This window comes from Methylocystis sp. S23 (genome assembly GCF_054106005.1).
Genome location: NZ_CM134185.1, coordinates 2500896 through 2557760, shown reverse-complemented (window position 1 = coordinate 2557760; position 56865 = coordinate 2500896). Strand labels below are relative to the sequence as shown.

Annotated in this window: 49 protein-coding genes and 1 tRNA gene (2 of these 50 running past the window's edge); 15 read left to right on the top strand and 35 right to left on the bottom strand. The window is 65.6% G+C overall.

Annotated elements, in window-relative coordinates:
- The 3 genes from ccoN to ACV7JP_RS12525 form a co-directional block, all read right to left on the bottom strand.
- On the bottom strand, positions 1-660 hold the beginning of the coding sequence (gene ccoN / locus ACV7JP_RS12535; protein WP_457796009.1) for a cytochrome-c oxidase, cbb3-type subunit I. 996 nt of this gene lie to the left of the window's left edge; 660 of the gene's 1656 nt are visible here — the first part of the coding sequence; its start codon is at positions 658-660; the stop codon falls past the left edge of the window.
- 332 nt (positions 661-992) lie between these two features.
- Positions 993-1394 carry an SH3 domain-containing protein gene (locus tag ACV7JP_RS12530; RefSeq protein WP_457796008.1) on the bottom strand — a complete coding sequence of 134 codons (402 nt, stop codon included), beginning with the start codon at positions 1392-1394 and terminating at the stop codon, positions 993-995.
- Between the two features lie 103 nt (positions 1395-1497).
- Complete coding sequence (locus ACV7JP_RS12525) at positions 1498-2034, bottom strand: hypothetical protein (protein WP_457796007.1); 537 nt, start codon at positions 2032-2034, stop codon at positions 1498-1500.
- A 161-nt stretch (positions 2035-2195) separates the two neighbouring features.
- Here ACV7JP_RS12525 and ACV7JP_RS12520 point away from each other — a divergent pair, with 161 nt between their 5' ends.
- From ACV7JP_RS12520 to ACV7JP_RS12510, 3 genes are read left to right on the top strand one after another with little or no spacing between them, the layout of a single operon-like run.
- Entirely contained in the window at positions 2196-7376 is a 5181-nt protein-coding gene (locus ACV7JP_RS12520) for a hypothetical protein (RefSeq protein ID WP_457796006.1), read from the top strand.
- A 21-nt stretch (positions 7377-7397) separates the two neighbouring features.
- Positions 7398-13217, top strand: coding sequence for an alpha-2-macroglobulin (locus ACV7JP_RS12515; protein ID WP_457796005.1), 5820 nt, complete (start codon positions 7398-7400; stop codon positions 13215-13217).
- Positions 13214-15430 (top strand): transglycosylase domain-containing protein, encoded by a 2217-nt coding sequence (locus ACV7JP_RS12510; RefSeq protein WP_457796004.1) that lies wholly within the window; start codon positions 13214-13216, stop codon positions 15428-15430. The genes ACV7JP_RS12515 and ACV7JP_RS12510 overlap by 4 nt, the downstream gene beginning before the upstream one ends.
- A gap of 220 nt (positions 15431-15650) precedes the next feature.
- Here ACV7JP_RS12510 and dapE read toward each other — a convergent pair whose 3' ends face one another.
- The 13 genes from dapE to ACV7JP_RS12445 form a co-directional block, all read right to left on the bottom strand.
- On the bottom strand, positions 15651-16808 hold the full coding sequence (dapE, locus tag ACV7JP_RS12505; protein ID WP_457796003.1) for a succinyl-diaminopimelate desuccinylase: 1158 nt from the start codon (positions 16806-16808) through the stop codon (positions 15651-15653).
- A gap of 2 nt (positions 16809-16810) precedes the next feature.
- On the bottom strand, positions 16811-17005 hold the full coding sequence (locus tag ACV7JP_RS12500) for a type II toxin-antitoxin system HicA family toxin (RefSeq protein ID WP_457796002.1): 195 nt from the start codon (positions 17003-17005) through the stop codon (positions 16811-16813).
- Positions 17005-17232, bottom strand: coding sequence for a DUF1902 domain-containing protein (locus tag ACV7JP_RS12495; protein WP_457796001.1), 228 nt, complete (start codon positions 17230-17232; stop codon positions 17005-17007). Before ACV7JP_RS12495 ends, ACV7JP_RS12500 begins: the two co-directional genes overlap by 1 nt.
- 40 nt (positions 17233-17272) lie before the next feature.
- Positions 17273-17752: a DUF805 domain-containing protein gene (locus ACV7JP_RS12490; RefSeq protein WP_457796000.1), complete on the bottom strand. Its 480-nt coding sequence runs from the start codon at positions 17750-17752 to the stop codon at positions 17273-17275.
- Positions 17752-18609 (bottom strand): 2,3,4,5-tetrahydropyridine-2,6-dicarboxylate N-succinyltransferase, encoded by an 858-nt coding sequence (gene dapD / locus ACV7JP_RS12485; RefSeq protein ID WP_457795999.1) that lies wholly within the window; start codon positions 18607-18609, stop codon positions 17752-17754. Before dapD ends, ACV7JP_RS12490 begins: the two co-directional genes overlap by 1 nt.
- A gap of 285 nt (positions 18610-18894) precedes the next feature.
- On the bottom strand, positions 18895-19572 hold the full coding sequence (locus tag ACV7JP_RS12480; protein ID WP_457799079.1) for a pyrimidine 5'-nucleotidase: 678 nt from the start codon (positions 19570-19572) through the stop codon (positions 18895-18897).
- A 192-nt stretch (positions 19573-19764) separates the two neighbouring features.
- Complete coding sequence (gene argB / locus ACV7JP_RS12475) at positions 19765-20631, bottom strand: acetylglutamate kinase (protein ID WP_457795998.1); 867 nt, start codon at positions 20629-20631, stop codon at positions 19765-19767.
- Positions 20632-20810: 179 nt separating this feature from the next.
- Positions 20811-21464: a ribosome biogenesis GTP-binding protein YihA/YsxC gene (gene yihA, locus ACV7JP_RS12470; RefSeq protein WP_457795997.1), complete on the bottom strand. Its 654-nt coding sequence runs from the start codon at positions 21462-21464 to the stop codon at positions 20811-20813.
- Positions 21465-21609: 145 nt separating this feature from the next.
- Positions 21610-23388 carry a membrane protein insertase YidC gene (gene yidC / locus ACV7JP_RS12465; protein ID WP_457795996.1) on the bottom strand — a complete coding sequence of 593 codons (1779 nt, stop codon included), beginning with the start codon at positions 23386-23388 and terminating at the stop codon, positions 21610-21612.
- Complete coding sequence (gene rnpA / locus ACV7JP_RS12460) at positions 23385-23822, bottom strand: ribonuclease P protein component (RefSeq protein ID WP_457795995.1); 438 nt, start codon at positions 23820-23822, stop codon at positions 23385-23387. The genes yidC and rnpA overlap by 4 nt, the downstream gene beginning before the upstream one ends.
- A 42-nt stretch (positions 23823-23864) precedes the next feature.
- Complete coding sequence (gene rpmH, locus ACV7JP_RS12455; protein ID WP_116638084.1) at positions 23865-23999, bottom strand: 50S ribosomal protein L34; 135 nt, start codon at positions 23997-23999, stop codon at positions 23865-23867.
- A gap of 405 nt (positions 24000-24404) precedes the next feature.
- Complete coding sequence (locus tag ACV7JP_RS12450) at positions 24405-24980, bottom strand: hypothetical protein (RefSeq protein WP_457795994.1); 576 nt, start codon at positions 24978-24980, stop codon at positions 24405-24407.
- Between the two features lie 82 nt (positions 24981-25062).
- A complete protein-coding gene (locus ACV7JP_RS12445) occupies positions 25063-25914 on the bottom strand; it encodes a L,D-transpeptidase (protein ID WP_457795993.1) in 852 nt (283 codons plus the stop codon).
- A 465-nt stretch (positions 25915-26379) separates the two neighbouring features.
- Here ACV7JP_RS12445 and ACV7JP_RS12440 point away from each other — a divergent pair, with 465 nt between their 5' ends.
- From ACV7JP_RS12440 to ctrA, 3 genes are all read left to right on the top strand, one after another.
- Complete coding sequence (locus tag ACV7JP_RS12440) at positions 26380-26976, top strand: TetR family transcriptional regulator C-terminal domain-containing protein (RefSeq protein WP_457795992.1); 597 nt, start codon at positions 26380-26382, stop codon at positions 26974-26976.
- A 121-nt stretch (positions 26977-27097) separates the two neighbouring features.
- Positions 27098-28267: a YncE family protein gene (locus ACV7JP_RS12435; protein ID WP_457795991.1), complete on the top strand. Its 1170-nt coding sequence runs from the start codon at positions 27098-27100 to the stop codon at positions 28265-28267.
- 372 nt (positions 28268-28639) lie between these two features.
- Positions 28640-29341: a response regulator transcription factor CtrA gene (gene ctrA, locus ACV7JP_RS12430; RefSeq protein ID WP_016920268.1), complete on the top strand. Its 702-nt coding sequence runs from the start codon at positions 28640-28642 to the stop codon at positions 29339-29341.
- A 461-nt stretch (positions 29342-29802) separates the two neighbouring features.
- Here ctrA and ACV7JP_RS12425 read toward each other — a convergent pair whose 3' ends face one another.
- The 4 genes from ACV7JP_RS12425 to chpT all read right to left on the bottom strand — a co-directional run bounded on the left by ACV7JP_RS12425 (position 29803) and on the right by chpT (position 32196).
- Positions 29803-30456: a CheR family methyltransferase gene (locus ACV7JP_RS12425; protein WP_457795990.1), complete on the bottom strand. Its 654-nt coding sequence runs from the start codon at positions 30454-30456 to the stop codon at positions 29803-29805.
- Positions 30457-30596: 140 nt separating this feature from the next.
- On the bottom strand, positions 30597-30962 hold the full coding sequence (locus ACV7JP_RS12420; RefSeq protein WP_424361577.1) for a response regulator: 366 nt from the start codon (positions 30960-30962) through the stop codon (positions 30597-30599).
- Complete coding sequence (locus ACV7JP_RS12415; RefSeq protein WP_457795989.1) at positions 30959-31396, bottom strand: Hpt domain-containing protein; 438 nt, start codon at positions 31394-31396, stop codon at positions 30959-30961. Before ACV7JP_RS12415 ends, ACV7JP_RS12420 begins: the two co-directional genes overlap by 4 nt.
- Positions 31397-31506: 110 nt before the next feature.
- On the bottom strand, positions 31507-32196 hold the full coding sequence (gene chpT / locus ACV7JP_RS12410; protein WP_457795988.1) for a histidine phosphotransferase ChpT: 690 nt from the start codon (positions 32194-32196) through the stop codon (positions 31507-31509).
- Positions 32197-32387: 191 nt separating this feature from the next.
- On the opposite strand from chpT, the gene cysQ reads away from it, so the two are divergent.
- The 5 genes from cysQ to ACV7JP_RS12385 all read left to right on the top strand — a co-directional run bounded on the left by cysQ (position 32388) and on the right by ACV7JP_RS12385 (position 35833).
- The gene (cysQ, locus tag ACV7JP_RS12405; RefSeq protein ID WP_457795987.1) at positions 32388-33230 is read left to right on the top strand and encodes a 3'(2'),5'-bisphosphate nucleotidase CysQ; all 843 of its coding nucleotides are present in this window, start codon (positions 32388-32390) and stop codon (positions 33228-33230) included.
- 127 nt (positions 33231-33357) lie between these two features.
- Positions 33358-33942: a DUF1134 domain-containing protein gene (locus tag ACV7JP_RS12400; RefSeq protein WP_457795986.1), complete on the top strand. Its 585-nt coding sequence runs from the start codon at positions 33358-33360 to the stop codon at positions 33940-33942.
- A gap of 103 nt (positions 33943-34045) precedes the next feature.
- Complete coding sequence (locus ACV7JP_RS12395) at positions 34046-35068, top strand: hypothetical protein (RefSeq protein ID WP_457795985.1); 1023 nt, start codon at positions 34046-34048, stop codon at positions 35066-35068.
- A gap of 43 nt (positions 35069-35111) precedes the next feature.
- Positions 35112-35417 (top strand): YciI family protein, encoded by a 306-nt coding sequence (locus ACV7JP_RS12390; RefSeq protein ID WP_457795984.1) that lies wholly within the window; start codon positions 35112-35114, stop codon positions 35415-35417.
- Positions 35417-35833, top strand: a complete 417-nt coding sequence (locus ACV7JP_RS12385) for an EVE domain-containing protein (RefSeq protein ID WP_457795983.1) — start codon at positions 35417-35419, stop codon at positions 35831-35833. The genes ACV7JP_RS12390 and ACV7JP_RS12385 overlap by 1 nt, the downstream gene beginning before the upstream one ends.
- Before the next feature lie 330 nt (positions 35834-36163).
- Here the strand turns inward: ACV7JP_RS12385 and ACV7JP_RS12380 are convergent, their stop codons facing one another.
- The 4 genes from ACV7JP_RS12380 to mdh form a co-directional block, all read right to left on the bottom strand.
- Positions 36164-37936 (bottom strand): tetratricopeptide repeat protein, encoded by a 1773-nt coding sequence (locus ACV7JP_RS12380; RefSeq protein WP_457795982.1) that lies wholly within the window; start codon positions 37934-37936, stop codon positions 36164-36166.
- Between the two features lie 427 nt (positions 37937-38363).
- Positions 38364-38615, bottom strand: a complete 252-nt coding sequence (locus tag ACV7JP_RS12375) for a hypothetical protein (RefSeq protein WP_457795981.1) — start codon at positions 38613-38615, stop codon at positions 38364-38366.
- 347 nt (positions 38616-38962) lie between these two features.
- Positions 38963-40153: an ADP-forming succinate--CoA ligase subunit beta gene (gene sucC / locus ACV7JP_RS12370; RefSeq protein WP_457795980.1), complete on the bottom strand. Its 1191-nt coding sequence runs from the start codon at positions 40151-40153 to the stop codon at positions 38963-38965.
- Between the two features lie 1199 nt (positions 40154-41352).
- Positions 41353-42315, bottom strand: coding sequence for a malate dehydrogenase (mdh, locus tag ACV7JP_RS12365; RefSeq protein ID WP_457795979.1), 963 nt, complete (start codon positions 42313-42315; stop codon positions 41353-41355).
- A 285-nt stretch (positions 42316-42600) separates the two neighbouring features.
- On the opposite strand from mdh, the gene ACV7JP_RS12360 reads away from it, so the two are divergent.
- Together ACV7JP_RS12360 and ACV7JP_RS12355 are read left to right on the top strand one after the other, a co-directional pair.
- Positions 42601-43152 (top strand): hypothetical protein, encoded by a 552-nt coding sequence (locus tag ACV7JP_RS12360; RefSeq protein ID WP_457795978.1) that lies wholly within the window; start codon positions 42601-42603, stop codon positions 43150-43152.
- A gap of 116 nt (positions 43153-43268) precedes the next feature.
- Positions 43269-43344: transfer RNA gene (locus ACV7JP_RS12355), tRNA-Lys, on the top strand.
- Between the two features lie 117 nt (positions 43345-43461).
- Here the strand turns inward: ACV7JP_RS12355 and ACV7JP_RS12350 are convergent.
- Positions 43462-43791 carry a hypothetical protein gene (locus ACV7JP_RS12350; RefSeq protein ID WP_457795977.1) on the bottom strand — a complete coding sequence of 110 codons (330 nt, stop codon included), beginning with the start codon at positions 43789-43791 and terminating at the stop codon, positions 43462-43464.
- Between the two features lie 89 nt (positions 43792-43880).
- Between ACV7JP_RS12350 and ACV7JP_RS12345 the strand changes: the two genes are divergently transcribed.
- A complete protein-coding gene (locus tag ACV7JP_RS12345) occupies positions 43881-44114 on the top strand; it encodes a helix-turn-helix domain-containing protein (RefSeq protein ID WP_457795976.1) in 234 nt (77 codons plus the stop codon).
- 11 nt (positions 44115-44125) lie between these two features.
- On the opposite strand, the gene ACV7JP_RS12340 is transcribed toward ACV7JP_RS12345, so the two are convergent.
- The 8 genes from ACV7JP_RS12340 to ACV7JP_RS12305 are packed head-to-tail and all read right to left on the bottom strand — an operon-like array spanning position 44126 to position 52820.
- Positions 44126-45394, bottom strand: a complete 1269-nt coding sequence (locus ACV7JP_RS12340; protein WP_457795975.1) for a cytochrome c oxidase assembly protein — start codon at positions 45392-45394, stop codon at positions 44126-44128.
- Entirely contained in the window at positions 45382-45837 is a 456-nt protein-coding gene (locus ACV7JP_RS12335; protein ID WP_457795974.1) for a hypothetical protein, read from the bottom strand. The genes ACV7JP_RS12340 and ACV7JP_RS12335 overlap by 13 nt, the downstream gene beginning before the upstream one ends.
- A complete protein-coding gene (locus ACV7JP_RS12330) occupies positions 45837-46436 on the bottom strand; it encodes a cytochrome c oxidase subunit 3 (RefSeq protein WP_457795973.1) in 600 nt (199 codons plus the stop codon). The genes ACV7JP_RS12335 and ACV7JP_RS12330 overlap by 1 nt, the downstream gene beginning before the upstream one ends.
- Entirely contained in the window at positions 46429-48381 is a 1953-nt protein-coding gene (locus ACV7JP_RS12325) for a cytochrome c oxidase subunit I (RefSeq protein WP_457795971.1), read from the bottom strand. Before ACV7JP_RS12325 ends, ACV7JP_RS12330 begins: the two co-directional genes overlap by 8 nt.
- 9 nt (positions 48382-48390) lie before the next feature.
- Positions 48391-49428 (bottom strand): cytochrome c oxidase subunit II, encoded by a 1038-nt coding sequence (gene coxB, locus ACV7JP_RS12320; RefSeq protein WP_457795970.1) that lies wholly within the window; start codon positions 49426-49428, stop codon positions 48391-48393.
- Positions 49428-50135, bottom strand: a complete 708-nt coding sequence (locus ACV7JP_RS12315) for a c-type cytochrome (RefSeq protein ID WP_457795969.1) — start codon at positions 50133-50135, stop codon at positions 49428-49430. The genes coxB and ACV7JP_RS12315 overlap by 1 nt, the downstream gene beginning before the upstream one ends.
- Before the next feature lie 15 nt (positions 50136-50150).
- Positions 50151-50960, bottom strand: coding sequence for a substrate-binding domain-containing protein (locus ACV7JP_RS12310; RefSeq protein WP_457795968.1), 810 nt, complete (start codon positions 50958-50960; stop codon positions 50151-50153).
- Positions 50961-50969: 9 nt separating this feature from the next.
- Positions 50970-52820, bottom strand: coding sequence for a PQQ-dependent dehydrogenase, methanol/ethanol family (locus ACV7JP_RS12305; protein WP_457795967.1), 1851 nt, complete (start codon positions 52818-52820; stop codon positions 50970-50972).
- Positions 52821-53077: 257 nt separating this feature from the next.
- Here ACV7JP_RS12305 and ACV7JP_RS12300 point away from each other — a divergent pair, with 257 nt between their 5' ends.
- A complete protein-coding gene (locus ACV7JP_RS12300; RefSeq protein WP_457795966.1) occupies positions 53078-54874 on the top strand; it encodes a thiamine pyrophosphate-requiring protein in 1797 nt (598 codons plus the stop codon).
- A 34-nt stretch (positions 54875-54908) separates the two neighbouring features.
- Here the strand turns inward: ACV7JP_RS12300 and ACV7JP_RS12295 are convergent, their stop codons facing one another.
- Positions 54909-55937: a 2Fe-2S iron-sulfur cluster-binding protein gene (locus tag ACV7JP_RS12295; RefSeq protein ID WP_457795965.1), complete on the bottom strand. Its 1029-nt coding sequence runs from the start codon at positions 55935-55937 to the stop codon at positions 54909-54911.
- A 60-nt stretch (positions 55938-55997) separates the two neighbouring features.
- Positions 55998-56865, bottom strand: partial view of a hydroxylamine reductase gene (hcp, locus tag ACV7JP_RS12290; RefSeq protein WP_457795964.1) — the 3' portion only. Its footprint extends 797 nt past the window's final position; 868 of the gene's 1665 nt are visible here — the last part of the coding sequence; its start codon lies off the right edge, out of view; it ends in the stop codon at positions 55998-56000.

The window sequence follows — 56865 nt, the reverse complement described above, 5'->3', positions numbered from 1 at the left end:
CGTGAAGAGATAGACGAGCAGATAGGTCACCCACACGACGACGAGCCAGAGGATCGCGTACCATTCCGGCTCGGCATATTCATGCCCGCGCGTGACGCCGAGCAGATAGCCGGTGCCGGCGATCAGGATGAAAAAGTTGTAGCCCAGCACGACGAACCACGGCGCAAGGTCGCCGGCGATGCGCGCGCGGCTCGTGCGTTGCATCACATAGAAGGACGTCGCGAGCAGCACATTGCCGCCGAAGGCGAAGATCACCGCCGACGTGTGCAGCGGCCGCAGGCGTCCGAAATTGGTCCAGGGGAGATCGAGATTGAGCGCCGGATAAGCGAGCTCGAGCGCGATGTAGAGGCCGACGACGAAGCCCGCGACGCCCCAGAACAGCGCGGCGATCGAGGCGAACTTGATCGGCCCGTAATTATAATTGGGCCGCCCGTCGATCGTGAGGGGCGGAAGCTGCGGGTCGCGCGCACGATAGCGCAGGAAGATCGCGACGACGGCGCCGATGGAGCCCAGCGCGAAAAGCGCCGCATGAAAAGCGTAAGCCGGCGTATAGGCCTTGGTCGCGATGAAGGCCGTCGCGATCGCCAGGGCGACGAAAACGGCGCTCAGCGACTTCTCGCCGAAGCTCATTTGTTTCGCAATGAGAGGGGGACGCTCCATGATGTTTTCCTCTGGAGGTTTCCGCCGATTTCTTGCGCATGCGAGACCGCCGTCCGGGCTGGAAAGCGTGACAAAGTCTCATTGCGCTCGATCTCGAGACACAGGCGCATTGTACAGCGCAACAACATAGCGAATTTGACAGGAATCAAAAAGCCCAGGCCCTGCCGGCTTCTGCGCGCAATTGTCACAGATCAAATAATTGCAACATGGACGGCGCTAGGCGCCGCCTGCGTTTCGGCGCGGACCACTCGAATTTTCGATCGCGGGGCGGTGCGCGAAAATGCGTCTTCGCGCGTTTATGTCGCAGCTTTTCAGAATGTAAGCGGCTGCGTTCAGCAAGGATAGAATCGGTGATAGCCGAAAAGGAATCCGAGCGGCTCGCCATGACGCAGTTGCGCGAGCGGACGCGCGAAGAACTGTCCGCTGCCCGAATAGGGATAGCCGTAATCGCAGGTCGGATCGGGGTCCGGCCGGTCGCTCGGCGTCGCATTGGCGAGCTGCGCGGCGGAAGCGTAAAGGCGCCGGCCGTCGAAGGAGACGGAAGCCCATTCGCGCCCGTCGCGCAGCACTTCGAGCGCGGCGCCGGCGGGAGCCGTGACGACGATCGCGCGTTTCGCGCCCGGCTTCGCCCGCAGATCGACCGGCTCGTGGAGCGTGACGATTTGTGAAATTGCGGCGTCGATCGAGGCAAGAAGCGCGAACGCCGTCGTCAAAGCGCAAAAGAACCGCCGCATGTCGTCTCCTGGTCATGGCGTCCGGACTGTGCGCCGGCGCAATTCGAAACCCGTCGGCGCAGTCTAGAAGAAAAACGCCATGTCTCAACTTCGTGACAGCCTCTTACCGCCTTCGGCGGCCCGGCGCGGCGCCCGCGCCGCAGGCGGCCCAGGCCGGATCGTCCGGCGCGAGATAGCTTTCACGCCGCCAGTTGACCCGGTCCGTCCAATAGGACCGGCGGAAACCCGCAAAATAGTTCGATCCGCTCCAATAGCCGCCGAACGGGCGGCCGCGCGCCGCGAACCGCCCGCCATTCAGCCAATGGGAATCGAACAGCGGATCAATCTCCCGGCGCATCGTGCGGCTGGCGTCATAGTAACGGCCCGGCGGCGGATCGGAACGCGCCCCGGAAGCGGGAGAAAGATGCCGCGTCGCGACATATCCCGATTCCCCGTCATAGGAAATAATGCTCCATTTGGGCCCCGTGCGCACCACCTCCACCGGAGCCGGGGCGGGGATCGTGCCGATGAGATTGCCGGTATAAGTGGGGTCGGTGAACAGGAATGCGTCCTGATGGACGCATCCGGGTCGCGCCAGCGCGGGAGAAGCGGCCAGCGCCGCTCCCAGCGCGCAGGAGGCGAGCGTCGCGCGGCGGCTCATATAGGGTCTCCTTCGATGATTGACGGACGGATTGTTCAATCTATGACTCGGCCGGTTCTTTTCCATAGTTGTTCCGTCGAATTCAAACCCGGCCTGTTCGCGGGCGCTCGCCTTCCTTATCTCAGGCAAGCGTCGTCACAGCCGCACGCTCCGGAGGTCGCATGATAACCCGGCTCCCTTCCCGTTACGCGGCTGCTCGCGCCGCCCTCGCGCCCCATCGGCGCCTCCTACGGCGCGTCGCCTTTTCCTTCTTCACCGCGGCGGCCGCCTACCTTCTGTCGCCGGCGGGCTCCTTCGCCAGGGATCAGACCGTCGAGACGAAATCCAGGGCCGCGCCCGTCGCCGTCGCGCCGAAAGAGGTTCCGCTCGACAAGGACGGCGCGAGCCTGCTGACGATCCCGGCGCCCGGCCGCTATTCCATCCGCGCCAAGAGCCCCACGGGGGCGCGCATCGAGCTTGTCGACATGATCGCCGGGCCGCTCGACTCGTCGGGCGCCGCGGGACTGCGCGACGGCCGCATCGACGCCCTGCTCGACAAGGGCGTCTACAAGCTGCGCATCGGCGCCGTGAAAGACGCGAAGGGCAAGGCCGGCGTGAGCGTCGAGCCCTTCGCCGAGGTCGAGGCCGCGCGGACCCTTCTCGCGCCGGGCGCCATACAGAGCGGCGAGCTCGGCGACCTGCAGCAACGTTCCTTTGCGCTCGAGGTCAGGAACGACAATCCCGTCTATCTCGAAGCGGTCGGCCGCGCGCTGCAGGACCTGCGCGTCTGGCAGGCGGACGGCGCGCTGGTCGAACTCCCCTTCGAGCGTACGACGATCGAGACCAAGCCGGGCCACTCGATGAACCGGCTGCGCCTGGAGGGCAAGCTCCCCGCCGGCCGCTACGTCGTCACGGCCTATGGCGGCGAGAAGCTCGCCTGGTCGGACGGCGCGAGCGCGCAACCCTTCCTGCTGCGCCTCGCCGAACCCGCGCTTCTCGCGGCGGGCGTGGCGGAAGGCGCGATCGGCCCCTTCGGCTCGGCGCGCTACGAGGCGCCGGCGAGCTACGACTCGTTCCGGCTCGAACTGCCGGAACAGACGCCGGCGCGGCTGGAGGCGCGGCGCGGGGCGGCGCGTGACGTGGCGATTATCGGCAAGGCGAGCCGCGCGCCCGTCGCGTCCCTGCGGCTCGCCGGCGACGGCCTCGCGCCCGCTCGGGTGGAAATCACGGGCTATGAGGGACAGCGCTACAGCCTGCGCGCCGTGCGCCAGTCGAACCGCGAAACCTTCGAGGCCTCTGGCCCGCATCTCGTCTCCGTCGACGTCGCCGGCGAAGGCGGCGACGAGGCGCCGCTCACCGCGCTCTTCGCGCGCATCGAGAAAGACGGCCGCACGAATGTGCTCGCCTCCAACCTCCCGCGTATCGGCGCCGGCAAGGCGTGGCGCGGCAGGTTCAATCTGTTCGGCCCCGTGTCGCTACTCTTCGAAGCCACGCGCGACGGCCCCGTCGCGATCGACGCCAAGGGCGTAAAGCTGCGCGCAACCGTCGAGCCCGCGCTCGGCAATGCGGCCCCGCGCGCCGGCGGCAAGGATGCGACCCGCTACGACCTCGCCGCGGGCTTCTATCTCCTGACGCTGGATCCCCTGAACGGCGCCGGCGGCGTCGTGGACGTCACGCTCGGCCCGCCCGGCCTTTCAGCGCCCGCGCCGACGCCGGCGCCCTCCCGCGCCTCGCTTTCCTTCGGCGAACGCGCGCTGGAGTCGAACGGCTCCTATCTCATCCTCGCCAACGCCGCGCCCGAGCTTCTCATCGGCCCGCGCGTTGTCGCGCTGCCAGCGGACCTCGCCAAGGCGCCGCTCGCCTTGCGTCAGTCGGCCGGCCAGGAGTTGACCCTCCCCTTGCGCGTTCCGAAAGACGGCAGGATCGTCGCGCGCGACGCCTCGGGCGCCGATGTCCCGCTCGTCTTCGCGGAGGAAAAGACCGAGAACGAGCAGCGGCTCGTCACGGCGAAAATCGCGGCGCCCGAAAAGGAGCGTGCGCTTGGCCTGCTCCACCTGCCCGAGACGCTCGTCTCCACGCCCGAGCCGGAGAGCAAGGATACGGGCCGAACGCGCGCCGCCGCCGGCCGTCCGGCGTTCTTCGACCTGAAACGCGACGAAACGAAGAATCTGCAATTCGACGTCGTGCAGGGCGGGCTCTATCGCATCGAGACGCTCGGCCGCATGAAGACCGCGCTGCGCATCGGCGCCGCCGTTTCGCCGAAGCTCGGCGAAGGCGAGGCGAACGGACCAGGCCATAACGCGCTGGTGACGGCCTATCTGCGCGCCGGCGCCTATCGCGCCGCCGTCTCGGCGAAGGAGTCCGACGGCCATCTCGGCCTCGCCGTCTCGCCCGCGACGCTGACGCCGACGGCGAAGATCGCCGACAAAGGCGAGGCGCGCGCCACGCTCGCGCCGGGCAAGGGCGCCGTCGTCCCGATCGAGATCACGCATGCCGGCGATTATCGCATCGAGCTTGCGAGCCTCACGCAGGATTGGCGGGCGCGACTTGAGGACGCCGACGGCTGGCCGCTGACCACGCCCGGCGCCTTCAAGCGCGAGACGCGCCATTTCGAGCCCGGCGCCTATCGCCTTGTCGTGAGCCCGGAAGATGTCGAGGCGCGCATGGTCGCGCGCGTCAAGCCGATCGTCGCGGAAGCCGCGCTTAACGGTCACGGCCCGCACCCCCTGCCCTTCGAGAAGACGCAGAAGCTGCAATGGCGCGAGCCGCAGGCGAAGGACGCCCCGCGCGCGCCCGACGTCTGGCGCTTCACGCTCGCGGGCGACTCCGACGTCGAGCTTTCGATCGGCGAAGGCATGATCGGCGACATTGTGAAGGGCGAGAATGAAAGCGTCGGCAAGGTCGCCGGCGATCGTCCCTTCAAAGGCAAGCTCGCCGCGGGCGATTATCGCGTCGAGGCGAGGAGTCTCTCGCATGACGACCGACTCGATTACGAGATCGCGCTGGCGTCGAAGCAATTGCAGCCCGGCGCGCCGCAGCGCGTCGAATTGCCGGCGCGGCTCGAATTCAATCTCGCCAAAGAGAGCGTCGTCGACCTCTCGACCTTCGGCGACAAGGAGACGATCGGCGCGCTGAAAACCGCCTCGGGCGACGTGGTCGAGCGGCTGGAGCCGCGCGCCAATGACTGGAACGTCGCACTGTCGCGGCGCCTGCCGGCGGGCGCCTATCGGCTGGAGCTGGAAGAGCTCGGCGCGACGCGCAATGCGCCAAGCGACGACTCGGCGTCGGATGCGACGGGCGAGGAGACGGAGAACGCCAGCGACGAAGGCGCGTCATCCGAAGAGAGCGCGGGCGCCGACGAAGGTCAGGAAGAAGATGAAAGCGGCGTCGAGGTGCGTCTCGCGCTTTTGGACGAGAAAGACGGCGTTCCTCTCGCTCTCACAGGCGAAACGACGCTCACGGGCGGCGGCGCGCAGCGTTTCGCCTTGCCGCCGGCGCCCGCTGGCGCGCTCGCTATCGTCGCAGCGCGCTCGGCGACGGAAGCCGCCATCTCCATCGAGCGGCGCGACGGGAAGGACTGGCGCGTCGTCGGCGCCGATCGCGGCCTCGCGCCCGTCCTCGCCTGGCCGGCGGACGATAAAAGTGAATGGCGCGCGACGATCTGGAGCGTCGACGGCGCCGCCGAGCCCGTCACTGTCGTCGCCCGCGCGCTGGCGCCGCGCGCTCGCCGCGCCGGCGATGTCTCCTTCGACAGCGTCGACGTGGCGCCGCAGCTTTGCGTCGCCAAGATCGAGGCGCCCGACGCCGCGCTCATCGAGTTGACGACGTCGGAGGCGATCGCCGCCGGCTCCGCCCCCGGTCATCCGCTGCGCCCGGCGCGCGCCGGCGTCCTCGCGCCGCAATCGCAGGCGCTGTGGCTCCTCACGCGCGACTGCAAGGCCAAGGCGAACGTCGCCGCCTTCGAATGGCTTGGGCAGGAGGTCGCGCTCGACATTGGCGAAGCCGAACGCGCCTATCTTCCGCCGCTCGGCGCGCCGCGCGGCAAGACGCGCCTATGGCTCGCGCGCTCGACCTTCGCGCAGCCGGCGATCGACGCCGGCAAGGGCATGGGCGTGGCGCAGGGCGCGGCGTTGGCGCTCGCGGACGAGGCCGCCCCGCAATTGTGGAACGCCGATAGCACCGCCGCCATGCGCGCGACGCTTTCCGCGTTCGACGTCGCGACGCTCCCGGCCGTCAGCGGCGGCGCGCTCTTTGCGGGCCTTATTCCGCCGATGAGCGCGCTTCCCGTCGACATGGAGAAATCCGACGCGCCGCTCGCCCTCGATCTCGCGGGCGGAGTCGCGGCCTTCATCGACAAGCGAGCCGTCTTCGGCGACGGCGCCGCCGTCTCGCGCGTCCTTCACGGCGCCGGCGGGCGGGCGCTGCTCGTCAACATGACGAATGCGCCGCTTCCCGCGCGCATCGCGCGAACGACGGACACGCCCCTGACGCTGACGACGAAGACCGCGCTCAAGCGCTTCTTCGGCGCCGCCGGGCAGATTTCGCTTCCCGTCGACGCGCAGAAGGACGACCGACTGATCGTCGTCGGCGCCGATGCGACTTTCATCTCGCAGAGCGGACGCATCCTGCACGGCCGCGACCTTGCGCTCGACGGCGCCGGCGAAATCGCGCTCGACTACAAGCCCGGCCTCGTCGCCGCCTGGATCGAACGCGGCGGCGCCGCGCCCTGGCCGCAGCCGGCGGCGCGCACGGCGGACTTGCCGAGCCGCGTGACGCTCGAAGGTCCCGCCATGCGCTTCGCCGTCAAGCGCGACGCGCCCGTGATGCTCACCGCATCGAGCGGCGCGCCGGCGCTGCTCTCCTTCACGCAGAACGGCCGCCGCGAGACTTTTGCATTCCCTGCCGGCGTCGAGTTCCGCCACTACATGGCGGCGGGCGATGCGACGCTCGACATCTATGCGCCGCATGACGGCGCGCTTTCGGGCGCGCTCGACATCGCCGCGCAGAATGTGATCGAGGCGCATGAAGGCGTGAACGACGCCATCGCCGTCGCGCCCGGCGCGAGCGCGCTCTTCTCTTTCGAGACGAAGCGCGAAAGCGACATCGGCGTTGGCGTGCGCGCCGAACCCGATCGCGTGAGCGCGCGCCTCATCGACGCCGCCGGCAAGACGCTGGCCGAAGGCGTGGGTCAGGTCGCGAAGCTCGCGCCCGGCCGCTACTTCCTCGAAGCGCGCGTTCCGGCGGATTCCAGCGCGACGACCATTCGCGCCGCGATCGTCGGCCTGTCGCCCCCGCCCGCAACGCCGCCCGAGGAGATCGTCGCCGACCTCCTCGACAAGGCCGGCATGAAAAAGAGCAAATGATTAGCCATGAAAGCCGCTGCGATGAAAAAGACTCTTTTCCTCTGCCTTTGCGCCGCGCTCTCTTTTGTCGAGCCCGCGCGCGCCGAAGCGCCGCCCATCTTCGACCGCGCGCAACGCGCAGACGGCGCGCGCATCGCGCCGGATCGTTTTCTCCGCGCCTATGATCCGCTCACCATCTTCTTCCCCGGCGATACGGGGCCGAAGGCCGGCGGGCCGGAGGACATGGCCTCGAAATACGCCGCCATCACGCCGCAGCCCGCGGGCGAATGGCGATGGATCGGCGCGCGCGCCTTGCAGTTCCGTCCCGCCGAGCCCTGGAAGCCCCTGTCGCGCGTTACGGTGAAAAGCGGCAGCGCGGAACAGAAGCTCGTCGCGCTTCTGCCGACGCCGACCTCCACAAATCCCGCCGAGGGCGCCGATCCCACGCCCGAGCTCACGCAGATCGCGCTCACCTTCGCGCAGCCTGTCGACGTCGCGGCGCTGTCGCGGCTGGTCACAATGGAGCTGCGTCCCGCGCCCGGCGTATCGCCGCAGGGCGGCCAGATCCTCAGCCCCTCCGCCTACGACATTCGCGCGCTCGAACGCGCGGACGCCGGCGGCGAGCAGACCTATGTGCTGCGCCTGCGCGACAGCGTCGCCGACGGCCGCGTCGCCGTTCTGCGCCTGAAGCTTTCGGACGAGCCCGGCCTCGACGACGAAACTTACGAATTGCGCGTGCGGACCGCCCTTCCCTTCGCCGTGACGGAAACGACCTGCGGGCGCGGCTGGAGCGACGACACTCTCGGCGGCGTGCTGCGCTGCGCGGCGAATGGCGACGCCCCGGCGCCGGAGAGCGACGACGAGGAAGGCGGCGACGCGGCGTCGAGCTATGTTCCGACCGCAAAGCGCCGGCTCACGCTCACCCTCAACGCCGAACCCGAGTCTCTCGACATTTTACGTGCGCGCGAAGCGCTGCGCGTCACGCCGCCCGTCGACGATCTCACGGCGGAGACGGATTCGAGCCATCTCAAGATCAGCGGCAAATTTCTTTCCGACACGGTCTATGAGCTCTCCATCGCGCCCGGCGCGATGAAGGACAAGCGCGGGCGTCCGCTCGCTTCCGCCTTCACGCAGCGCTTCGCCTTCACGCGCGACAATCCCGCCTTGCAATGGGACGCGGGCTATGGCGTCGTCGAGCGCTTCGGCGCGCAGCTTCTGCCGCTGCGCGGGCGCGGCTATGATCGCGCCGACATCCGCATCCACGCCATCGACCCGCTCGCGCGCGACTTCTGGCCGTTCCCGGAAAAAGGCGTCGAAACGAGCGACGACGACGCGCCGCCTTTGCCGGGCAACGAACCCAAGCGCTGGAGCGAGAGCGGCAATATCGAAGCCGATGCGATCAAGGAGCGCATAAAGACTCTCGGCTCGCCCGCCATCTCGCGCCTCGTCGATCTCCCGATCAGGCGCAACGGCTCCGACGCGAAATTCGGCGTCGATCTGAAGGACGATTTCGCCCGCATCTCCGGCCGCGAGCAGCCGGGAACCTATCTCGTCGGTCTGCGCGCCGTCGATGAAGACAAGCGCAAATGGCTGCGCGTGCAGGTGACGGACCTCTCGCTCTCCGCCATCGAGGAGCCGACGCGCCTGCGCTTCGCCGTCACCTCGCTCGCGACGGCGCAACCCGTGAGCGGCGCGCAGATCCGTGTTGAAGGCGTGAAGGACGACAAATTCGTCGCGCTCGGGACCGGAACGACGGACGCGAACGGCTTCTTCTCCTGGACGCCCAGCAAGCGCGGCGACGGCGAATTGCGCCGCGTCGTGGTGAGCAAGGGCCTCGACACGCTCGTCATCGATCCCGACAGCGCGCCGTCGGAATATTCGAAAGAGCTGTGGTCGAAGCCAGAGGCGCAATGGCTCTCCTGGGTCAGCGAGGCGGATACGCCCCGCGCGGAAAAGCCGCGCACGCTGTGCCACGTCTTCTCCGAGCGGCCGATCTATCGGCCGGAGGAGCCGGCGCATATCAAGGGCTATGTGCGCAGCTATAGCGGCGGCGCGCTGAAGCTGACGAAGACCGGCGGCGCGCTCGTCGTCACGGGCCCGAACAATCAGGAATGGCGCATTCCGGTGAAGCTCGACGCCAGCGGGAGCTTCTATCACAAATTCGACGCGCAGACGCCGGCGACGGGCGACTACTCCGTGAAGTTCGAGCCCGATGCGCCGAAGGCGAAGAAGCCGGAGCAGAACGCAGAGGAAGACTCGGAAGGCGAAGCGGCCGAAGCCGCGCAGGATACATCCTGCGGCCAGTTCTCTTTCAAGAAAGAAGCCTATCGCCTGCCGACCTTCGAAGTCGTGCTCAACGCGCCGCAGACGGTCGCGCTCGACGGAACCTTCGACGTCGATCTGCTCGCGCGCTATTTCGCGGGCGGCCTCGCCGCGGATCGGCCGCTCAAATGGCGCGCCGCGCAATTCCCGCACGTCTTCGCGCCGCCGAACCGCGAAGGCTTCCTCTTCTCGACCGACGCGCGCTTCTCCGGCGACGGCAAGTTCAAATCGACCGCCATTCTGGAGCGTGACGCGCGCACTGACGCGGGCGGCGCCGCGCGCATGACCTTTGACACGACGATCGAGCCGACCGCGCAGCCGCGCCGCTACTCCATCGAGGCGACGGTGACGGGCGATGACGGGATCGAGGTGCGCAATGTGCAGAACGTCATCGCGCTGCCGCCCTTCGTGCTCGGCGTGAAGACCCCGCGTTACGTCGAAAGGCCCGGCGCCGTGACGCCGGAGCTGATCGCCGTCGACGGCAAGGGAGAGACGATCGCCGGCGTCGAGATGACGCTGCGGCTCATCAAGCGTAACTGGATTTCGACGCTGCAGGCGAGCGATTTCGCGCAAGGGGCGGCGAAATATGTCACGCAGGTGCAGGACGAGACGATCGTCGAGCGCCAGGTGACGAGCGCGAAGGAGGCGCAGAAGATCGAGCTCGCGACGAAGGATGCGGGCGTCTATGTCGTGCAGCTCGAAGCCTATGACAAATTGAAGCGCCGCCAGCAGGTGAGCGTCGATTTCTTCGTCGGCGGCGACACGCCCGTCACCTTCGCGCGCCCGCCGGCTTCCTCCGCCACGGTGACCGCCGACAAGGAAAAATATGCGCCGGGCGAAACCGCGACGCTCGTCATCCAATCGCCGTTCCAAAACGCCCGCGCGCTCGCCATCGTCGAGCAGCCGAACGGCGTCTATGATTACAGCTTTATCGACATCGCCAATGGCTTCGGCCGCTTCGCGCTGCCCGTGAAGAAGGAGCAAACGCCGAAGCTCGCCGTTCACTTCCTCGTGATGCGCGGACGGCTGAAGGACAGCGCGCCGCAGCCTTCCGCCAATTTCGACCAGGGCAAGCCCGTCACCATCGCCGCCACAAAATGGATCGAGGTGACGCCGGTCAAGAACATCGTGAATGTGAAGCTCGACGCGCCCGGCAAGGCGCGGCCTGGCCAGGAAGTCGAGGTGACCTTGAGGCTCGCCGACGATGCGGGCAAGCCGGTCTCCGGCGAAGCGACCTTCTGGATGGTCGATCAGGCCGTGCTTTCGCTCGCCAAGGAGCGCCCGCTCGATCCGCTGCCCGATTTCATCGTGGCGCGCGAGACGAAGATGGCGGCGCGCGACACGCGCAACATGGCTTTCGGCGTCATCCCGCTCGAGGAGATCGCGGGCGGCGACGGCGATCTGCAGGAATGGGGCGCCGAGAACAATATTTCCGTGCGCAAGAATTTCACGCCCGTGCCGATCTATCTGCCGAGCGTGAAAGTCGGCGACGACGGCGTCGCGAAGATCAAGGTCGCGCTCCCTGATACGCTCACCGTCTTCAAGCTGCGCGCAAAAGCCGTGAGCGGGCCGGATCGCTTCGGCGCGACGGGGAGCGAAATGCTCATCCGCCAGGAGCTCGTGGCGCAGCCCGCTTTGCCGCGCTTCATCCGCCCCGGCGACGCATTCGACATCGGCCTCGTCGCGCGCGTCGTGGAAGGCCCCGGCGGCGCCGGCAAGGCCGCGATCGCCGCGCCTGCGCTGAAACTCGCGGGGGAAGCGAGCCGCAAGATCGAATGGGCGCAAAACAAGCCCGTGCGCGTCGATCTGCGCGCCGAGGCGCCGGCGTCGCTGGAAGAGAGCGTGAAGCTCAATTTCCGCATCGACCGCGACGCCGATCGCGCCAAGGACGCCGTGGAGATTGATTTGCCGGTGAAGCCCGATCGCGAGCCGACGAAAAAATACGAAGTCGTCGAGATCGCCCCCGGCGAGACGAAGACTCTTGCAGCTACGGGCGAGGCGGCGCGCGCCAAAACCTTCTCGCGCGACATCGTCGTCGCGGCCGATCCCTCGCTCGTGAAGCTCGTCGCGGGCCTCAATATGCTGGTCGATTACCCTTACGGCTGCACCGAGCAGCGATTGGCCCTCGCCCGCGCGAGCCTGTCGCTGAAAGGTTTCGCGCCCATTCTTTCGGCGGCAGGCTTGCAGGATCGCGTCTCGTCGAGCGTAAAGAACGCCGCGACGCAGATCGAGCAATCGGTCGATAGCGACGGGCTCGTGGCCTTCTGGCCGCGCGCGCGCGGCAATGTCTCGCTCACCGCCTGGGCCTACGCCTTCCTGGCGCGAGCCGATCGCGCGGGCGAGGCGGTGGACAAGACGCTGATGGAGCGTCTCGCAAACATCCTGAAGCTGTCGCTGCGCTCCGACTATTCGCGCCTGCTCAACGGCGAGGAGATGCGCGAGCGCGCGGCGGCGCTCGCCGCGCTCGCGGAAGGCGGCAGGCTCGACGAGTCCTATGTCGCGGAGCTCGCGCGCCGCGCGGATTTCCTGCCCAATGAGAGCGTCGCGGAGATGGCCGCCGCCGCTTCCCGAATGTCCAATGTCGATCAGCGCATTCTCGCCTCGCTGATGGAAACCATGTGGGGCCGCGTGAAATTCGCGAGCCGGGGCGGCGCGCAAGTCTATGCGGGTCAGGTAGGCGAAAGCGCCTCCGATCTCATTCTGCCCTCCGAGACGCGCAGCCTTGCGGAGATGCTGCGCGCGGCCGCGCTTGCGGCGCCTGCCGATCCCCGCGCGCCCGTCCTTCGCGACGCGCTGCTTCGGCTTGGCGAAGGCGACGGCTGGGGCACGACCAACGCCAACGCCAGCGCGATCGAAGCGCTGGCGGAAGGCTGGCGCCGTCCCGTGACGCCGATCAACGTAGCCTTCGCACAAGGCGGCGCGCCTTCAAACACGACGATCGACGCGAACAATCCCGTCGCGCGTCACGTGACCGACAAGGACGCGCCGCTGACAATCACGAACGCCTCCAACGCGCCGCTCGTCGCGCTTGTCGAAACGAGCTACATGCCCGTCGAGACCGGCGCCAAGGCCAAGCCCGAGAGCGAAGGATTCGTCATCACGCGGCAGAGCTGGCGCGTGAAGAACGGACAGGCGCCGGAGAAGATCGACACGGCGGACGGCGTGCTGCGTGTGACGCAAGGCGATGTGATCGAGGAGACGGCCGAGGTCGTCAATCCGGAGGATCGCACCTATGTCGCGATCTCCCTGCCGCTCGCGGCGGGCTACGAACCGCTGAACCCAAATATCGCGACGGCGCCCGCCGAAGCGCAGCCCTCCAGCGCGCCGACGCTCGCGCCGACATGGGTCTCTTATGGCGACGACCGTGTGCTCTACGCCTACGACTCGCTGCCGAAAGGCAATTACCGCTTCGCCTTCCGCCTGAAGGCGCAAACCGACGGCTTCTACACGCAGCCGCCCGCGCTTGTCGAGACGATGTACAAGAAGGGCGTGCGGGGGCAGAGCGCCGGCGCGCGCGTCGAGATCGCAAAGCAGCCATGAGCCGGTTCACGCTTCTCGCCGCGCTCGCCGTCCTCGCGACGGCGCTGCGCGGCGGGGCCATCATCATGAAGGAGGCCGCGAGCGGCGCCGATCTCGTCGCGCCGCCTGCGAGCCAGATCGTCTATGACCGCAACGGCGCCTTCCTCACCCAGATCGGCCACGCCACGCGCGACGCGAAAGGCGAGCGGCGCGTCGATTACGGATATTGGCCGCTGGCGCATATCCCCGAGCGCGTCGCGCGCGCGACCTTGATCCTGGAGGACAGGCGCTTCCATTCGCATCACGGCGTCGACGCGCGCGCGGTCTTGCGCGCGCTGTGGGACAATCTCGCGCATCGGCGCCGCATGGAAGGCGCCTCCACCATCGCCATGCAGGTCGCGCGTATGCAGGCGCCGGGGCCGCGCAGCTACGCGAATAAATTCTGGGAGGCGGCGACGGCGCTCGCGATCGTCGCGCGCAACGACCGCGAGGCGACGCTCGCGCATTATCTGCGCCTCGCGCCCTACGGGCTCGGCAGTCACGGAATCGCCCATGCGGCGCGCTTCTATTTCGACAAGCCGGTCGACGATCTTTCATGGGCGCAGGTCGCCTTGCTCGCCGCCATACCGCAATCGCCGGGGCGCATGAACGTCACGCGCGAAAGCGGCTTGCGGCTGGCGAAAGCGCGCGCGCGCTACGCCATTGCACAGCTCGAGAAAGAAGGAGCGCTCGACGCGACCCAGGCGGAATTCGCGCGGCGCGAGCTTGCGGCCATGAAGCCTTTCGAAGGGAAACGCCGGCCCGAGGCGCTGCATCTCGCGCTGCGCTATGAACGGCTTGCGCGCGAGGGTCGCGTGCATTCGGCGTCTCCCGACGATCAACGCATTCACGCGACCATTGATCTTTCGATCGAGCGCGAGGCGGCGCAGCTCGCGCGGCGCTATCTTTCCATCTTCCGCAACGCCGGCGCGCGACAGGTCGCGATCATGGTCGCGGAGCGCGGAACGAACGCCGTCATCGCGGATGTCGGCTCGGCAAATTACAATGATCCGCGCGCCGGCGCCTTCGATTTCACGCGCGTGCTGCGCTCGCCCGGCTCGACGCTCAAGCCTTTCGTCTATGCGCTCGCATTGGAGCGCGGCGCGTTGAAGCCGACCGATCTTCTCGACGATGTTCCCGAAGGCGCCTCGGGCGTCGCCAATGCCGACGGGCTTTATCTCGGACCGATGACGCCGCGTCAGGCGCTCGCCAATTCGCGCAATGTGCCGGCGACCAATCTGCTGCGCCGCGTGGGGCTCGACGCCAATTTCAACTTCCTGCACGAGCTTGGCCTGCACGATCTCAAGGCGACTCCGGAGAGCTTCGGCATTTCCATGGCGATCGGCGCGCTGCCGACGCGGCTCGAAGATTTGATGCGCGCTTATGCGGCGATCGCCGATGATGGCGTGATGCGTGGCCTCTCTTTCGCGCGCGAGGAGGAACGACCGCCGCCGCGCCGCGTCATGTCGCTCGACACGGCGCGGCTCGTCACGTCCTTTCTCGCCGATCCACAGGCGCGCCTGCCCTCCTTCCCGCGCTACGGGCCGCTCGAATATCCCTTCGCCGTCGCCGTGAAGACCGGCACGTCGCAGAACTACCGTGACGCCTGGACGCTCGCTTTTTCGCACAAATATATTGTCGGCGTCTGGCTCGGGCGCGGCGACGCCAATGGCATGCGCGGCCTCGCCGGCGCCAATTCCGCCGCGCGTCTCGCGCATGCGATGATGGTGAAGCTGCATGGCGCGAAGCCCGGCGAGATCGCGCCCGAGACCTTCGCGCCGCCGCCGGAGCGCGTCGCGATCGATCTCTGCCGCGCGGATGCGGGACCTTCCTGCGCGCAGACATTGCGCGAATGGGTGAGGCCGGAAGAGATCGGGGCGCCCGCCGTCGCGTCATCGCCCGCGCATGTCGAGGTCGCCGTGACGGACGGTCCGCTCGTCATCGCCACGCCCGAGCACAATATGCATGTGTGGCGGAATCCCGAGCAGCCGGCGCATCTCAACAAGCTGGCCTTGAAGCTCGCCAATGGCGGGAAGGATGCGCAGATCGTCTGGGTCGTGGATGGCGCGCCTTTCGCTGTCGCGCAAGCCGACGAGACGATTTTCTGGCCCATGACTCCCGGCGCGCATCGCATACAAGCCAGACTGGCGCTGGCGCCGGTTATGTCGAAGCCAGTGCGAGTCACTGTGGAGTAACGCCAGTGCCGTTTGGTCCATTCGCGACCCCGACTTCAAAAATGCGACGAAACAATCCAGAGCGCTCGTGGCGGCCGCTGGATTGCTTCGACTTCGGCTCGCAATGACGCGGCAAGCATTGTCGACCCTATCCGGCCGTCATTGCGAGCGCAGCGAAGCAATCCAGAGCCGTGATGAGACTCTGGATTGCTTCGACTTCGGCTCGCAATGACGGTGGGAGTCAACGCGTGAAATAAGATTCGAGGATCTTCAGATATACCGCCGCCAACGCGTCGATGTCGGCGACGCGCGCATTCTCGTCGACGGCGTGAATTGTCTCGTTGGTCAGGCCGAACTCCACCACGGGGCAGTCGCGTGTGATGAAGCGCGCGTCCGATGTGCCGCCGCTCGTCGACAGCTCCGGCGTCAGGCGGGTGACGTCCTTCACCGCGTTCGACACGAGCGAGGTGAATTCGCCGGGCTGGGTGAGGAACGACACGGCGTTGCTCGGCAGAAATTCGAGCTCGACTTTCGCGTCGCCCGCCGCTTCCTTCACGACCGCCGCGATGCGCGCGCGCAGCGTCTCCAGCGTCCAGGCGTCGTTGAAGCGCACATTGAATTGCGCCCGCGCCTCGGCGGGAATGACGTTCACCGCCGGATTGCCGACATCGATCGAGGAGACTTCGAGATTCGTCGGATCAAAATGCGCCGTGCCGCGATCGAATTCGTAAGCGGACAGCGCCGCGACGACGCGCGCGATGATCGGCACGGGATTTTCCGCGCGATGCGGATAGGCGACATGACCTTGCTTGCCGATGACGCGGATCCGGCCGTTGAGCGAGCCGCGCCGGCCGATCTTGATCGTATCGCCGAGCGCCGAGACGTTGGTCGGCTCGCCGACGATGGCGTGATTGAATTTCTCGCCCCGCGCGCGCGCCCAGTCGAGCATCTTCACCGTGCCGTTGATCGAGGGGCCTTCCTCGTCGCCGGTGATGAGGAAAGAGAGCGATCCTTTCGGCGCGCCGTGGCGCTCGATATAGCTGAGCGTCGCCGCCATGAAGGCGGCGATGGCGCCCTTCATGTCGCTCGCGCCGCGACCGTAGATGACGCCGTGTGCAATCTCCGGCTCGAAAGGATCGCAGCGCCATCGCGCGACGTCGCCCGCCGGCACGACGTCGGTATGGCCGGCGAAGACGAGATGCGGCGCGCCGGAACCGATCTTGGCGAAGAGATTGTCGACGTCCGGCGTCCCGAGCTCAGTGAAAAGCAGCCGATAAGTCTCAAAGCCGACGGCCTTCAGCGTCCGTTCGACGACATCGAGCGCGCCGGCGTCGGCAGGCGTGACGGAAGGGCAGCGGATGAGGTCGCGCGTGAGGGAGACGGCGGGAGAGAGCGACATGGTTAGAAAGCCTTCGGCAGACCGGCCTGTTTCAGAACCTCATTCGCGGTATGGCGCGACTTGGTCGTGCGCGGCAATGAGAAGTTTCGGCCCGCGACGGGACTATGCCAGATTTCATGGCTTCCCTTGCCGGGCCTGATCCGCCGGCAACCCGCCGCGAGCAGCAGCGCCACAAGCTGCGAATAAAAGTCCGCCATTATCCGGCGGCAAGAGCCAGATGCGTCTCCGCCTTGAAGGTCAAGGAGACGTCGCCAACGAACCCTTCATTCAGGTCCAATAGTTCGGGCAGAACGGCGCGCGCTTCGTCGATCATGGCTTGCCAGGATTCGGCCTCAACCACCAAGCCCGGCGCATCTCGGCTGGTGGCGATCCAGACATGGGCATTGTCGTCCCACTGCGCGTCAATTTGGATGAGTCTGGCCATGGAAGAAAATTGGCCCATCGACGGCCTTTGTCAAGCAAGCTCAAACGTCGCGGCTTTCCCGGAACCCAAGCTCGAAGACAGTCCAGCCGATCACGCCGGCCAACGCCGCGTCCACGCCCCACACCCAATAGACCGGCATGACCTCGGCCACGCGCGGCTGAAGCCAATGCGTCGCGCCCGCAACCAGCGCGAAGAGCGGCGCGAGGCCCGCGAGGGCCACCGGCCATTCGCGGCCGAGATCGCGGAAGCGTTTGGCGGAGAGGTTCACATAGCTCACCGCCGCGAGCAGAATCGCGAAGGCGTAGAGGAGGACGAAGGCGTAGGCGACCGCCGTCATCGGCGCGAAAAACGGGTCCGTGGCGAGATCATGCGCCGTATAGGGCGAGAGGAAAATCCAGACCAGCATGAAAGGCGCGATCGCCGCCGCGAGCGCGCCCGCGCCCTTCGCCCAGGTGGCGCGGTCGATGCGCCCCTGCTCGGTGCGGTAAAGGAAGCGGATGCGCTCGGCGTCGACGGCCATCAATCCCTCAAAAGCTCGTTAATGCCGGTCTTGGAGCGCGTCTGCGCGTCGACCGTTTTCACGATCACCGCGCAATAGAGCGACGGGCCGGGCGTTCCGTCCGGCAGCGGCTTGCCGGGCAGGCTCCCCGAGACGACGACAGAATAAGGCGGCACATAGCCCGTATGGACCTTGCCCGTGGCGCGGTCGACGACCTTGGTCGAGGCGCCGATGAAGACGCCCATGGAGAGCACCGAGCCCTTGCCGATCACGACGCCCTCCACGACCTCCGAGCGGGCGCCGATGAAGCAGTCATCCTCGATGATGGTCGGGTTCGCCTGCAGCGGCTCCAGCACGCCGCCAATGCCGACGCCGCCGGAGAGATGAACATTCTTGCCGATCTGCGCGCAGGAGCCGACCGTCACCCAAGTGTCGACCATCGTCCCCGTATCGACATAGGCGCCGAGATTGACGAAGGACGGCATGAGGATCGCGCCCGGCGCGATATAGGCCGAATGACGCACAATGGCGCCGGGCACGGAGCGGAAGCCGGCGGCGCTGTGCTCCGACGCGCCCCAGCCGACGAATTTGGACGGGACCTTGTCCCACCACGTCGCGCCACCGGGGCCGCCCGGGATCACCGACATGTCGTTCAGGCGGAAGGAGAGCAGCACGGCCTTTTTGAGCCACTGATTCACCTTCCAGGAATCCGGGCCTTCCTCGCCCTCGATCTTCTCCGCGACGCGCAGCTTGCCGGAATCCAGCAAACGCAGCGCGCCGTCGACGGCGCGGCGAATGTCGCCCTGCGTCTCGGCGTTGATATTGGCGCGATCCTCGAAGGCGGCGGCGATGAGGGTCTCGAGTCCCGTGTGCGGCATGAACGTCCCGTGGAATGTGAAGGCTGCGCCGGGTTGTAGGGGTCTGGCGGGGGGAGTCAACCGGGCGCATCCTCCTACGCAATGAATGAGGAAATTCCTCTGCTTTACCGGGAGGGCGGCCTCGAGAGGCGGAGGCGAGTGGGGGTCAAGCTCCAAATCTACGCCGTCATTGCGAGCGGAGCGAAGCAATCCAGAGCCGCGATGGCGCCCCTGGATTGCTTGGGAGCTTACGCTCCTCGCAATGACGAGTAAGGCGGATGGAGGGCGACGCTTTGCTTGGCTTCGTCAAAAACGATCACAGACATCGCTCACCTTTTCCAGGAAACCCACCAGATCATCCGTCACAAAATCGATATGCGGCTCATTGCCCTGCGCGATCTCCCAGGCCTCGCGCTCGACATTCTCCCCCGCGCCCGGCAGCACGAGCACGGTCGTCATGCCGTGACGATGCGGCACGACGAGATTGCGCGGAATATCCTCGAAGAGCGCCGCGCGTGCGGGCTCGACCTTCAGCCGCTCGAAGAAGCGCTCATAGGCCGCCGCCTCGGGCTTGGCGATGAAATCGGCGGCGATGATGTCGAAGACGTCCTCGAAGAGATGATCGATCCCGAGCTGCTTCGCCGTCTTGATCGCATGATGGCGCGAGCCATTGGTCAGGATCAGCTTGCGGCCGGGCAGCGCGGCGATCGCTTCGGCCAGCGAGTGATTATGTTCCAGCGAGGAGCGGTCGATGTCGTGCACATATTCAAGATAGGCATGCGCGTCGATCTCATGCTCGATCATCAGCCCGCGCAGCGTGGTGCCGTAGCGCAGATAATAATGCTTTTGCAGCGCGCGAAGCGAAATGGCGTCGAGGCCGAAGAGGCGCATCATGAACAGCGTTATGCGCGCGTCGATCTTGGGCCAGAGGTCGGCGGTCTGCGGATAGAGCGTGTTGTCGAGATCGAACACCCATGTGTCGATCTGGCGGAAGCGCGCGCTTAGCCCCCTCTCCCCGCTTGCGGGGAGAGGGTTGGGGTGAGGGGAAAGGCCTTTGGTCACGAACGCCGCTCAATCCCTCTTATGCTGCAACCAGCATCTGTCATCGTCGCCTCGCCCTCCCTAGCCCTCTCCCCGTTTTACGGGGAGAGGGAATAAGGCGCGCGCGCCTCCGCCTCACCGCGTGATCAGCGTGCCGGCGCCGTGGTCGGTCAGCAGCTCGATCAGCACGGCGTGCGGCAACTGTCCGTCGAGGATGACGACGCCCTCGACGCCGCGCTCAATGGCGTACATGCAGGTCTCGACCTTGGGGATCATGCCGCCGGTGATCGTCCCGTCGGCGATGAGGCCGGGGATCTCCGCGACCTTCAGCTCGCGGATCAGCTCCTTGTTCTTGTCCAGAACGCCCGGCACGTCGGTCAGGAACAAGAGGCGCTTGGCGCCGAGCGCGCCGGCGATGGCGCCCGCGAACGTATCGGCGTTGACGTTGAAGCTCGCGCCGCCGGGACCCTGCGCCACCGGCGCCAGCACCGGGATCAGCTCGCGGCCGAGCACCTGATCGAGCACGGTGGTGTCGACCTTGTCGGGCTCGCCCACATAGCCGAGATCGACGCCATCGGGGCGCTCGAGCTTCTTGGCGGTCAGCATGCGGCCGTCCTTGCCGGTGAGGCCGATGGCGCGGCCGCCCTCGGAATTTATGTAGCCGACGATCTGCTTGTTGATGGAGCCGGCGAGCACCATCTCGACGATGCCCATGGTCTCGCCGTCGGTGACGCGCAGCCCGTCGGCGAATCTCGATTCGACGCCGAGGCGCTTGAGCATGGAGCCGATCTGCGGCCCGCCGCCATGCACCACGACCGGGTTCACGCCGGACTGTTCGAGCAGCACCATGTCGCGCGAGAAATTGCGCGCCACCTCGTCGTCGCCCATGGCGTGGCCGCCATATTTCACCACGACGATGGCGTCGTCGTAGCGCAGCATATGCGGCAGCGCCTGCATGAGGATGCGGGCTTGGGCGAGCGCGCTTTCGGCGGTGTCGGTCATGGGAAATCCTTGCGGCGAGAGGCTCTTTCCACGCCCCCATGGCGAGGCGGCAGCCGCCGTCTCGAAGCGCGAGGGCGGCGCCGGCGCCTGCCTCGTCCGTGAGGCGCCGCTTATGGCGGCTCCTCGAGATGAAGCAGGCTTTGAGGGTCGCCTCACCTAGACCGGAGTTTCTGTCGCTTTCAAGCGTTTCGTTCGGCGAGCAGCCGCGCCACCGCCGCGCGCAGCGCCGGAATCCCCTCTCCCTTATGGGAGGAGGTGAAGATGATCTCGGGATAGGCCGCCGGGCGCTTCGCCAGAGCCTCCATCGTCGCCGCGGCGACGGAAGCGCGCTCGGCGGCCTTCAGCTCGTCATGCTTGGTCAGCACGACTTGGTAGGACACCGCCGACTGGTCGAGCAGATCGAACATCTCCTCGTCGACGGGCTTCACGCCGCGCCGACCGTCGATCAGCACGAAAACGCGGGCGAGCGAGGCGCGGCCCCTGAGATAATCGCGCATCAGCGCGCCCCAGTTCGCGACCTTCTCCTTGCCCACGGCCGCATAGCCGTAGCCGGGCATGTCGACGAGACGCAGCCTTTCGGGGCCCGGCTGACCGCCGAGAGCGAAAAAGTTGAGCTGCTGGGTGCGGCCGGGCGTGTGCGAGACGCGGGCGAGCGTCTTGCGGTTGGTCAGCGCGTTGAGGAGCGAGGATTTGCCGACATTGGAGCGGCCGGCGAAGGCGATTTCCGGCGGCCCGAGCGGCGGCAGGTCGCCGGCCTTGGCGCTCGCGAAGATGAATTCGCAGGGGCCGGCGAAAAGGCGCCGGCCGTCTTCGAGGAAGTCTGGCTCGGTCATGGCGATGCGATCGCCTCGAACGCACTCTCGGTCGCGCCCGTCATTGCGAGCGCAGCGAAGCAATCCAGAGCGCCAACATGGCTCTGAATTGCTTCGTCGCTACGCTCCTCGCAATGACGATCACGCCCGCGGCGATTATCGACCGTCACGCCAGCCCGAAGGACTTGCGGAGATTGTCCCAAAGCTCGAACTTCACGCCCGCGCGCTTCATGATGACGCCCTGCTGGATGATGGAGAGCAGATTGTTCCATGACCAGTAGATGATGAGGCCCGAGGCGAAGCTGCCCATGGTGAAGGTGAACATCACCGGCATCCAGGCGAACATGGTCTTCTGGATCTCGTCCGTCGGCTCCGGATTCATCTTCATCTGCAGCCACATGGTCACGCCCATGATGAGCGGCCAGACGCCGAGCGCCAGATAGGGGCCGAAAAAGGCGACATGGGTCGGATCGAAAGGCAGAAGGCCGAAAAGATTGAAGACGTTGGTCGGGTCCGGAGCCGAAAGGTCCTTGATCCAGCCGAAGAAGGGCGCGTGGCGCATTTCGATCGTGACCACGAGCACCTTGTAGAGCGAGAAGAAGACCGGAATCTGCAGCAGCACCGGCAGGCATCCGCTCGCGGGATTGACCTTCTCGCGCTTGTAGAGCTCCATCTGCGCCATGTTGAAGGCGTGCTTGTCGTCGCCGTATTTTTCCTTCAGCTCTTTGATTTTGGGCTGAATCTCCTTCATCTTGGCGATCGACTGATAGCTCTTGTTGGCGAGCGGCAGGAAGGCGAGCTTCACGATGACCGTGACCGCCAGAATGGCGACGCCGAAATTGCCGAAGAGCTTGTAGAGAAAGTCGATCAGCTTGAACATCGGCTGGGTGATGAAATAGAACCAGCCCCAGTCGATGAGATAGCCGAAGCGCTTCAGGCCCGGATTGGCGGCATAGGCGTTGAGCAGATCGACTTCCTTGGCGCCGGCGAAGACATAGGTTGTCGTCTCGGCCGTCGCGCCGGGCTCGACGGTCCTGGGCTCGCTGACCGTGTCGGCCTGATAGGTCTTGGTCGCGCCGCCCATGGCGATGTAGCGCGCCTCGAAAGCCGCGTTCTGCTCCGGCGCGACGACGGCGCCCCAATATTTGTCGGTGAAGCCGACCCAGCCGCCGACCCCCTTGAAGGTCTTGGTGAAGTTCGGCTCCTTCTCGATCTTGTCGTAGGTCACTTCCTGGCTGACGTCGCCGATCGTGCCGACAAAGCCTTCATGCAGGGCGGCGTAGCCCGCCGACGGCGGATGGCCGACGCGCGTCACGCGCGAGAAGGTGTAGAGCGCCGCCGGCCTGCCGGACTTGTTCTCGACGCTCTCCTTGATCGTGAAGAGATATTCGTCGTCGACCGAGATTGCCCGCTTGAAGACGAGGCCCTGGCCGTTGTCCCAGCTCAGCGTCACCGGCTTGCCGGGCGTGAGCTTGTCGGAATCCGCCGTCCAGAGCGTCTCGGTCGTCGGCAGCGCGGGGGCGTTCTCGGTCTCGCCGGTCAGATAGCCGAGCTCGGCGTAATAGGCGTCCGGCGCATTCTCCGGCGAAAGGAGCGTGATGATCGGGCTCGTCGGATCGACCGTCTGGCGATAATTCTTGAGCGAGACATCGTCGATGCGGCCGCCCTTGAGCGCGATCGAGCCGGCGAGGGAGCGCGTGTCGATCGTGACGCGCGGGCTCTGCGCCAGCGCCTCGGCGCGGGTGAGCGCGACCGGCTTCGCCGCCGCCGGCGCCCCCGCCTGATCGGGCGCGCCAAGCTTCGGAATCTTCGCCATGCGCTGCTGCTCGACCTGCGCCTGTCTCTGCCGCTCCATCTCTGGAAAAGCGTAAAAATAGTCCCACAGCCCGATGAAGATCAGCGACAGCGCCGCGGCCATGAGCATGTTTTTTGTATTTTCATTCATGACGCAGCAGGCCTGTCTTGTTGTTTGCGCCGGGAATTCGCGGCGTGGCGCTCGTCGAGCCGCGCGAAGCCTTCGGCCATTTGAGTGACGATGTCGGCGAAAGGCGCGTTGAGCGCCCCCCGCCGGGCGACAAACACGTAGTCGCGGCCGGGCCGCGCGCCAAGGCCTCCGCTGAGCCGGAGCGCCTCTTTCAAGCGCCGCCGGATGCGGTTCCGCCCGACGGCCCCCGCGACCTTCTTGGTGACGGTGAAGCCGAAACGGGCGTCGGCCGTCTCGGCCGCGTCCCCGGGCGCGCGCGCCGCCATTTGGAGGGTGAACAGGCGCGCCGAAAATCGCGCGCCGGCCTTCGACGCGCGCATGAAGTCCTGACGCCGGCGCAGGCGCGCCAGCTTCTTATTGGCCTTCGGCTGTTCGGCGGGGGCGTCCATCGTCATGGGGGCGTCCGCCTTTTCCGTCGATTCGCCGGGGAGACCGCCTCAGGCCGAAAGGCGCTTGCGGCCGCGGGCGCGGCGCGCCGCGATCACGTTGCGGCCGCCGACCGTGGCCATGCGGGCGCGGAAGCCGTGACGGCGCTTGCGCACGATTTTCGAGGGCTGATAAGTTCTTTTCACCGTTCTTCTCCGCGCGCGAAGCGGACGCGAACGCCGCTATCGCTTCTCTTTTCAATTATTGGCCGCGGCTCGCGCCGGGGCCGGAAAGGGGACGGCGCCTCCGGCGTCCGGCAAACGGGCCGCCACAAAGCATTCGCCGCCCCTTTTGGAGCGGCGCCGATGGCAGGCATATAGGAGAAAGCCGCGGCTCAAGTCAATGTTATGGGACGGCGGTTTTCGGCCATAGGGCGGATGAAAAACGCCTCTCGCATCCCTTTATCCGCCATCGCCTCGGCGCAAAGCTCTGGCGAGCGGTCCATCCTTAAGCGCCGCGAGCCCATTCCGGCGATTGGTCGCTCCGCATCCGGCCAATCAAAGAGCCCGATCTGTAGTTGAGTCGCTTTATGTAATATTCCGACCATGGCGTCATCGCCGCGACCGCTGCGCCGACTTCCATAAAAACTGGAACACAGCGACCGTCGCGCCGAACACGTAGAACCCGCAGAGAAACGTCGCCACGCCGCCGAGGACATAGGACAGCCCCCAGGAGGCGTAGACCGAAATCTTCTCCGGCGCGGGCGCCGCGCTTTTCACGAACTGGTCGAATCTGGCGGAGACTTCCTTCGCCAACTCCGGCGCCGCCTGCACGATAATTTCGGGGCCATCGCCGATGATCGCCAGCTGTCCGGTCGCATAGCTCACGCCCTTGCGCCCCCTTCGCCGATTTTCGACGGTGTCGGCGTAATGAACTTCGTCCGTGATATCGACGCGCAGCCGCTTCACGTCATGAATGCGCGCCGTCCGCCACGGAACAAACGTCAGGACATATCTGTCCACCACAACGTCGATGGCGGCGCCGGATTTTTCGAACTCGATGGTCGATAGCGGAGCCATCAGCGTAATCACGATGGGAACGATCACGAAGACGACAATGGCGATGGCTTGCGTAATCGCGACGTCAGCAAAAGAGGGGCGTTTGCCGATTGATTTGAAATCGCCCATCCGAACCTTCTGAAAGCAGGGCCTCAACCGCCTGCGGCGTAAAGCGAAATCGCGGCGGCGGCTAGGGCGGTCGCCGTTCCCCTCACCGCTGCGACAGCTTCTCCACCGGCTGCGCGCCCCGCGAGCCAAGCACCACGACCCGCGCGCCGGGCTGGGCCTTGTCGTAGAGGTCGATTGCGTCCTGATTGATCATGCGGATGCAGCCTGAGGATTCGCTATGGCCGATGGTCCAGGGCTCATTGGTGCCGTGGATGCGGAACAGCGTGTCCTTGTCGCCCTGCCAGAGATACATGGCGCGTGCGCCGAGCGGGTTGCTCGGCCCGCCATGCATGCCCTCGCCGCTTTGCAGCTTCACCATCCTGGCCTTCAAATCGGGCCGGCGCTCGATCATCTCTTTCGGCGGATACCAATCGGGCCATTCCTGCTTGGTCTTGATCGTGGCGGCGCCCGTCCAGACGAAGCCCTCGCGGCCGACGCCGACGCCGTAGCGCGTCGCCCGGCCGCCGCCCTCGACGAAATAAAGGAAGTGGTTCGCCGGATCGACGACGACCGTCCCCGGCGGCTCATTGGTCGCGTAGGCCACGTTCTTGCGCAGAAATTGCGGGCTGATCTGGCTGAGCTTCACCGCCGGAACGATATGCTCGCCGTCCCGCATCTCCCCGTAGATCGCGCTATGTCTGGGCTCCACCGCGTCCGGGCCGAGCGACGCGCTTCTTCTGGACGGGGGCTCGAGCGGCAGCGTCTCGACCGGCGCGCGCTCGATGACCGAATCCGGCGCGGGCTCGACGAGCGGCGGCGGCGCGATGGCCTCCCGCTCCGGCGGCGCGGCGAAGGCCACGACATTCTGGACGGCGCTCTGAGTCGTGTTGCATCCGGCGAGGCCGGCGGCGACGAAGGCCAGAGCCAGCAGCTCGCGGCGAGTGCGAAAATCCATGTTCAACCCGTCTTCGCGAAAGGAGCCGCTTTCCTTTTTACGGGAAAACCGGGCGCTCGGATACAGGCTAGGGGGGCGCCAAGGAGCGATCGGGTGAAAGACAGGGTCGGACGACTGGCGCCCCATACCTCCCTTTTACGAGGAGGTCGGCGGCTGCAAGCCGACGGGTGGGGTTCGCGCCGCCAGGACGTTGGTGGGGCTTTACCCCGCCCGACCCCGCCAAAGGGCAAGGGAGTCACACCTCTCCAGGAGGCCGTCATGGCCGGGACAAGCCCGGCCATGACGGCGTCGGCGACTTTCGAGATGTGTGCATGCGGTAGCCGTAAAGGGGAGGGATTCGCTCACACCAGCGTTCACCCGATCGCCCTGAGGGTCGCCACGCCCAGCCTTTCGACGGCCATGCCGGGGGCGCGGGACAATCATCGCGAACTTGACTAACTAGACGACCGGTCTAATAATTACCTCATGTCCAATCGCAGCCCGACCGACGAAACCAGAAAGCGCCTGCTCGATCACGGCGTCGCCCTCATGCTGCAGGGGGGATATCATGGCACCGGCCTCGCCGACGTGCTGAAGGCGGCGAATGTGCCGAAGGGGTCCTTCTACTATTATTTCGAGAACAAGGAGGCCTTCGGGGCCGAGGCCGTCGCGCATTACCTCGCCCCTTTCCTCCGCCGCCTCGGCGACAGGCTCGCCGAGCCCGGCAAGAACGGGATGGAGGCCATCGCCGCCTATTTTCGCGATCTCGCGCGGGAGCTCGAGGCCAACGACTTCAAGGGCGGGTGCCTCCTCGGCAATCTCATGGGCGAGATCGGCGATACGAGCCCAGCCGCCCGGGAGGCCCTCAAAAAGGCCGTCGACCGCTACCGCGACCTTCTCGCCAGGGGACTGGCCCGCGGCCAGTCGGAAGGCGCCGTCCGCAAGGACCGCGAGGCCCGAGCCATGGCGGACCTCCTCGTCGACGGCTGGCAGGGCGCCATGCTGCGCATGAAGATCGAGCGCTCGGCCGCGCCCCTGCACGCCTTCATCGAGGAGACGCTGCTCTTCTATTGCCGCGCGTGAGCCTCCCAGCCCGGCGCGCGCTAGTTCCCCTGAGAGGAGAAGCAGATGAGGTGATCCGACCCGCTTTCGCACGACCAGAAACTAGACGACCGGTCTAATTCATAAGCTTGAGGGAAACGCCATGAGAAAAACAGCCGCATTGATCTGCGCCGTCGCCGCGCTCGCCGGGTCCCCCGCCAGGGCCGAGATTCTCGCCGCGCTGAATTACGAGACGAAAGCGGGCGTGTCGCCGCGCCGCGAGGGGATCGCCATCATCGACATCGACCCCGCCTCGCCGAACTTCAACAAGATCGTCAAGGACGCGCCGCTGCCCGCCGATTTCGTGGCGCATCACATCTATTTCAACCGCGACCAGACAAAAGCCTATGTCACCTCGCTCGGCCGCGGCGCCATCGCGGTCTTCGACATGGCGCGCCTGCCGGAGAACGCCGAGATCGTCCCCGTCCCCGACTGCAAGGTCGGCGAGGACATGGTCTTTACCGGCGACCGCAAGCGCTGGTTCCTGAGCTGCATGGGATCGAGCAACGTCATTATCGGCGACGCCGAAACCAACCGGACGATCGGCGTCATCGCCGCGCCCGAGCCGAAGCCCGGCGAGCCGGCGCGGCCTTTCATCAAGAACCCGCATGGGCTGACGCTCAATGAGAGCCTCGATCTTCTGATCGCGACCAGCACGGTGGACCCGGCCGACTTCTCGAAGGCGGGCGACACCATCACCCTTATCGAGGCCTCGACCGGCAAGCTTCTCGCGACCCACCGCCTCTCCGAAAAGCCCGCCCCCGCCGCCGAGGCGCCGGTGGAGACGGCGTTCGTCCCCAAGCGCGCGCCGCAGACCGTCTTCGTCACCAATATGCATGGCGGGACGCTCTGGGCCGGCGCGTGGCGGGACTCGGAAAAGACTTTCGACTTCAGGCGCGCCTATGATTTCGCCGCCATCGGCCAAAGCGTGCCGCTCGAAATGGAGTTCGACGCGGCGGGAGATCGGCTCTATGTCACGACGGCGAAACCCGGCGCGCTCAACATTTTCGACATTGCCGACCTCTCCGCGCCGAAACTCGTCGCCAGCATTCCGACGGCCGAGGGCGCCCATCACTTCGTCTTCTCGCCCGACCGCCGCTACGCCTTCGTGCAGAACAGCCTGCTGAATCTCCCGGGCATGAGCGACGGCTCCGTGACGGTCGTCGATCTGGAATCGAACAAGCCCGCCGGCAAGATCGACGTGCTGCAAAAGGCCGGCTTCAACCCCAATTGCATTATCCTTCTGCCCAAATGGCGGGCGGACGAGAATTGAGCTCCGGACGCGGGTCCTGCGCTCCGGCCCGGCGTTTCGACGCCGCGCCGGAGCGCGTTCGATATTTGCCCGAATTGCAAATTTTTGCCTTTGCGCCCCGGAGTCGCAAGAGCGTATAGATTAGGAAAGGCGATTGATTCGCTTTGCAGACTCTCCGCCTGCGCGCTCGGTTGCGTCCCGCGTTCCCGCTCGGTCCCGAATTAAGACTTTGGGCTGCATTGCGGGCGCAAGTGAAAGTTTATTAACCAATTCCGCTTACCGTCGAAACTAGACGGGAAGAGTCGCGGGACCAGCAATGGTCGGCGCAGGATGCGAGCCGATGCGGCGCGCGTCGTCCTAGGATGATTCGATGGAGCTCGGTGGGGAACCAACATGCGCGTTTTATTGATCGAAGACGACAGCGCGACGGCTCAGAGCATCGAGCTCATGCTTAAATCCGAGAATTTCAACGTCTACACGACGGATCTCGGCGAGGAAGGCATCGACCTCGGCAAGCTTTATGACTACGACATCATCCTTCTCGATCTGAACCTCCCCGACATGTCCGGCTATGAAGTTCTTCGCACCCTGCGCGTCGCGAAGGTGAAGACGCCGATTCTGATCCTCTCCGGGCTCGCCGGCATCGAGGACAAGGTGAAGGGTCTCGGCTTCGGCGCCGACGACTATCTCACCAAGCCTTTCCACAAGGACGAGCTCGTCGCCCGCATCCACGCCATCGTCCGCCGCTCCAAGGGCCATGCGCAGTCGGTCATCACCACGGGCGATCTCGTCGTCAATCTCGATCAGAAGACCGTCGAGGTGGGCGGCGTCCGCGTGCATCTGACCGGCAAGGAATATCAGATGCTCGAGCTGCTTTCGCTGCGCAAGGGCACGACGCTCACCAAGGAGATGTTCCTCAATCATCTCTATGGCGGCATGGACGAGCCGGAGCTCAAGATCATCGACGTCTTCATCTGCAAGCTGCGCAAGAAGCTCGCCAACGCCAGCGACGGCCGCAATTATATCGAGACGGTCTGGGGCCGCGGCTATGTGCTGCGCGAGCCCAACGAAGCCGACGAGCGCATCACGGCGTAAAGACTCTCAAATCCCTCGCCGCGAAAAAGGCCGCGTCCACGACGCGGCCTTTTCCTTTCGCCGCCCCCTCGTCAGTGCGAGCGCGGCGAAACAATTCAAAGCCTCATCCCCGCCCCTGGATTGCTTCGTCGCTTCGCTCCTCGCAATGACGGCCAGGCGTTCAGGCAAACGACAATTGCGGCGGGCGCTCGACATGGGCCAACACATCGCAGCCCCTCCCCCGTCATTGCGAGCGAAGCGAAGCAATCCAGAGCCTCATCCCGCCCCTGGATTGCTTCGTCGCTTCGCTCCTCGCAATGACGGCCAAGCGTTCAGGCAACGACAATTGCAGCGGGCGCCCGACATGGGCCAACACATCATAACCCTCCCCCGTCATTGCGAGCGAAGCGAAGCAATCCAGAGCCTCATCCCCGCCCCTGGATTGCTTCGTCGCTTCGCTCCTCGCAATGACGGACCGGCGTTCAGGCGAGCCGCAATTGCGGCGCGGCGTGGCGGCGCAGGCGCCAGGCGCCGTTGGGCGCGACCGGCGTGAAGAAGGCGTTGCGCTCGCTCATCGGCTCCGTCGCGCCGAGGAAGAGATAGCCGCCCTCCTTCAGCGCCCGGCTCAACCGCGCCAGCACTGCGCGCTTCGTCTCGGGCTCGAAATACATCAGCGCATTGCGGCAGAAGATGACGTCGAAGTCGCCGAGCTCGGCATAATCCGACAGCAGGTTGAAGTCGCGGAATTCGACGCGCGCGCAGATGCTCGTTGACGCGCCAACCTTCCTCCTCGCGGTGGAAATAGCGCAGAAGCCGGCTCGTCGAGAGGCCGCGCTGAACCTCGAACTGGCTGTAGCCGCCCTTGCGCGCCGCGTCGATCGCCGTCGCCGACAGATCGGTGGCCAGTCCCGGAAGAACTGGGTTTCGTTCGTCGTCATCGAGTCGATCACGTCCCGCGTCAACGCCGGGTTCTCCTGACGCTCGAAAGCGTCCGCGAGCGAGGCGAAATCGGCGAGGCCATGCGCACGCATGACGGGCGAGAGACGGCTTTCCGCGAGATATTGCTTGTCGGCGTCGAGCGCAATTCCGGTCAAGGCGGCGAGCTGACGGCGAAAACGGGCAAAGATGAAATTCATGCGCCCGCTCTCCTCGACGAAGAACGCAACGCATTGGCGGAGAAACGGGACCGCCGCGAGACGAACGACTGACGCATGCACAAACGCCTTCTCAACAACAGGGACGCAACTCGAAACGCGCCTTCCCTCGGCGATTGGCCTCAGACGAGGCCGATTTCCTCGAATTTCGAGCGCACGATGTTCTGATCGAACGGCTTCATGATATATTCGTCCGCGCCGGCGTGCATGGCGCGGGCAATATGGCCGACCTCGTTCTCGGTCGTGCAGAAGACGACCTTCGGCGCCGCGCCGCCCGGCATTCTGCGCAGCGCGCACAGGAATTCGAAGCCGTCCATCTCCGGCATGTTCCAGTCGAGCAGAATGGCGTCGGGCATGCCCTTCTCGCATTCGGCGAGCGCGGCCTTGCCATCCGGCGCTTCGCTCGTGCGGAAATGCAGGCCTTCGAGAATGCGGCGCGCCACCTTGCGGATCACGGCCGAGTCGTCGACGACAAGAACCTGTTTCATGGATTTACTCCTCTTCTTGCAATGATGGGTCTTCCATCTCGAAGCGCGGCTTCGCTCAGTTTCGCGACGCGGCGCGGCATGGCGCCGACGTCGAGAATGGACAAAAATCCGTCGTCGCGGCGATAGCGGCTTAAGAGCTTGGAGAATCGCCGATCGAGTCGGTCGACCGCGGCGAGAATCAGCGACGCCTGCGCCGGCGTCGCCGTGGCGCCGTCGCGCAGCCTGCCGATCAGCGTCTCGATCGCATGCGTGAGGCGCGCGACGCGCGGCAGGCCCAGAAAGCCGCTCGAGCCCTTGATCGTATGGATATGCCGGAAAAGGCGCGCAATAAGGGCGGGATCGGCTTGATCCTTCTCGAAGCGCAAAAGCGCCGCCGAGGTCGCGTCGATAGGCTCCGACGCCTCTCGCAAGAATTCTTTAAGCAGATCGTCCATGCCGCGTCCCTCGCCACAAAAGCGGCGACCGCGCGAATTATGAGCAAGATGGGTTAAAAGAAGCGAAATCCCATCTTACAGGCTTTAAGCTTGATGGCGCTTGGCGCGGCTCAGGCGACCGCGCTTTGCGGCTCGTCCGCCACGGCGCCGGCGGCCGCTTCGGCGGGCCTCGCCTCGATCGTCACCAGCTCCGGCTCGGCCGTCACGGTGACGTCGAGATCGCAGGCCTTGGCGACGAGGCCGGCGTAATAAGGCTGGATCGCGCGGGCGTCCATCGAGGCGTCCTCGGCCTCGCCGGCGAGCAGCGCCGGAATATTCGCGGCGATGCGGGCGTTGATTCCCTTCGCCTCGATCTTGAAGGCGACCTTGTCGTCCTCGCCCGTCGAGGAGACGGAGATCGCGCCGCCGCGCGGAATCGTGGCGTCCGCAAGCAGGCAGAGATTGAGCAGCAGCTTCACCTTGTTCTTCGACATCAGCACGCGCGGCACGCTCCAATTGAGCTGCGTGCGCTCGTCGGCGAGAAGCTGGCGGGTGACGAGCTCCGCGTCGCCCGTGTCGATGGAGGCGCCTTTGCTGCCGGCGGCGCCGAAGGCGAGGCGGCAAAATTGCAGACGGGCCGAGGCCTCGTTGGCGCTGGACTTGATGAGCGCCAGCGCATGGCCGCGCATTTCCGCGTCCTTCTCCTCCTCCAGCACCTCCAGGCCGTTGACGATCGCGCCGACGGGAGAGATGACGTCATGGCAGACCCGCGACGACAGCAGGGCCGCGAGATCGAGAGCGTCGAGCGAGAACTGGGTCATGAGACAATCCCGGTGGCGCGCGAGGGGCGCGATCTGGTTAGAAGGCGCGTCGGAGTTTTTCGCTATTCAACGCGAGCCCGCGGACGCGTCATGCGAATCACTGCATTCCGTCTCCGCGAAAAGTAACCGCGGCCGCGCGGATTGCAAATTGTGCGGCCGCTGGTCGTAAACAAAGCCTAAAGGACGGATCGATGAACGCTCGCCAAGCTTCGCCGTTACATGCGGGCTCCGACCGCCGGAGCCTTGCGCGACTTTTCGGCGACCTCGTCGTCGGCGCGGGCGCTTTGGCGATGGAGACGCTGGAGCGGCCGCAGATCGCGTCCCAGCTCAAGAACGACAAGTCGCCCGTCACCGAAGCGGACGAGCGCGTGGAGGAATATTTGTTCGAGGCGCTGGCGCGCGCTCTTCCCGGCGTGCCGATCATCGCCGAAGAGGCGGCGGCGCGCGGCGAGACCGCGCAACATGGCGAGGCCTTTCTGCTCATCGACCCGATCGACGGCACGCGGGAGTTTCTCGCGCGCAGTCCCGAATTCACCGTCAATCTCGCGCTCGTCATCGGCGAGACGCCGGTCGTCGGGGCGATCTCGGCGCCCGCAATGGGCCGCGCCTGGTTCGCCGGCGGCGAGAGCTTCATGGCGGATGCGCGGCCTGGCGGCGTCCTTCCCGCGCCGCAGGACTGGCGCGCGCTGCGCACGCGCAAGGCTCCCGCGCGGGGCATGACCGCGCTCGTCTCCAAATCCCATCTCGATCCCGAGACCTCCGCCTTCGTCGCGCGGCTTGACATCGTCGATCGCATCTCCGCCGGATCGTCGCTCAAATTCTGCGCGGTGGCGGAAGGCCGCGCCGACGTCTATCCGCGCTTCGGACCGACCATGGAGTGGGACACGGCGGCGGGCGACGCCATTCTGCGCGCGGCGGGCGGCGCCGTGCTCGATCCCGCCGGCGCGGCGTTCCGCTACAACAAGGCCGCGCAACATTACAAGAATGGCGCGTTCATCGCCTGGGGCGACCCGGCGTCGGCAACGCTTTCTTAACGACGCCGCGCGACTCTTACGCAAGATGCTAACGCCGCCGCAACCATGACGCGGCGGCGCCGCCCGGCGGCCGCAATCGCGGCCGAAGCGTGAAAGCGTCAGTTTGCGTTTTGGAGTTCGTGCGATCATGAGCGCTCCGCATCTTTCTTCCCGTCGCGATCTCATCCGACTCGCGGCCGCCGCGGCCGCCAGCGTCGCCCTGCCCGGCGCCGCGCGCGCGTCGCGCCCGGAGACCTATTCGAGCGGCGAGATTGTCGAGAACGGCCATCGCTTCTTCGGCTCCATCTCGCGCGGGCTCGCGGAAGGATTGGAAAAAGCCAACAAGCAATGGGGCCGCCCCAACGCCTATATTCTGGGCCAGGAGGCGGGTGGCGCCTTTGTCGGCGGCCTGCGCTATGGCGAAGGCGCGATGTTCACGCGCAACGCCGGACAGAAGCGCGTCTTCTGGCAGGGCCCCTCGATCGGCCTCGACGCCGGCGCGGACGGCGCCCGCACCATGATGCTCGTCTATAACCTGCCCGAGGTCGAGGCGATCTATCGCCGCTTCGCGGGCGTCAACGGCTCCGCCTATCTCGTCGGCGGCCTCGGCTTCACCGCGCTGAACAATGAGGAGGTCGTGGTGATGCCCGTGCGCGCGGGCCTCGGCGCCCGGCTCGGCCTCGCGCTCGGCTATCTGAAGTTCACGCCGGATTCGACGTGGAATCCGTTCTGACGGGCGCGCGCGCGGCGCGGGCGGCTTTTTGATTTCGCGCGCCGGACGTGGCACTCTCGCAGCCTGCCGCCGATAATCCCCGTGGCGGCGCGAGGTTGGCGTCTTGATCGAACAGGCGATGTATTTCGCGCTCGGCTTTCTCGTCGCCGGGCTCATCACGCTTCTGTTTTTGCCGGCCTTCTGGCGGCGCGCGCTGCGGCTTTCCATGCGGCGGCTGCAAATGCTCGCGCCCATGTCCATGGAGGAGGTCGTCGCCGAGCGCGATCTGCTGCGCGCGGAATTCGCCGTGCGCGAGCGCCGGCTCGAGCAGGAGATGGAGGCGGTGAAAGCGGCGAGGGCGACGGACCTCGCCGCCATTGGCCGCCACGCCGCGCGCGTCGCCGAAGCGGAGGCGCGGCTGAAGAAGGCCGAGGCCGATAATCGCGACATGGAGCTCGCCTTGCGCGAGGCGCAGAAAGTGCTCGCCGAACGCACCGACCTTCTGCGCTCGACCGAGCTCGCCTTGCACGAAATGACCGAGCGCGCCGATCGCGGCGTCGAGCGCCTGCGCCTGCTCGAATCCGACAAGGAGGAGCTCGGCCGCGAGAAAGAGGCGCATTACAGCCGCGTGGTCGCGCATGAGGCGAAGATCGGCGCGCTGCACGAGCAGAACACGCAGCTCCAGCGCGAGCTGGACGAGCTGAGGGAGAAGCTCGAGCGCGCCGCGACCGAAGCCGCCCGCGTGCCCGGCCTGATCCAGGATTACAACCACACTTTCGAGAAGCTGCAGCGCGCGCTCGAGGAAAAGCAGGACGCCGCGAAGGCGCGCGACGAGGCGCGCGCGGCGCTCGCCGCGGAGCAGGAGCGCCGGCGCAACGAGGTCGACCATCTCGAAGGCGCCTTGCGCAATGCGCGCGCCGAGGCGCGCGACCATGCCGACAGGCTGGAAGCCGCGCGCGCCGACAACGCCATGCTGAACGGCGCCGTCGAGGCCTTGCGCGCCGAGCGGGAAAATCAGCGCCGCGCCGGCGCCGCTTCTCTTTCGAGCGAATCGGCGGCGCCCGCCGATGTGGCGGCGCTGCGCCAGGCGATCGTCGATTTCGGCGAGCGCGTGGCGCGGCTCGCCGAACCGGCGCAAGCCGACTGAAGCAATCTTGACCCTGCGCGCGCCCTTTGGGACAAGAAGCGCATTGCCGTTCCTCAAGGAGGCCGCCTTGCTCTTCGTCGCCCTTTGTTTCGACAAGCCCGGACAGGTTGATCTTCGCATGGCCACCCGCGCCGACCATCTCGCCTTTCTCGACAGGCGCGCGGCGAAAGTGAAGCTCGGCGGTCCCTTCCTCGACGGCGACAAGCCCGTGGGCTCGATGCTCATCCTCGATTGCGCCGACTTCGCCGAGGCGCGCGAGCTGCTCAGCGAAGACCCCTACGCCAAGGCCAGCCTCTTCGAACGGGTGGAGCTGCGCGCCTGGAAACGCGTCGTCGGAGCCGAACTCTGATGGCGCATTGGCTCTTCAAAAGCGAACCCTCCGCCTGGTCCTGGGCGCAGCAGGTCGCGGCGGGCGCCAAGGGCACGTTCTGGAACGGCGTGCGCAACCATCTCGCCAAGAAGCATCTGATGGCGATGAAGAAAGGCGAACGCGGCTTCTTCTACCATTCCAACGAGGAGCGCGCGATCGTCGGCGTCGTCGAGATCATCAAGGAATATTACCCCGACCATACGGACGAGACCGGCAAATTCGGCATGGTCGACGTGAAGGCGGCGAAGGCTTTGAAGAAGCCCGTGACGCTCGCGGACATCAAGGCCGAGCCACGGCTGGCCGACATGGTGCTGGTGAACAATTCGCGCCTGTCGGTGCAGCCGGTGACGGATGAGGAATGGGCGATTGTGATGGAGATGGCGGGGGAGCGATAGGCCCAGGCCAGGCCGCCCTAATGCTCGCATTTACGGCGCATCGGCCACCGCCGGCAAGTTACGCGGCCGCGCCGACCGTCATTGCGAGGAGCGAAGCGACGAAGCAATCCAGCCCCGCGACGCCGCTCTGGATTGCTTCGCTCCGCTCGCAATGACGGAGAGGCGCCCGGGCGAACTCTCCGAGCGCTGACTTACGCTAAGATCGGCAGGCAAGTTAACCCCGCTCGCGCCAATCTTCACATTGCGAGGAGCGAAGCGACGAAGCAACCCACAGGCACGGATGAGGCTCTGGATTGCTTCGCTTCGCTCGCAATGACGGGAGGAGCGCCCCTACCCTCCCGTCCGCGTCGTATTCCCCGCCACCGCCGGCTGGTCCTTCATGCCGTTCTTGATCTTGTCCAGGATCTTCGGCAGGTCTTCCGGATCGGGGTTGAGATCGCGCGCGTGGTTCCACTGGAACTGCGCCTCGAGCTTGCGGCCGACGCGCCAATAGGCGTCGCCGAGATGGTCGTTGATGACGGGGTCGGACGGCTTGAGGTCGATCGCCTTTTCCAGCTCGCGCACGGCGTCGTCGTAGCGGCCGAGCTTGTAATAGGCCCAGCCCAGGCTGTCGACGACATAGCCGTCGCGCTGGCGCAGATCGACGGCGCGGCGCAGCATCCGGAAGGCTTCGTCGAGATTGACGCCCTGGTCGACCCAGCTATAGCCCAGATAATTGAGCACCAGCGGCTGGTCGGGATTCAGCTCCAGCGCCTTTTTGAGGTCGGACTCCGCCGCCTTCCAGTCCTTGCGCCGCTCATTGGCGATGCCGCGATAGTAATAGAGCAGCCACTGGCTTTTTTCGGGCTTGGGCTGCAGCTCGATCACGCGCGAATAGGTCGCCGCCGCGTCGGAGAAGAGCTTGCGCGAGCGCTGCAGATTGCCGAGCGCGGTGAGCGCCTCCTGATTCTTCGGATTGGCCGCGACGACGGCTGACAGATGCTCGGTCGCCTCCTTCGACTTGCCGAGCGTCTCCAGGAGAAGCGCGGCCTGCACGTCGGCGTTGACGCGCAGGGCGCTCTCCTTGGGCACGCTGTCATAGAGGTCGATCGCCGTCGCCTCCTGCTTCATGCGCTCATAGACGTCGCCCAGCGTGATGATGGCCAGCGCGTTCTCCGGCGCGAGTGCGAGGGCCAGGCGCAGATAGATGAGCGAGGCGAGCTCGTCGCCCTGGCGGCCGCCGACGGCGCCGAGCCCGTAAAGAACCTCCGCCGCGCCCTCGTCGGCCGAACGCACGAAGGGCGGCAGCGCCTTGCCCTCGTCCAGCGCGGCGACGCCGGCGATGATGATCGGATGGCCGGGAGCCACCTCGTCGAAGCCCTGATAGATCTTCTTCGCCTCGTCGCGCTGGCCGCGGGTCGCGAGGAAGCGCGCATAGGCGTCGACGAGCCGCAGCGTGTTTCTCTCCGTCGCATAGGCGGATTTGAAGCGTTTCTCGGCCTCGGCCTTGTCGCCGCCGAGATCGGCGATCAGCGCCGCGTGATAGTCGCGGAAGACGATGAAGGCCTCGTCATTGAGCTGGTCGAGCGTCGCGAGCGCCTTGCGCGTATCCTTGGCGCCCGCATAGGTCCAGGCGACGAGCAGCGTCGAGGTGATGTCGCGGCGCCGGTCGCCGCCGCCCTTGGCGAGCTCGGCGCGGGCGGCCGCCCAGCGGCGATTCTTGATGAAGTCCGCGCCCTTGGTCAGGCGGGCGAGGCCGTTGCCCTTGTCATGGGCGATCACGCGGGGCGCGAGCGAGACCGCCTCCGGCATGTTGCCATTGGCCAGCGCGGCGACGAAGGCGCGGTCGATGAGGTCCTGGTTGTTGGGATCGTCGCGCAGCGCCTCGCGAAAGAAGGTCGAGGCGGCGAGCGTGTCGCGCTCGGCGCCGGCGACGATCGCCGCGAGATAATTGCCGGACAGGCTCGCGCCGACCTCGAAGGGCCGCGCCACGGAAAGCGACCCTTCCCGCGCCAGCGCATAGCTCGCCTCCGGAAAAGCGCACCAGCCGAGCGCGGCGAGGGCGACGCCGCCGCGCAACAGGACGCGGGAAACCGTGGCGAGCGGGCGAGCGAGATGAGGCACAGGCGCTTTCCTAGACGAGAGGCGGAGCAGCCATGCGCGAGACGCGGCAGATCCGCCGGGACGAGTGGCCGGAATGTCCAGATTCGCGCGTAAAGATGGCGCTTTTGCGCCCGCGAGGCAAGGCGGAAACGCCCTGCCCGCGGGGCAATCGGGCGAACGATCATCTCAGGCGGTTAGCCGCCCCATACCTCCCCTTTGCGGGGAGGTCGGCGGTCGAAAGACCGCCGGGTGGGGCCGTCTTTCAGACGCCCTTTGGCGGGGCCGCTCCCCGTAAAGAAGCTAAGAGAGTCACACATCTCCAGGAGGCCGTCATGGCCGGGCTCGTCCCGGCCATAACGGCGTTGGCGACTTTCGAGATGATGCATGCGGTAGCCGTAAAGGGGAAGGATTCGCTCACGCCAGCGTTCACCCGATCGCCCTGCCCGCCTCACTCGCCGCAGGCGTCGTCGAGCTCGCTCGCAAGGTCCCTGCCGCAGAGATTGGCGCCCTCGATGAAGGGCGTTCCCGGCGAGAGCGCGGCCCCGCAGGGCAGGATCATCCAGCGCTTGGCCCGCCAGGCGCCGTCCTTGCCCTTCTTGAACTGGCCGCAGGACAGGCCGCTCGTATCCTGTAGTCCCTGGCCCTGGGCGACGGCGGCGGAAGAAAGAATGATCAAGACGGCGATGGCGAGACGGCGCATGGAACTGTCCCCTGAACGACGAAGGAAGCGTTCAGCGGACAGCTTAAGCGGAAAATCTTTGCGTCCGGCAAATGGCCGCGGCGCAGATTGAATAAAAACGGCGGCGGATCAACCTGCCTCGTCCTTCGAGACGCGAGCTTCGCTCGCTCTTCAGGATGAGGCCCAAGCGCTTGGCGCAGATTCAGAAGCCCCTCATGCTGAGGAGCCTGCGCAAGTCGGGCTTGCCCGACTTGCGCATTTAAGGATCGATCTCGGGCGAGCCCGAGATCGCAGCAGGCGTCTCGAAACGCGAGGGGCGTCACGCAAATCTTATCAACAGTCCGACCGCTTCGATGAGCCTCGGCGCTTCAGCCGATCGCCTTCACGATCTTCTGCGCGGCGTCGTCGAGATCGTCGGCGGGGATGACGTTCAGGCCCGATTCGCTCAGAATCTTCTTGCCGAGATCGACATTCGTGCCTTCGAGGCGCACGACCAGCGGCACTTGCAGGCCCACTTCCTTCACCGCCGCGATCACGCCTTCCGCGATGGTGTCGCAGCGCATGATGCCGCCGAAGATGTTGACCAGAATGCCCTTCACATTCGGGTCGGCGGTGATGATCTTGAAGGCCGCCGTGACCTTCTCCGTCGTGGCGCCGCCGCCGACGTCGAGGAAGTTGGCCGGGAAGGCGCCGTAGAGCTTGATGATGTCCATGGTCGCCATGGCGAGGCCGGCGCCGTTGACCATGCAGCCGATATTGCCGTCGAGCGAGATATAGGCGAGGTCGTATTTCGACGCCTCGATCTCCTTCTCGTCCTCTTCGGAGAGGTCGCGCAGCTCCATGAGCTCCGGATGACGGTAGAGGGCGTTGTTCTCGAAGCTCACCTTGGCGTCGAGGCAGCGCAGCTGGCCGTCCTTGGTCGTGATCAGCGGGTTGATCTCGAGCATCTCCATGTCCTTCGCGACGAAGGCCGTGTAGAGCTTCTCGGCCAGAGCGCCCGCCTGCTTGGCGAGGTCGCCCTTGAGCTTCAGCGCGTCGGCGACGCGGCGGCCGTGATGCGGCTGATAGCCGGTGGCCGGATCGACCGAGAAGGTGACGATCTTCTCGGGCGTCGAATGGGCGACTTCCTCAATGTCCATGCCGCCTTCCGTGGAGACGACGTAGGAAATGCGCGAGGTCGCGCGGTCGATCAGCATCGACAGATAGAATTCCTTGTCGATCGCGGCGCCGTCCTCGATATAGAGGCGGTTGACCTGCTTGCCGGTCTCGCCCGTCTGGATCGTGACGAGGGTGTTGCCGAGCATCTGCCTGGCGAAGCCTTCCGCCTCCTCGATCGACTTGGCGATGCGGACGCCGCCCTGCGGGCCGGCCGCCTCTTCCTTGAACTTGCCCTTGCCGCGGCCGCCGGCGTGAATCTGCGCCTTCACCACATAGACCGGGCCGGGGAGCTTCTTGGCGGCCTCGGCGGCCTCTTCGGCCTTCAGGACCGGAAAGCCAGCGGCGACGGGCGCGCCGAACTCGCGCAGAATGGCTTTGGCCTGGTATTCATGGATATTCATGCCGAAGTCTCTCCTCGAAGCAAAAAACGGCGCGCCCCGGAGGCATTCCGCGAAAGCCGCAGACTCTCGCGATAAGAATGCGCTCCCAAGCGGAAAGCGCGGTAGCGGCTTGGCGCCTAATGGCCATGGCGGGGCGGCGTCGTCAAGCGGGCGGGAGGTCGCGGGGCGGGCGATCGGGTGACGGGCGACAATCCCTCGCCCTCATGCTGAGGAAACCTTCACCCAATCCGCCCTGAGGTCGCGGGGTGCGCGCATATCGCGCTTCGCCATTGAGGGCGCCTGACGGCGCTCACTTATCCCCACCCGCCAAACCTCCGCTATCCTGGCTCCGCCTCGCCAACTTGCAGGGGCGTCGTCGGGTCGGCGGCGCCGGCGGGGCCGGTTAAGCGCAAGGCGGCGACCCTCGCCTTGCGTCGGGTCCATGCGCCGCTGGCCGGCTCCCTCCAGACGCATGGAGGGCGCGGGGATTGCCCTCGCGCGAAACAGCTTGGCCGCAGAACCTGCTGACCGCATGCTGGGACTGATTACCGAAACGGGAAAAAGCTCTCGGTCTGGGGCGGCGCTGCATAGAGGACCCTTGCGACGCGCCCGGAGGCTTTAAGGCCTGCGGGAAAGAAGCGGCCCCCAAGGGCCGTGTCCGAAAGAACGCCGCCTTCCATCCGGGGGCGCAACGGCTTTCGGAGAAGGCGCCTCGCGCAGAAAGACCGCAGCCGGGACGTCCTGGCTCCGACGCGCATTTATTTCACGCACTCGGCCGAACGGGGCCGGGGCGCCCCGGCTTCCTGTCACGCCTCGCGCCGGATTTCGGCGGCGAGGGAATTGCCGCTGGCTCCCTCGCCCCGCTTGCGGGGAGAGGGCGACGTTGGTTGTGTCGCCCGCGCGCGACGTGTTCCCCTCTCCCCGCGCGCGGGGAGAGGGCTGGGGTGAGGGGCGAAGCCGCATCATGAAACAAGAGTATCGCTCTGGAACGCTATCGAAAATCTCGGTGAGCATGCCGTCGCCTCGCCCCTCACCCCGACCCTCTCCCCGCAAGCGGGGAGAGGGGGGAGGAGCGGCGCCGTTCGGGATCATGTCTGGGCCATGTCAGCCCTCTCGGTCGCGAGCCGCCTCCTTCCCCCTTGCGGAGAGGAATCAAGGGTGGGGGGCCGCGCCGTGATGAGAATGCGCGACGCAGACCTCAAAGCGCGGCCGTCTCGGCCTCAGGCGAAATCCTTATTGAGCGCCTTCGCCGCCTCGATCAGCGTCCTCACGCTATTGACCGATCTGTCGAACATGGCCTGTTCGGCGGCGTCGAGCTTGATTTCCATCACCTTCTCCACGCCATTGGCGCCGATGATCGTCGGCACGCCGACATAGAGGCCGTTCACGCCATATTCGCCGTTGAGATAGGCGGCGCAGGGCAGCACGCGGCGCTTGTCCTTGAGATAGCTCTCCGCCATGGCGATGGCCGAGGCCGCCGGCGCGTAATAGGCCGAGCCGGTCTTGAGCAGGCCGACAATCTCGCCGCCGCCCTTTCGGGTGCGCTCGACAATGGCGTCGATGCGCGCCTGCGTCGTCCAACCCATGGCGACGAGGTCCGGCAGCGGCACGCCGCCCACGGTCGAGTAGCGCACGGAAGGAACCATGTCGTCGCCATGGCCGCCGAGCACGAAGGCGGAAACGTCCTCGACCGAGACCTTGAACTCCTCCGAGAGGAAATAGCGGAACCGGGCGGAATCCAGCACGCCCGCCATGCCGACGACGCGGTTCGTGGGCAGGCCCGAGGCCTTCTGCAGCGCCCAGACCATGACGTCCAGCGGATTGGTGATGCAGATGACGAAGGCGTCCGGCGCATATTGCCTGACGCCCGCGCCGACCTTGGCCACGACGCCGAGATTGACGGAGAGGAGATCGTCGCGGCTCATGCCCGGTTGGCGGGGCACGCCGGCGGTGACGACGACGACGTCAGCCCCGGCGATTGCGGAATAGTCGGACGCGCCGGAAAGATAAGCGTCGAAGCCGGAGACGGGCGAGGACTGGGCGATGTCGAGCGCCTTGCCCTGGGGAACGCCATCGACAATGTCGAACAGCACGATGTCGCCGAGTTCCTTCAGGCCGGCGAGGTGGGCAAGCGTTCCGCCGATATTGCCGGCGCCGACCAGAGCGATTTTCTTTCGCGACATAATTTATCTCGTGCTGGGATCTCCGCTTAAACTGCTAGCGCGGTTTTGCGCGGGAGGGAAGACGCGAAAGCCTGCTTTTTCGCCCTTGGAAAGCCTAGCAGGATCGAAGAAAGCCAGTCCCTCGCGGAACGCCCAAATCCACGGCGCCGCAAGCGGGGCGCCTCAATGCCGCGCAACGGACCTTCGGCTCCGGGCGGCGCAATTGTCGCAGGGGTTGCGGGCGAAGCCGACGCTTCCCACCTGCCTAACGGATCGGCGCTCGCGAGCGTCTGGAAGGGATATGAAATGGGCAAGTGGATTTCTGGAGGGGGCGTCGCGTTTCTGGCCGCGGCCGCCGCCTGGGCCGGCCCCGCGGCTGCGGCGGAGGACGCCGACGAAGCCGCGCTGCTGCGGCGTTTCGAGACGGTCGACGTCTGGCATTTTCCTGTCGACACGACCGTCCGCTACAATAATCAGGACGCGATCGTCACGCGCGAGCTGGTCTTCCTGCCGGAGCCGCCCAAGGGCGAACTCTGCTATGTCCGCTTCGACCTCGTAAAGGGCGAAGGGGATTTCGGCTACGGCTTCAAGCCGGGAACGACGCCCGCCGACGGCAAGAAGGCGAGCTGGGGCACGAATGTGCTGAAGCGCGGCGACATCCTCAACCAGTGGTATTCGGCGCTGAAGCTCAACGTCGTCTACTTCTTCGTCGACGGGCCGAAATCGCCGGCCGCGAAGGAGATTTGCGCCGAGAAGCAGGCGGCCCCCACGGCCGAGGCCGGCAACGCCTATAAGGGCCCCTGGGCCGATCTCGTGACGAAAGCCAAGGCCATCCACGGCTGGCCGGCGGGGAGATAAGCCCTTTTCCCCGACGCGACAGAATTTTGACGTTTCGCGCGGATCGGCGCTGGACAGGGGGGCGGTCATTTGATATTCGCTCCCCCGTTCCGAGGGCGCTACGGCGTCCGCCGGACGGGCGCATAGCTCAGTTGGTAGAGCAGCTGACTCTTAATCAGCGGGTCCAAGGTTCGAGCCCTTGTGCGCCCACCATTTTTCATCAAGGAAAAAGTAGAATGCGCGCCGCCGCCACGGGCTCGGCGGCGCCTGCCGCCTTAGCTGACGGAGGGTTCTCAAGGCGTGAAATTTTGTCGAATGTTTCATGAGCCATCATGGTGGGAGCCGCCCTATCTTACCCTTTCGATTCCAGACCTTGGCGATATGCTTGCGAACGCGTCTCCATTTCCCCTGCTCGAAGGCGTTGGACCTGTCCCACGCGGCGTATTCTTCGACATAGGCCCGATAATCGGGATCGTTAGCGTGCTTGCGCATTATCTCGTCGGCGAGGCGCTCGATTTCCTCGCGCGGGACGCGACGGGTGAGGATGTAAAACTCCCATATATGCCATAGGAACGCCCCCATAGCGGGCGCCGCGCCAAGAAACATGCAAATCCACCAAGTGATTTCCTTCCAGTCCATGCCGAAGCCCTCCTTCGGCATGATGACTATCGTCTACAAAGCGCCCTTGAAACCAAAATGTCGACTATCATCCGTGGACGATAAGTCGACATGCGGGCGCATTGCCCGGTATGGAGGACGTTCGCAAAATCGTCGGGAAAAATGTGCGGCTGGCCCGTCAGGCGATCGGGCTCAGCCAGGAAGCGCTGGCCGACAAGGCTGAAATCGATCGCACCTATGTTTCGGGCGTCGAGCGCGGCGTGCGCAATCCCACGGTGACGATCGTCGCGAAATTCGCGGCGGCGCTCGACACGACGCCGGCTCTGCTGCTAACCCCCGACGCCGAGTTTCCTCCTCGCTCTTGATCGGGAGAAATTTAACGGAGATTGGAAAGATAGGCCGCGATGTTGCGGGCCTGTTCTTCGGAGAGTCCCATGTTTGGCATGGCGTTCCCGGGCGCGATGGATTGGGGATCGCGAATCCATCTCGCGAGATTCTCCGGGGTCTGGCGGAGCAGTCCGGCGATATAAATCCGCCGTCCCATATGGTCGAGCGGCGGACCGACGAGGCCGTTGGCTCCGGCGATTCCGGGGATCATGTGGCATGAGCCGCAACCGACCTTTTTGATCTCATCGGCGCCCTTGGCCGGATCGCCGGGGATCGCCGATGCAAGGGCGGCCCTGCGGCGCGAGCCTGCGCTTTCCTCGCCGCATCCCGAGAGGGCGGCACCGATCAGCAGAAGGACGATGAGCGGAACGCTGCGGCGCGGGCATTGCCGCCGCTCCGCATCGCGGAGCCAGAGAAACAGCAATCCGAGGATGACCGCAAGATAGAGAAAGCCGGCGGGAATCCACATCACAAGACCTGCGAGCTGCTGATCCTCGAGCGGCGTCAGACCGAAACGCGCCGCCGCATCCGCATGGCTCGGATAAAGGGGGCGCGGGGCGATGCAAATGAGCGCGCCGGGCAAGGCGCTGAGAAGAGCGGCGGACGCAACGAATAGAAGCCGTCCGCCACGAGAAACGCCGGCGGCGTAGCCGAAGGCGACGGCCCAGAACGCATATGCGCTGATCAACAGGCAGAGATGCTCGGCGATATGCGCCGGCGCGCGGCGAAGCGCGAAAGCATAGGGGCCGGGCAGATGCCAGAAGCCGAAGAGGCCTAGAAACAGAAGCCAGATCATTGGCGGCGAAGCGACGAGCGCGCCGATCGGCGTCCCGGCGACGGTCCGCCATCCGCGCAAGAGCCGCCGCCGGCGCGCTTGCGGAAAGGCCCAGATAAAGGCCTGTGCGGGGCGACCCAGAACGAAAAGCGGCGCGCAGACCATGATGAGCGCCAGATGCTGCGCCATGTGAGCCGAGAAAAGAGCTTGGCTCAGCCGCTCGAGCGGCGAAGTCAATGCAGCCCACATCGCGACCAGGCCCAAGGCGAAAGCGCTGGCGGCCCTCCAGCCGATGACGCGGTCGAAGGCGCCGCGAATGCGGATGTTTCCAACGCCGGTCGCGTAGAAAAGACCCGCCGCCAAAATCGTCAAAACCAGCCCGTCCGTATCCGCCGCGCCGCCTCCGCCATGCGCCAGCGCCGCGCATGGCCGCGTCGCGGCGAAGGCCGCGGCGGCGGCCGGAAGGAAAATCAGCTTCCGCATGCCGGCGTCCAAAAGGCGGCGATGGTGCCGAAGAGAATCTGAAGCGCGAACCATACGCCGGTCCATATTCCCCAGATCGCGAGGAAGCGCGTGCGTCCCTGGCCGATATCGAGCGCGCTCGCATGTCCTCCGGCCGCCTCTTCGCGCGTGCGCCGCCAAATGGAAAGCGAGACGACGGAGGCCGCTGCGGCAATGGCGAGAGAAGCCAGGTTGAGCGCGATGATCGCCGGCGCCACCCATTCCCATCCCGGCGCCAAAGATGTCCTCGGCATGTCTCCCGGGAAGCAGGCATGGCTCGCCAAGCCGTAATTGACGATGAGCTGGACGCCCCACGCCAGAGGAGGCGCCAGCAGCGCCCCGAACAGCAGCGCCGCGGAAACGCGCTCGCTATGCGGCGCCGGGGGCATGACGCCATAGGCCGAAAGGATGCGTTCCTTGGCCATCAGCCGACTCCCAGATAGGGGGTGACGTAGAAGGTGAAGAAGATCGTGAGCCAAACCAGATCGACGAAGTGCCAATAGACGGCGGCGATCGAGACCGGCGCATGTCTCTCCTTGTCGAAATAGCCGAGCAGGGACCAAAGGAGCACAAGGGCGAGCATCAGGTTTCCGACCACGACATGGGCCATATGGAATCCGGTCGTGACGAAAAAGCTCGAGCCGTAGGAAGTCGCGGACAGATTGAAGGGCTTCTCTCGCCACTCGAATATCTGGATGGCGACGAAAAGGATTCCCAGAACGAGACCCATTGCGAGGCCGGCGGACAATCTCGCTTGCGCGCCGCGCTTCGCGCTCTGTTCTCCCCACCATACGAAGACGCTGCTAAGAAGCAGAATGGCCGTATTGGGCCCGGACAATCCGAATTTCGGCGGCTCGGGAATCCAATCAGGACCGTATTGGGCCGCGAAGTAGTAGTAGGAGAAAAGAAGATAGGCGAAGAGCGACGCCTCCGTCATGATGACGGTCATCATGCCCCACCAGCCGAAGCTCTTGCGGCCGGCGCCGACAGGCAGCTTTCGCGCATCGAACACGGCGTCAGACATGCCGGGCCTCCGCGATTTGGCCCAGTCGCCGCCTCGGCCAGAGCCATACAAGAAGCGCGGCCAGAAGCGCGGCGGCGCTGATCCCCGCCACGATCCAGGAAAGGACCAGAGCGCCCGTGCAGATTCCAGTCGCTGCGAGCGCCGCTACGAGCGGCGCGATCGAGTCATCCGGCGCCTTCACGATCGCGTCCGGCTCCGCGTCGAGCGCCGTCGTCGCCAGCATTTCCTTTCCTTCGTCGAGACGCAGGCCGCGCATCGCCGAAGATCGGCCGGCGGCCTCCTCCAGCCCTTTTTCCCAAAGCGGATGGCGGCTGGCCACGGCCGGAATGACCTCGAAGTCATAGACCGGCGGCGGCGATGGAATCGTCCATTCGAGCGTTGGCCCGCCCCAGGGATCCGGCCCCGAAAGCGCGCCATGCTTGCGGCTTATGAAGACGTTGACGAGGAGCGACAGCACGCCCGCCGCGAGGATGAAGGCGCCGACGGTCGTGACCAGATTGACGGCGGTCAGGCCGAGCTCTTCGGGATAGGTGTAGACGCGGCGCGGCATGCCGGCGAGGCCGGTCCAATGCATCGGCAGAAAGGCCAGGTTGAAGCCGATGAAGGTCGTCCAGAAATTCCAGCGGCCAAGACGCTCGCTCAGAAGGCGCCCGGTCATCTTCGGGAACCATACATAGAGGCCGCCCATGACGGCGAGCACATTGATGCCGATGAGCACGTAATGAATGTGGGCGACAACGAAATAAGTGTCGGTGAGCTGCTGATCGCTCGGCGCCGCCGCCGTCATGACGCCCGAGACGCCGCCGATCACAAACGTCACGATGAAGCCCGCAAAGAACAGGAAGGCGGTCGACACCACCGGGCGGCCGGTCCAGATCGTGGCGATCCAGGCGAAGACGGCGACGGCGCTCGGCACGGTGATGACGAAGGAGGCCGCGCTGAAAAAAGAGAGCGCGAGATAGGGGATGCCTGTCGCGAACATATGGTGCAGCCAGACGCCGAAGCCCATCACCATTGTCGCGACCGTGGCGAGCACGACAACCGTGTAGCCGACGAGCGGGCGCCGGCAGAAGATCGGCAGCGCGTCCGACACGATGCCCATGGCCGGAAGCACGACGACATAGACCCAGGGATGCGCGAAGATCCAAAAGAGATGCTGCCATAGAAGCGGCTGCCCGCGTCCCGCCTGATCGAAGAAATGCGTGTCGAACTGCCGATCGGTCCAGAGGAAGAAGAAAGCCAGGCTGACCGCCGGAACGGAAAAGAGGACGCCGAAAGCCGTCGTCACGGTGCCCCATGCGAGGATCGGGATGCGATTGATCGACATACCGGGCGCCCGCGCGCGCAGGAAGGTCACCACGAAATTCGCGGCGCCGGCGGTGGAGGATATGCCGAAGAGGATCATCCCCAGCGCGTAAAAATCCATGTTGGGTCCAGGATTATATTGCTTGAGCGCATAGGGGACGTAATTGAACCAGCCGTCGTTCGGGCCGTAGCCGATCGCGAAGCCCGCATAGATGAACAGGCCCGACAGCAGATAAATCCAGTAGGAGAAGGCGTTGAGTCTCGGAAACGCCATATCGCGCGCGCCGAGGATCAACGGAAAGAGAAACACGCTGAAGCCCGAGAGAACGGGCTGCGCGTAAAGAAAGATCATGGTCAGGCCATGCATCGAGAAAAGCTGGTCGTATTGTTCCGGGGTCAACAGAATCTTGTTCGGCCCGGCGAGCTGAAGCCGCATCGCCAGCGCCTCGACGCCGCCGAGCAGAAGGAAAATGAAGGCGGTTACGATATAGCGCTTGCCATATTCCTTGTGATCCACCGTCGAAAACCATCCGAGAAGCCCGGATTCGCCTTCCCAAATGCGTTCGAGATCACGCTTCACGACGGCCGCCGCCTGCACGCGCTTGAAGTCCAGGAGACGATCTTCGTCCGCGACGGCCATTGGCGCCCCTTACTTCAAGGTTGCAAGATAATTGCGGATCACGGTCAGCTCCTGGCCGGAAATCGCCAGAACGGGCATCTTCGCGCCGGGCTTGATTCCTTGCGGATCCGCGATCCAGCCCGAGAGATGCGCCGGCGTATTCGGCAGCGTATTCGCCGCGAGGCCTTTCCGGCTCATGAGATGCGTGAGGTCCGGGCCGAGCTTTCCCCAAGCCGAGGCGCCTCGCACCGCATGGCAGGCGCCGCATCTTATGGCGAAAAGGGCCTCTCCGCCCGCAAGCGCGCCGTGCGCATGTTCGGCGGGGCGGAGTTGCTTGTCTCGCCACGCGCGAAAATCCGCCGGCGCGTCGGCGACGATAACGATCCCCATATGCGCGTGCTGGCGGCCGCAATATTCGGAGCATTGACCGCGATAGACGCCCGGCTTGCCCGCCTCCAGCCAGGTCCTGTTGGTCTGGCCGGGGATGGCGTCAATCTTGTCGCCGAGCGCGGGCGCCCAGAAGGAGTGAATGACATCCGCCGATTCGATCTCGATGCGCACGGGCTCGCCGACCGGCACATGCGCCTCATTCGCCGTCTCGAAGTAATCCGAAGGGGCGCCGCTCTCGTATTGAAACGCCCACCACCATTGATGCGCGATAATTTTGATCGTCAGCGAGGGATCGCGCGGCGGCTTGTTCACCGCCGCCATCGTGTAGGCGTTCCACGCCATGCCGCCGAGCAAGGCGAGAGTGGATATCGAAACGCCGATGGTAATCCAGGCGACTCCGCCCGTCGGCCGGACGACAGGCTCCCTGCGCGCGTCGGTCGCCACGAGCGAGGTCCGTCGGCGGAGGACGCCAAGGAGAGTGAGCGCCGCGACGATGACGACGACCGCGATCGACAGGATCAGCAGAGCCCAGGTCAAGGACGCGATTGTCTCGGCCTTCCGGCCGAAGGCCTGCAGATAGTTCAATGGAGGCGTCGGCGCCGCCTGCGCCAGCGGCGCGGCGGTCGCGACGATAATCGGCGCCAGGACCCAATTCAGCCGAGGCGCGAAAGCGGTCATCAGCGCCTCCCGCTCGGGCTGCGGCCAAAACTGAACCGCTGTGTCTGACTCCAGGGCGTCGTCGTCTGCGAGAATTCCGCTGGATGCTGCTCGATCGTCCAAGCGTCGTGCGACGCGGTTTCTCCCCAGCCTGTTATCGGCTCCTTGCTGATGCTCTGGAGATAGGCGACGAGATCCCAGATGAGATTCTCCGACAGCATGGCGCCCCAAGCCGGCATCCCATTGGGACGCCCCTGGTAGATGCTGAGATAGATGTTTGCGGGATCGTCTCCATAAACGAAAAATCTGTTGCTCAAGGCCGGGCCCATGCCGCCGCCGCCATTTGGCGCATGGCAGCCCACACAGTTGAACTGGCTGAAATAGCTCATGCCGCGTTGGATCGCCTCCGGCGATCCCTCGACGGGATTCGTTACCCGCGTTTCCGCCGAAACGTTGCCGGGGAATAAGCGGGACACGGGCGTTTCATGCAGGCTTTCGCCGCTTGCGGGGTAGAGACCCACGCGCGGGAGCGCATGATCCCCGCCGTCCGGCGGATTCTCTTGAGACGGCGCTTTCTCTTCCGGCTGCCGCGCTCCTCCCTGAGGCGGCGGAGCTTGCTGCGCGGGGCCGGGCGGCGCATGAGGACGCCTGGGCGGACGCGCATGCGTCTCGAGCGCGAGCAGCGGAAGCAGCGCGGCGATCATTGTCAGGAAACATGGCGCGCGCATTGCCTGGCCTCCGCATTAGTCGTTTTGCACGATCGGCACCCCATAGCGCTCGAGCAGGAGACGAATGTCGGCGCTTCTGCGGAAGATGATTTCGTCGAGGCGGCGCTTGAGCGCGTCGTCGCCCTTGCGTACGCCCATGGAGATGTCGAAGGCGAATTGCAGAGGCGCGAAGGCGTCCGTTCCAAGCATTTTCTCGATGCGCAAGGGCGTGGCGGCTCGGATCATTTCATATCCGGCGAAAGGCCCCCAGACAGCCGCAAGATCCACTGCGCCCGTCTCCACCGCCTCGATCAGGCGGAGCGCCGGCGCGGGCTGCGCGTAATCCCCGTAGATCGGATAGCCGACGACGTTGGCGACCAGGCCGCGCGCGCCAAGCGCATGCGCCGGCGGCGTGTTCATGCCGTCGTCGCCAATGAGATGCACGCCGATCCTCAGCGTCCGCAGCCGCGGGTCGGAAAGCGAGGCGATGTCGAGGTCTCGATCCGCGCGGGAAATGAAGACGTAGGTCGAGCGGTAATAGGGCGTCGTCGTCGCGACGAGATCGGAATGCGTCGGCATGCCCATCACGATGTCGCAGGCGCCGGCCTTCAGCGTGTTGCGAATGAAGCCGCGTCTTTGCGCCCACCATGTATAGGACAGGCTTCGGCCGAGCTCCGCCGCGACGAGCGCCGCGAGCTTGTTCTCGAACCCCCCGCCCATCGCGTCCGAGAAGGGAAGATTATTCGGATCGGCGCAGATTCTGATCTCGTTCTCCGCGGCGGTCGCCGGCGAAAGAGCGAGCGCCGCCGCTCCGATCAGCAACGAAAACGCCGCAAGGCTCCGCATCCGCGCCTCCTATTGACGCGCAGCCGCGCCGAGAGAGAAGACGAGCAGCGTGCTGCCGCCGACGGTGTAAAGCGGCAGGTCTTGCGTGGCGCCCGTGAAGCCGAGCGCGCCGTTCCTCACGCGCGGATCGATTTCGGCGTTTGCGACGACGCCCGGCCAACCGCCGACGCCGGATAGGATCGCGACATATTGCGCGCCATCGTTTCCGACATAGGTCACGGGCTGGCCGATGAAGCCGGAGGGGCCGCGCATTTGCCAGAGGAGCTTGCCGGTCCTGGCGTCCAGCGCCTTGAGCATGCGGTCCATCGTTCCATAGAATACAAGATCGCCAGCGGTCGCGAGCGTTCCGCTCCATACGGGGAACGGCTCCGTGACCGACCAGACCTTGGCGCGTTTGACAGGGTCCCAGGCCATGAACTCGCCGCGATGGCCGCCGGGCCCCGCGAACATGTCCACCGTGGCGCCGACGAATGGCGTGCCGGCGATATAGCTGACTTCGCTCGTTCTGAAATTGGCGCAAAGATGCTGATGCGGCACATAGAGAAGCTTGGTTCGCGGCGACCAGGCGGTCGGCTGCCAGTCCTTCGCGCCCGGCGGCGCCGGACATATGTTTTCGACCGTCTTTTCGAGAGCCGGCTGCTTCGATTCAACCGGGACGATGCGGCCGCTCTTCAGATCGACGCCGGAATAGACATTCACCGTGTCATAGGCGTCGGCGGAGAGAACCTCTCCGGAGGCGCGGTCGATGACATACATGTAGCCGTTTCGGCCGGGATGGATCAGCGCCTTGCGCGCCTGGCCCCCGATGTCGAGATCGACCAGAACGTTCTCGTTGATTTCGTCATGATCCCAGAGATCGTGAGGGCTGGCCTGATAGGCCCATTTCGCCGCGCCAGTGTCCGCGTCGCGGGCGAAGATCGTGCTGCTCCAAAGATTGTCGCCCGCCCGCTGGTTCGCGTTCCAGGGGCCGGGATTGGCGGTGCCATAATAGACGAGATTGAGATCGGGATCGTAGGAGAGCCATCCCCAAACCGTTCCGCCGCCCATGCGCCAACGATCGGCGGGCCAACTGCGAACGCCGAGGTCCTTGCCCTTCATCCAGTCGTAATAGGGCTTGAATTCCGGGCCGATCAGCACGTCCGCGTCCGGGCCGGTGGAATAGGCGCGCCAGACGGTTTTGCCGGTGTTCTGGTCGAGCGCGGCAAGCCATCCGCGCACGCCCATCTCGCCGCCGCTATTGCCGACGAGAACCTTTCCCTTGACGGCGAGCGGCGCCATGGTGACCGTCTCGCCCAGATTGACGTCGCCGATCTTGGCGACCCACAATTCCTTTCCCGTCAAGGCGTCGAGCGCGACGGTATGGTCGTCGAGGGTGCTGAGGAAAACCCTGCCCTTGTCATAGGCGAGGCCGCGGCTGACGACGTCACAACAGGCGACTCCCTTCGCCGCCAAATTCGGCCTTGGCGCATAAGACCATTTCAATTCGCCCGTCGCGGCGTCGAGCGCATAGACCTGGTTGGGATGCGGGCCGTCATAGGGCGATACGACATACATCATCCCATCGATAATGAGAGGCGCCGCCTCCTGGCCGCGATTGGCGCCCACAGAGAACGACCAGGCGAGTTTGAGCTGGCCGACATTGTCGGTTCTGATCTGATCGAGCGCGCTGTAGCGCGTATTGGCGTAATCGCGGGGAGCCATCGGCCAGTTCCTGGCGTCGGCATAAAGCGCGGCGAGCGGCTGATGCGCCGGATTCTGCTGCGCGACGGCCTCTGTCGCGGCGATCGCGCCGCACAGAAGCCGGAGCGTCGATCGAACTGCGTGCGAAAGAAAAGCGCCGCGACGGCAACACTCACGCATCTACAGCCTCTTGGTCTCAATATAAGCGACGCCTCGCAGAGGCTGACGGTCGACTTAGGGCGTGTATCGGGCCCGACCAACCGTGGCCGCGAAAAAAGCGGTTGGAGAAACGATGCGGAAATGAAAGACGATGCGCCGCCTTTTTCTCGTACGCAATCCGCTGCGCGTTCGGAAAATGCGCAAAGGCGACCTCAGGAACTTCAAGCGAATATGTTCGTTGATTGACGATTGCGGACAGACAGAAGAGCGAGGCCGCTATGAGTGCGACCGTCGGCGATTTTCTCGTGCAGCGGCTCTATGACTGGGGCGTGCGACGCATATTTGGCTATCCCGGCGACGGCGTCAACGGCGTGCTCGGCGCGTTGCAGCGCGCCAATGGCAAGATCGAATTCGTGCAGGTCAGGCATGAGGAAATGGCCGCGTTCATGGCCTCGGCCCACGCCAAGTTCACCGGCGAACTTGGCGTTTGCCTTTCCACCGGCGGTCCGGGCGCGGCGCATCTCGTGACGGGCCTTTACGACGCCAAATGCGACCACATGCCGGTCCTGGCGATTGCGGGGCAAGCGCCGCGCACGGCGCGCGGCGCGCACTATCAACAGGAAATCAATCTCGACCGCATGTTCGCCGATGTCGCCGCCTTTGTTCAGGAGGCGGAAGCGCCCGCGCAAATTCGCATGCTCGTCGACCGTGGAATTAGAATTGCGAAGGCGACGAGCGGCGTGACGGTTCTCATCCTTCCCGGCGATCTGCAGGATATGGATTATGAGGATCCGCCGCGAACGCATGGAGCCGTGCAAACCGGCGTCGGCTATTCGCGGCCGACGGTCGTTCCCCGAGATCAGGATCTGCGCCGCGCCGCGGACATTCTCAATGAGGGCAAAAAGGTCGCGATGCTGATCGGCGCGGGCGCGATGAATGCGGCCGACGAGGTCGTCGCGGTCGCGGATCGGCTGAAAGCCGGCGTCGCCAAGGCGCTTCTCGGCAAGGCGGCGCTGCCCGACGATCTGCCCTTCGTGACCGGCTCCATCGGTCTTCTCGGCACGAAGCCCAGTCATGATCTGATGAGGGAATGCGATACGCTGCTGATGGTCGGCACAAGCTTTCCCTATTCGGAGTTTCTCCCGCGCGAGAAGCAGGCGCGGGGCGTTCAGATCGATCTCGACCCTTCCATGCTCAGCCTCCGCTTCGCGACGGAAGCGAATCTTCACGGCGACGCGGCCGAAACGCTGCGCGCCCTGCTGCCGCTCCTGACAGAAAGGACGGACAATTCCTGGCGCGAGAGGATCGAGAAGAACATCGCGGACTGGTGGGAGCTGCTCGAGGACCGGGCCATGATCTCGGCCAACCCGATCAATCCTCAGCGCGTCGCCTGGGAGCTGTCGCCGCGTTTGCCCGATCGCGCGATCGTTACCTGCGATTCCGGCTCATGCGCAAATTGGTACGCGCGCGACATGAAGATCCGGCGCGGCATGATGTGCTCGCTCTCCGGAGGGCTGGCGTCCATGGGAGCGGCCGTTCCTTATGCGATCGCGGCGAAATTCGCCTATCCGGATCGGCCCGTCGTGGCGATGCTCGGCGACGGCGCCATGCAGATGAACAATATGGCGGAGCTCATCTCCGTTTCGAAATATTGGGAGCAATGGGAAAAGCCGACATTCGTCTGTTGCGTGTTCAATAATGAGGATCTGAACCAAGTCACCTGGGAGCAGCGCGTGATGGAGGGAAATCCGAAATTCGAGGCGACGCAGAACATCCCGGACGTTCCCTATCATCGCTTCGCCGAACTCATCGGGCTGAAGGGCATTTTCGTCGACGATCCGGACAGCGTCGGCTCGGCCTGGGACGAGGCGCTCAATTCCGACCGGCCGGTAGTGCTCGAGTTCAAAACGGACCCCGAAGTGCCGCCGCTTCCGGCGCATATCAGCTTCGAGCAGGCTAGAAACCTGGCGTCGACCCTCTGGAAGGGCGATCCGGCGCAGCGCGCGCTGATCGCCGGCGCGGCGAAGCAAGTCATGGCTCCGATATGGCCCCGTCGGAATGAGCCTTCCCGATGAGCGGATAGCGCCGGCATTGCCGGCGCCATGATTTTTACGCTGGAGAGAAACGCTCGCTGAAGATTCGCTCCTGGGCAATTCCCGCCGCGATCGCGACCGTTTCCGTCGCGGCGATCAGCGCGGGCGGCCCGCATACATAAATATCCGGACGCTCGTGCGTCTCCGCCAAGGCTTTGGCGAGCGCCTCGGCGGGCGTCCCGGCGAAGCCGTCCCACGCGGTCTCCGGCCTCCAGACGCAGAGCGTCACATTGAGCTGCGGCAGGGCGGCTTTCAGTTCCTCGATCGCTTCAAGGGCGAAAAGCTCCTCCGTTCTGTTGACGCCAAAGATGAGGCGGCACGGCCGGGGGTCGGCGAATTCCGCCATTTGCCGCAGCATCGAAAGCGCGGGCGCGAGCCCCGTGCCGCCGGCGACGAAGCAAAGCGGCGCCGCGCTCGCCTCGTCGAGCGTAAACTGCCCCTTGGGGCCGTGGACGAGAAGAGCGTCGCCGATCGCCGCACGCTCTTTCAGATAGGCGGAAAAGGCGCCGTCGGGTTGAAGGCGGATGAGGAATTCGAGGGCGCCGTCCCAGTTCGGCGCGTTGGCGAGCGAATAAGAGCGCTTGATTTCCGTTCCGGGAATCTCGAGTTCCGCGAACTGCCCCGCGACGAATTGGGCCGCGCTGCCGAACTCGGGATCGTCGTCATATCTCAAGACCAGCCGCATTGCCGAAGAACCGGCCGGCGCCGTCTCAACGATCGTCGCGCGCCGCTCGGGCGTCGGCGCGAAGCCGATCGCCGCCTGATCGAAGGGCGCCTTCAGCGAAAGATCGCTCCGGGCGTGGGCGCGACAGAGAAGAACGCCTCCCGCCGCGCGCTCGACCTCGCTCAATGCCGAACTGCTATAGGAGTCGAGCGCCGCATCTCCCGACGCCGCCGTCACCCGACAGGCGCCGCAGCCGCCCTCGCGGCAGGAAGAAGGGAGATAGATGTTCGCTCGTTCGGCCGCGTCGAGCAGCGTTTCCGAAGGCTCGGCGGCGAATGTGACGGACGCGCCGTCGCGCGTGAGAAGTTCGACCTTGTACATGGAGGGATTCCGGAAAGACGGGCTGCGGGCGCCCTCGCCGGGACGCCCGCCCTGGCGTGATCAGGCCGCGCGGGCAAGCGCGGCGTCAATATCGGCCTTGGCGTCGCCGATCGGCAGAACGCCGAACTTCTCGACAAGGACATCGACCAGCGCCGGCGTAAGGAAAGCCGGCAGCGTCGGGCCGAGACGCACATTGCGCACGCCGAGCGCGAGCAGCGTCAGGAGCACCGCCGCCGCCTTCTGCTCGAACCAGGAGACGATCAGCGACAGCGGCAATTCGTTGACGCCGACGCCGAAAGCCTCCGCGAGCTTGGTGGCGACGACGAGCGCCGAATAGGCGTCGTTGCATTGTCCCATGTCGAGGAGCCGCGGCAACCCGCCGACCGTGCCGAAGTCATGCTTGTTGAAGCGATATTTGCCGCAGCCGAGCGTAAGGATCACCGTGTCGTCGGGCGTCCCGTCCGCGAAGTCCGAATAATAGTTGCGCCCGGACGCCGCGCCGTCGCAGCCGCCGATCAGGAAGAAGTGGCGAATGGCGCCGCTCTTCACCGCGTCGATCACCTTGTCGGCGACGCCGAGCACCGCCGCGCGGCCAAAGCCCACCGTGATCCGCTCCTCCTCGGCGTCGGCGGCGAAGCCTGGTAGCGCGAGCGCCGCCTGGACGACCTGCGAGAAGTCTTCGTCGGCAATGTGCCGAACGCCCGCCCAGCCGACCGGGCCGGCCGTGAAGATGCGCCCGCGATAGCGCGGCTGCGGCTCGATGAGGCAATTCGAGGTCATGACGATCGGGCCGGGAAATTCGGCGAATTCCTTCTGCTGATCCTGCCACGCCCCGCCATAGTTGCCGGCGAGATGCGGATAGGCCTTGAGCTTGGGATAGGAATGCGCCGGCAGCAATTCGCCATGCGTGTAGATGTTGATCCCCCTG

What these genes read in the sequence shown, in the direction of transcription:
- ACV7JP_RS12300 (WP_457795966.1), top strand. Translation starts at nt 53,078, where the DNA reads ATGAGTGCGACCGTCGGCGATTTTCTCGTGCAGCGGCTCTATGACTGG.
- coxB (WP_457795970.1), bottom strand. Translation starts at nt 49,428, where the DNA reads ATGACCGCTTTCGCGCCTCGGCTGAATTGGGTCCTGGCGCCGATTATC.
- sucC (WP_457795980.1), bottom strand. Translation starts at nt 40,153, where the DNA reads ATGAATATCCATGAATACCAGGCCAAAGCCATTCTGCGCGAGTTCGGC.
- yihA (WP_457795997.1), bottom strand. Translation starts at nt 21,464, where the DNA reads ATGACCGAGCCAGACTTCCTCGAAGACGGCCGGCGCCTTTTCGCCGGC.
- ACV7JP_RS12435 (WP_457795991.1), top strand. Translation starts at nt 27,098, where the DNA reads ATGAGAAAAACAGCCGCATTGATCTGCGCCGTCGCCGCGCTCGCCGGG.
- ACV7JP_RS12425 (WP_457795990.1), bottom strand. Translation starts at nt 30,456, where the DNA reads ATGAATTTCATCTTTGCCCGTTTTCGCCGTCAGCTCGCCGCCTTGACC.
- ACV7JP_RS12520 (WP_457796006.1), top strand. Translation starts at nt 2,196, where the DNA reads ATGATAACCCGGCTCCCTTCCCGTTACGCGGCTGCTCGCGCCGCCCTC.
- ACV7JP_RS12315 (WP_457795969.1), bottom strand. Translation starts at nt 50,135, where the DNA reads ATGCGCGCGCCATGTTTCCTGACAATGATCGCCGCGCTGCTTCCGCTG.
- cysQ (WP_457795987.1), top strand. Translation starts at nt 32,388, where the DNA reads ATGAACGCTCGCCAAGCTTCGCCGTTACATGCGGGCTCCGACCGCCGG.
- dapD (WP_457795999.1), bottom strand. Translation starts at nt 18,609, where the DNA reads ATGCCGCACACGGGACTCGAGACCCTCATCGCCGCCGCCTTCGAGGAT.
- ACV7JP_RS12335 (WP_457795974.1), bottom strand. Translation starts at nt 45,837, where the DNA reads ATGGCCAAGGAACGCATCCTTTCGGCCTATGGCGTCATGCCCCCGGCG.
- ACV7JP_RS12375 (WP_457795981.1), bottom strand. Translation starts at nt 38,615, where the DNA reads ATGCGCCGTCTCGCCATCGCCGTCTTGATCATTCTTTCTTCCGCCGCC.
- ACV7JP_RS12510 (WP_457796004.1), top strand. Translation starts at nt 13,214, where the DNA reads ATGAGCCGGTTCACGCTTCTCGCCGCGCTCGCCGTCCTCGCGACGGCG.
- chpT (WP_457795988.1), bottom strand. Translation starts at nt 32,196, where the DNA reads ATGACCCAGTTCTCGCTCGACGCTCTCGATCTCGCGGCCCTGCTGTCG.
- ACV7JP_RS12530 (WP_457796008.1), bottom strand. Translation starts at nt 1,394, where the DNA reads ATGCGGCGGTTCTTTTGCGCTTTGACGACGGCGTTCGCGCTTCTTGCC.
- ACV7JP_RS12295 (WP_457795965.1), bottom strand. Translation starts at nt 55,937, where the DNA reads ATGTACAAGGTCGAACTTCTCACGCGCGACGGCGCGTCCGTCACATTC.
- ACV7JP_RS12445 (WP_457795993.1), bottom strand. Translation starts at nt 25,914, where the DNA reads ATGGATTTTCGCACTCGCCGCGAGCTGCTGGCTCTGGCCTTCGTCGCC.
- ACV7JP_RS12305 (WP_457795967.1), bottom strand. Translation starts at nt 52,820, where the DNA reads ATGCGTGAGTGTTGCCGTCGCGGCGCTTTTCTTTCGCACGCAGTTCGA.
- ctrA (WP_016920268.1), top strand. Translation starts at nt 28,640, where the DNA reads ATGCGCGTTTTATTGATCGAAGACGACAGCGCGACGGCTCAGAGCATC.
- ACV7JP_RS12490 (WP_457796000.1), bottom strand. Translation starts at nt 17,752, where the DNA reads ATGGCCGTCGACGCCGAGCGCATCCGCTTCCTTTACCGCACCGAGCAG.
- ACV7JP_RS12525 (WP_457796007.1), bottom strand. Translation starts at nt 2,034, where the DNA reads ATGAGCCGCCGCGCGACGCTCGCCTCCTGCGCGCTGGGAGCGGCGCTG.
- ACV7JP_RS12500 (WP_457796002.1), bottom strand. Translation starts at nt 17,005, where the DNA reads ATGGCGGACTTTTATTCGCAGCTTGTGGCGCTGCTGCTCGCGGCGGGT.
- dapE (WP_457796003.1), bottom strand. Translation starts at nt 16,808, where the DNA reads ATGTCGCTCTCTCCCGCCGTCTCCCTCACGCGCGACCTCATCCGCTGC.
- ACV7JP_RS12340 (WP_457795975.1), bottom strand. Translation starts at nt 45,394, where the DNA reads ATGCGGAAGCTGATTTTCCTTCCGGCCGCCGCCGCGGCCTTCGCCGCG.
- yidC (WP_457795996.1), bottom strand. Translation starts at nt 23,388, where the DNA reads ATGAATGAAAATACAAAAAACATGCTCATGGCCGCGGCGCTGTCGCTG.
- ACV7JP_RS12400 (WP_457795986.1), top strand. Translation starts at nt 33,358, where the DNA reads ATGAGCGCTCCGCATCTTTCTTCCCGTCGCGATCTCATCCGACTCGCG.
- ACV7JP_RS12495 (WP_457796001.1), bottom strand. Translation starts at nt 17,232, where the DNA reads ATGGCCAGACTCATCCAAATTGACGCGCAGTGGGACGACAATGCCCAT.
- ACV7JP_RS12450 (WP_457795994.1), bottom strand. Translation starts at nt 24,980, where the DNA reads ATGGGCGATTTCAAATCAATCGGCAAACGCCCCTCTTTTGCTGACGTC.
- ACV7JP_RS12385 (WP_457795983.1), top strand. Translation starts at nt 35,417, where the DNA reads ATGGCGCATTGGCTCTTCAAAAGCGAACCCTCCGCCTGGTCCTGGGCG.
- ACV7JP_RS12345 (WP_457795976.1), top strand. Translation starts at nt 43,881, where the DNA reads ATGGAGGACGTTCGCAAAATCGTCGGGAAAAATGTGCGGCTGGCCCGT.
- ACV7JP_RS12330 (WP_457795973.1), bottom strand. Translation starts at nt 46,436, where the DNA reads ATGTCTGACGCCGTGTTCGATGCGCGAAAGCTGCCTGTCGGCGCCGGC.
- ACV7JP_RS12325 (WP_457795971.1), bottom strand. Translation starts at nt 48,381, where the DNA reads ATGGCCGTCGCGGACGAAGATCGTCTCCTGGACTTCAAGCGCGTGCAG.
- ACV7JP_RS12515 (WP_457796005.1), top strand. Translation starts at nt 7,398, where the DNA reads ATGAAAAAGACTCTTTTCCTCTGCCTTTGCGCCGCGCTCTCTTTTGTC.
- ACV7JP_RS12420 (WP_424361577.1), bottom strand. Translation starts at nt 30,962, where the DNA reads ATGAAACAGGTTCTTGTCGTCGACGACTCGGCCGTGATCCGCAAGGTG.
- ACV7JP_RS12310 (WP_457795968.1), bottom strand. Translation starts at nt 50,960, where the DNA reads ATGCGGAGCCTTGCGGCGTTTTCGTTGCTGATCGGAGCGGCGGCGCTC.
- argB (WP_457795998.1), bottom strand. Translation starts at nt 20,631, where the DNA reads ATGACCGACACCGCCGAAAGCGCGCTCGCCCAAGCCCGCATCCTCATG.
- ACV7JP_RS12360 (WP_457795978.1), top strand. Translation starts at nt 42,601, where the DNA reads ATGGGCAAGTGGATTTCTGGAGGGGGCGTCGCGTTTCTGGCCGCGGCC.
- ACV7JP_RS12415 (WP_457795989.1), bottom strand. Translation starts at nt 31,396, where the DNA reads ATGGACGATCTGCTTAAAGAATTCTTGCGAGAGGCGTCGGAGCCTATC.
- ACV7JP_RS12350 (WP_457795977.1), bottom strand. Translation starts at nt 43,791, where the DNA reads ATGCCGAAGGAGGGCTTCGGCATGGACTGGAAGGAAATCACTTGGTGG.
- mdh (WP_457795979.1), bottom strand. Translation starts at nt 42,315, where the DNA reads ATGTCGCGAAAGAAAATCGCTCTGGTCGGCGCCGGCAATATCGGCGGA.
- ACV7JP_RS12440 (WP_457795992.1), top strand. Translation starts at nt 26,380, where the DNA reads ATGTCCAATCGCAGCCCGACCGACGAAACCAGAAAGCGCCTGCTCGAT.
- rnpA (WP_457795995.1), bottom strand. Translation starts at nt 23,822, where the DNA reads ATGACGATGGACGCCCCCGCCGAACAGCCGAAGGCCAATAAGAAGCTG.